The 48,352-nt window shown below is 39.9% G+C and carries 39 protein-coding genes and 1 rRNA gene; 19 read left to right on the forward strand and 21 right to left on the reverse strand.

The window, feature by feature from the left end:
• Positions 1-369 precede the first annotated feature (369 nt).
• Positions 370-1,236 carry a hypothetical protein gene (locus Q0779_RS19485; RefSeq protein WP_298775235.1) on the forward strand — a complete coding sequence of 289 codons (867 nt, stop codon included), beginning with the start codon at positions 370-372 and terminating at the stop codon, positions 1,234-1,236.
• A gap of 221 nt (positions 1,237-1,457) precedes the next feature.
• Entirely contained in the window at positions 1,458-2,450 is a 993-nt protein-coding gene (locus tag Q0779_RS19490) for a transposase (RefSeq protein WP_298775236.1), read from the forward strand.
• Between the two features lie 1,222 nt (positions 2,451-3,672).
• Here Q0779_RS19490 and Q0779_RS19495 read toward each other — a convergent pair.
• From Q0779_RS19495 to Q0779_RS19510, 4 genes are all read right to left on the reverse strand, one after another.
• On the reverse strand, positions 3,673-4,689 hold the full coding sequence (locus tag Q0779_RS19495) for a hypothetical protein (protein WP_298775237.1): 1,017 nt from the start codon (positions 4,687-4,689) through the stop codon (positions 3,673-3,675).
• A gap of 360 nt (positions 4,690-5,049) precedes the next feature.
• Entirely contained in the window at positions 5,050-5,745 is a 696-nt protein-coding gene (locus Q0779_RS19500; RefSeq protein ID WP_298775238.1) for a sugar phosphate nucleotidyltransferase, read from the reverse strand.
• On the reverse strand, positions 5,742-6,635 hold the full coding sequence (locus Q0779_RS19505; RefSeq protein ID WP_298775239.1) for a hypothetical protein: 894 nt from the start codon (positions 6,633-6,635) through the stop codon (positions 5,742-5,744). The genes Q0779_RS19500 and Q0779_RS19505 overlap by 4 nt, the downstream gene beginning before the upstream one ends.
• 129 nt (positions 6,636-6,764) lie before the next feature.
• Positions 6,765-8,498: a hypothetical protein gene (locus Q0779_RS19510; protein ID WP_298775241.1), complete on the reverse strand. Its 1,734-nt coding sequence runs from the start codon at positions 8,496-8,498 to the stop codon at positions 6,765-6,767.
• Positions 8,499-9,190: 692 nt separating this feature from the next.
• Between Q0779_RS19510 and Q0779_RS19515 the strand changes: the two genes are divergently transcribed.
• Positions 9,191-9,667, forward strand: a complete 477-nt coding sequence (locus tag Q0779_RS19515; RefSeq protein WP_298775242.1) for an N-acetyltransferase — start codon at positions 9,191-9,193, stop codon at positions 9,665-9,667.
• An 89-nt stretch (positions 9,668-9,756) separates the two neighbouring features.
• Here the strand turns inward: Q0779_RS19515 and Q0779_RS19520 are convergent, their stop codons facing one another.
• On the reverse strand, positions 9,757-10,836 hold the full coding sequence (locus tag Q0779_RS19520) for a hypothetical protein (protein WP_298775243.1): 1,080 nt from the start codon (positions 10,834-10,836) through the stop codon (positions 9,757-9,759).
• 489 nt (positions 10,837-11,325) lie between these two features.
• Here Q0779_RS19520 and Q0779_RS19525 point away from each other — a divergent pair, with 489 nt between their 5' ends.
• A complete protein-coding gene (locus Q0779_RS19525; RefSeq protein ID WP_298775245.1) occupies positions 11,326-11,604 on the forward strand; it encodes a hypothetical protein in 279 nt (92 codons plus the stop codon).
• Positions 11,605-11,711: 107 nt separating this feature from the next.
• Positions 11,712-12,137 (forward strand): rhodanese-like domain-containing protein, encoded by a 426-nt coding sequence (locus tag Q0779_RS19530; RefSeq protein ID WP_298775246.1) that lies wholly within the window; start codon positions 11,712-11,714, stop codon positions 12,135-12,137.
• Positions 12,138-12,335: 198 nt separating this feature from the next.
• Here Q0779_RS19530 and Q0779_RS19535 read toward each other — a convergent pair whose 3' ends face one another.
• The gene (locus Q0779_RS19535; protein ID WP_298775247.1) at positions 12,336-13,469 is read right to left on the reverse strand and encodes an endonuclease/exonuclease/phosphatase family protein; all 1,134 of its coding nucleotides are present in this window, start codon (positions 13,467-13,469) and stop codon (positions 12,336-12,338) included.
• 820 nt (positions 13,470-14,289) lie between these two features.
• Between Q0779_RS19535 and Q0779_RS19540 the strand changes: the two genes are divergently transcribed.
• From Q0779_RS19540 to rssA, 6 genes are all read left to right on the forward strand, one after another.
• Entirely contained in the window at positions 14,290-15,045 is a 756-nt protein-coding gene (locus Q0779_RS19540; RefSeq protein WP_298775248.1) for a glycosyltransferase family 25 protein, read from the forward strand.
• Positions 15,046-15,161: 116 nt separating this feature from the next.
• Complete coding sequence (locus Q0779_RS19545; protein ID WP_298775249.1) at positions 15,162-15,908, forward strand: hypothetical protein; 747 nt, start codon at positions 15,162-15,164, stop codon at positions 15,906-15,908.
• A gap of 337 nt (positions 15,909-16,245) precedes the next feature.
• The gene (locus Q0779_RS19550; protein WP_298775251.1) at positions 16,246-17,265 is read left to right on the forward strand and encodes a M15 family metallopeptidase; all 1,020 of its coding nucleotides are present in this window, start codon (positions 16,246-16,248) and stop codon (positions 17,263-17,265) included.
• Between the two features lie 170 nt (positions 17,266-17,435).
• Positions 17,436-18,803: a molecular chaperone gene (gene yegD / locus Q0779_RS19555; RefSeq protein ID WP_298775252.1), complete on the forward strand. Its 1,368-nt coding sequence runs from the start codon at positions 17,436-17,438 to the stop codon at positions 18,801-18,803.
• Positions 18,804-18,880: 77 nt separating this feature from the next.
• Positions 18,881-19,366: a CreA family protein gene (locus Q0779_RS19560; RefSeq protein WP_298775253.1), complete on the forward strand. Its 486-nt coding sequence runs from the start codon at positions 18,881-18,883 to the stop codon at positions 19,364-19,366.
• Positions 19,367-19,440: 74 nt separating this feature from the next.
• On the forward strand, positions 19,441-20,430 hold the full coding sequence (gene rssA, locus Q0779_RS19565; protein ID WP_298775254.1) for a patatin-like phospholipase RssA: 990 nt from the start codon (positions 19,441-19,443) through the stop codon (positions 20,428-20,430).
• Positions 20,431-20,568: 138 nt separating this feature from the next.
• Here the strand turns inward: rssA and Q0779_RS19570 are convergent, their stop codons facing one another.
• On the reverse strand, positions 20,569-21,570 hold the full coding sequence (locus tag Q0779_RS19570; protein ID WP_298775256.1) for an NADP-dependent oxidoreductase: 1,002 nt from the start codon (positions 21,568-21,570) through the stop codon (positions 20,569-20,571).
• A gap of 164 nt (positions 21,571-21,734) precedes the next feature.
• Here Q0779_RS19570 and Q0779_RS19575 point away from each other — a divergent pair, with 164 nt between their 5' ends.
• The 4 genes from Q0779_RS19575 to Q0779_RS19590 all read left to right on the forward strand — a co-directional run bounded on the left by Q0779_RS19575 (position 21,735) and on the right by Q0779_RS19590 (position 25,642).
• Positions 21,735-22,166 (forward strand): MarR family transcriptional regulator, encoded by a 432-nt coding sequence (locus Q0779_RS19575; RefSeq protein WP_298775258.1) that lies wholly within the window; start codon positions 21,735-21,737, stop codon positions 22,164-22,166.
• A gap of 119 nt (positions 22,167-22,285) precedes the next feature.
• Positions 22,286-22,642, forward strand: a complete 357-nt coding sequence (locus Q0779_RS19580; protein ID WP_298775260.1) for a YibL family ribosome-associated protein — start codon at positions 22,286-22,288, stop codon at positions 22,640-22,642.
• 140 nt (positions 22,643-22,782) lie between these two features.
• The gene (ribA, locus tag Q0779_RS19585) at positions 22,783-23,397 is read left to right on the forward strand and encodes a GTP cyclohydrolase II (RefSeq protein ID WP_298775261.1); all 615 of its coding nucleotides are present in this window, start codon (positions 22,783-22,785) and stop codon (positions 23,395-23,397) included.
• Positions 23,398-23,812: 415 nt separating this feature from the next.
• Positions 23,813-25,642: a hypothetical protein gene (locus Q0779_RS19590; protein WP_298775264.1), complete on the forward strand. Its 1,830-nt coding sequence runs from the start codon at positions 23,813-23,815 to the stop codon at positions 25,640-25,642.
• Positions 25,643-25,741: 99 nt separating this feature from the next.
• On the opposite strand, the gene Q0779_RS19595 is transcribed toward Q0779_RS19590, so the two are convergent.
• The 12 genes from Q0779_RS19595 to Q0779_RS19650 all read right to left on the reverse strand — a co-directional run bounded on the left by Q0779_RS19595 (position 25,742) and on the right by Q0779_RS19650 (position 41,046).
• Positions 25,742-26,068: a VF530 family protein gene (locus tag Q0779_RS19595; protein ID WP_298775266.1), complete on the reverse strand. Its 327-nt coding sequence runs from the start codon at positions 26,066-26,068 to the stop codon at positions 25,742-25,744.
• 160 nt (positions 26,069-26,228) lie between these two features.
• On the reverse strand, positions 26,229-28,628 hold the full coding sequence (locus Q0779_RS19600) for a S8 family serine peptidase (protein WP_298775267.1): 2,400 nt from the start codon (positions 28,626-28,628) through the stop codon (positions 26,229-26,231).
• Between the two features lie 751 nt (positions 28,629-29,379).
• Entirely contained in the window at positions 29,380-30,708 is a 1,329-nt protein-coding gene (locus tag Q0779_RS19605) for an OmpP1/FadL family transporter (protein ID WP_298775270.1), read from the reverse strand.
• 353 nt (positions 30,709-31,061) lie between these two features.
• Entirely contained in the window at positions 31,062-32,513 is a 1,452-nt protein-coding gene (gene putP / locus Q0779_RS19610; RefSeq protein ID WP_298775272.1) for a sodium/proline symporter PutP, read from the reverse strand.
• A gap of 136 nt (positions 32,514-32,649) precedes the next feature.
• On the reverse strand, positions 32,650-33,354 hold the full coding sequence (locus Q0779_RS19615; protein ID WP_298775275.1) for a DUF3379 domain-containing protein: 705 nt from the start codon (positions 33,352-33,354) through the stop codon (positions 32,650-32,652).
• Complete coding sequence (locus Q0779_RS19620; RefSeq protein ID WP_298775277.1) at positions 33,347-33,910, reverse strand: sigma-70 family RNA polymerase sigma factor; 564 nt, start codon at positions 33,908-33,910, stop codon at positions 33,347-33,349. Before Q0779_RS19620 ends, Q0779_RS19615 begins: the two co-directional genes overlap by 8 nt.
• 127 nt (positions 33,911-34,037) lie before the next feature.
• On the reverse strand, positions 34,038-35,672 hold the full coding sequence (locus Q0779_RS19625) for a BatD family protein (RefSeq protein WP_298775279.1): 1,635 nt from the start codon (positions 35,670-35,672) through the stop codon (positions 34,038-34,040).
• Positions 35,666-37,561 carry a VWA domain-containing protein gene (locus Q0779_RS19630; protein ID WP_298775282.1) on the reverse strand — a complete coding sequence of 632 codons (1,896 nt, stop codon included), beginning with the start codon at positions 37,559-37,561 and terminating at the stop codon, positions 35,666-35,668. Before Q0779_RS19630 ends, Q0779_RS19625 begins: the two co-directional genes overlap by 7 nt.
• Positions 37,558-38,592, reverse strand: a complete 1,035-nt coding sequence (locus tag Q0779_RS19635; protein ID WP_298775284.1) for a VWA domain-containing protein — start codon at positions 38,590-38,592, stop codon at positions 37,558-37,560. The genes Q0779_RS19630 and Q0779_RS19635 overlap by 4 nt, the downstream gene beginning before the upstream one ends.
• On the reverse strand, positions 38,586-39,101 hold the full coding sequence (locus Q0779_RS19640) for a DUF4381 domain-containing protein (RefSeq protein ID WP_298775286.1): 516 nt from the start codon (positions 39,099-39,101) through the stop codon (positions 38,586-38,588). Before Q0779_RS19640 ends, Q0779_RS19635 begins: the two co-directional genes overlap by 7 nt.
• Positions 39,101-40,075, reverse strand: coding sequence for a DUF58 domain-containing protein (locus Q0779_RS19645; RefSeq protein WP_298775288.1), 975 nt, complete (start codon positions 40,073-40,075; stop codon positions 39,101-39,103). Before Q0779_RS19645 ends, Q0779_RS19640 begins: the two co-directional genes overlap by 1 nt.
• Positions 40,076-40,089: 14 nt before the next feature.
• The gene (locus tag Q0779_RS19650; RefSeq protein WP_298775291.1) at positions 40,090-41,046 is read right to left on the reverse strand and encodes a MoxR family ATPase; all 957 of its coding nucleotides are present in this window, start codon (positions 41,044-41,046) and stop codon (positions 40,090-40,092) included.
• A gap of 227 nt (positions 41,047-41,273) precedes the next feature.
• On the opposite strand from Q0779_RS19650, the gene fadI reads away from it, so the two are divergent.
• Complete coding sequence (gene fadI / locus Q0779_RS19655) at positions 41,274-42,584, forward strand: acetyl-CoA C-acyltransferase FadI (RefSeq protein WP_298775293.1); 1,311 nt, start codon at positions 41,274-41,276, stop codon at positions 42,582-42,584.
• Between the two features lie 5 nt (positions 42,585-42,589).
• On the forward strand, positions 42,590-44,713 hold the full coding sequence (gene fadJ, locus Q0779_RS19660) for a fatty acid oxidation complex subunit alpha FadJ (protein WP_298775294.1): 2,124 nt from the start codon (positions 42,590-42,592) through the stop codon (positions 44,711-44,713).
• Positions 44,714-45,043: 330 nt separating this feature from the next.
• Here the strand turns inward: fadJ and Q0779_RS19665 are convergent, their stop codons facing one another.
• Both Q0779_RS19665 and Q0779_RS19670 read right to left on the reverse strand, forming a co-directional pair.
• The gene (locus Q0779_RS19665) at positions 45,044-46,120 is read right to left on the reverse strand and encodes a ketoacyl-ACP synthase III (RefSeq protein WP_298775296.1); all 1,077 of its coding nucleotides are present in this window, start codon (positions 46,118-46,120) and stop codon (positions 45,044-45,046) included.
• 193 nt (positions 46,121-46,313) lie between these two features.
• A complete protein-coding gene (locus Q0779_RS19670) occupies positions 46,314-46,979 on the reverse strand; it encodes a GntR family transcriptional regulator (protein WP_298775298.1) in 666 nt (221 codons plus the stop codon).
• 285 nt (positions 46,980-47,264) lie between these two features.
• On the opposite strand from Q0779_RS19670, the gene gmhB reads away from it, so the two are divergent.
• On the forward strand, positions 47,265-47,819 hold the full coding sequence (gene gmhB, locus Q0779_RS19675) for a D-glycero-beta-D-manno-heptose 1,7-bisphosphate 7-phosphatase (protein WP_298775301.1): 555 nt from the start codon (positions 47,265-47,267) through the stop codon (positions 47,817-47,819).
• 467 nt (positions 47,820-48,286) lie between these two features.
• Positions 48,287-48,352: ribosomal RNA gene (locus tag Q0779_RS19680) — 16S ribosomal RNA — on the forward strand; the annotation flags it as partial.

Here is a 48,352-nt window from a genome sequence, read left to right on the forward strand (position 1 = left end):
GGCTGACACCAAATGAATCAGAACGGTTGTTTTGGTTAAACTCTAAGATCGTGGCCAATTTTAGTTGACCGCTACAACTGGTTCACAAAACACGGTTCAATAGAGAAGCAGTTCTCAGACTCGCTTGATAATATTAGACTAGAGCTTAAGGGGCTTGGTGTAAACGAATTCGAGCTCATAAGCCAGGGACATCGTTTCCCAGAAGATAGCAAAGATATTAATAAGCTATTTGAAGAACACCTAACTAAGGCTCCTGATTATTACTCGAAGAAGATAATAAAGACAGGAGTTCTTAAGAATTCTCCAGAAATAAGCTATCAAGCCATATTTTGTATTGAAGGTAAATATGCAAAATATGGATATAACCAGATGTTACGCCGTAGGGGGTATAGCGCCCCTGAAGGAGCTTATACCATTCAAGAGCGTTATGGTTTATGGCTTTGCAAGGATCATATGCCAATACAGAGAAAGAATGAATGGATTACTCATAAAGGATCTGAATACACAAAGTTTCATGCCTTTATAAATTGCCAGGATTTACGTTTAACGGCTAATAGAGGCTCTGTAGATAATACTCCTTCAGAAATACTTCAAGACATTAAGGATGAAGTAAAGAAAATATATGATGATATTGTCAAGGGAGATGAGTGGACCTCAATGGAGTGGTTGGAAGATGAAGCATCTTCTTATCAAACAACGGAAAAAGAAAAGAAGAATTTTAATTGGCGTATAAAAAAAATAAATAGAGCAAACGTTGCAGAGTATGAAGGTATTCACTTGATTGAGCCGGAACGCGAAAGTGGAGTATTCTCTATATTTATAATGCTGTCTCAATTAAAAAGCGATCTTTTTCCATTTTGTGTTGTAGACTACGACACTCATGATGGCATTGATGTCATTGCTAAAGGGGATAGCCATACACCAATAGCAAGTGCAAAGCTATTTTACGTGGAGTTTAAAAGAACTCTGAGCAAAGGCTTTAATCATTCATTTGAAAATTTGCATAGTGTTGTATGTTGGGAAACCGATATTAAACATGATGATGTTCTGAAAGACATAAATAATGAAGAGCGTAAAATGCAAATTGTGTCCCCTGATAATGATGGTGACTATACTCGTTATTTCTTAGATAATCCAAAAAAGGCGCATAAAATTGAAGTTTTCTGTTTAAAAACTTACCTTAGGGAAAAGCTGGATATCGTGTTTAGGCCAAGAGCATCTGATGCTGTTATCTAGATAAAGAAAAAAACCAAGCCACCCAATGTTAAGTTAATATTGTCCAAAATCATCGTTTTTTAAGCGGTGGTTTTTTATAAAAAACAGACATAGACAGCCATGATTAATGGCATTTTCAAAAAACAATTAAGACAAACAATTAAGACACCCATAATTATTTGACTGATTAATGACCATAAACTATGCTTTGATGAGTGAATAAGCTATCAATGGATGGATTTATGCCGACAGCAAGGAAAGCGATAGTGAGCTTGGAAGACACTTCCTTTTATCATTGTGTATCTCGCTGTGTTAGGCGGGCTTACCTGTGTGGTGTTGATGATTACACAGGCCAATCTTATGAGCATCGACGTGAATGGGTTGAAGACCGAATCCTTGAGCTTGCAGACGTTTTTGCCATTGATATCTGTGCCTATGCGGTGATGTCAAATCATTTGCATTTAGTATTAAATGTGGATATTTATGAAGCAAATTCTTGGTCTGAACTTGAAGTTGCCGAGCGCTGGCATCAGTTATTCAATGGAACTGATATTACCCAAAAATTGACTAATGGTGTGCAATTAGAGCCTCATGAAATGGTTTTATTATCAAAAACGATTGCAAAGTACCGAAGTCGCCTAAGTGATATAAGCTGGTTCATGAGAGCACTAAATGAATCTATTGCAAGAAAAGCGAATCATGAAGACAAGTGTAGTGGACGGTTTTGGGAAGGACGGTTTAAAAGCCAAGCATTATTAGATGAGGCGGCGGTACTTTCTTGTATGGCCTATGTGGATTTGAATCCTATTCGAGCAAAGATTGCAGACACACCTGAGCAGTCAGATTTTACCAGTATTCAAAGGCGCATAAAGGCTGCAATTAAAGGCGACCAGCCATCAAATTTACTCGCCTTTGTGGGTAATGAGACACGAGAGGAACCGAAAGGTTTGCTATTTCATCTTAAAGATTATTTGCAGTTAGTGGATGAAACTGGGAGACTAATTCTTCATAATAAGCGAAACGATAAGCGAGGTTCAATCAGTGAGTTAGCCTTGCCTATTCTCAATAGACTTAATATTCCTCAAGAGAATTGGCTGAAGTTGACGACAGAGTTTACTCGTTTATTTAAAGGCCCAGCAGGTAGCTTACAAGAACTGGATGCTTATTGTGCTCATTTAGATCGAAAGCGACGACAAGGCGCTGGAAATTGCCATCGTTGGCTTGATAGTGCTTAATGGTTTTTGATGAGTACTTAGTTCTAATCATGTGTCCTCCCATCTTTATATCGCTCTGAACACGCTTTAAATATTGCTCTGCGACTTACTTTTGTCTGAAATCCACATGGATCAGTTATTTTTATATCATTACTGACGATGATGATGTTAAATTCACCTTGATGTCACTGAGATTGCTCAAAGAGTCGCTTTTTAGCACGTGAATTTTGGGGTGTGTCGTAAGAAATTAATTTTGGGTGTCTGAATTAGCTTGTGAATTAGCTTCCACTGAATTAGCTTCCACCTGCAAAGGGCCCTTGTCTGACGCAACCCTGGATAAATAACGACGGCGCATGGTTAAAAAACGGTAAAAACCACTGTATTCTCGACCAAACCAATGGCGTGCTATGCGATGGAAGTAATGCTTACCCAATCGTTAATACGGACATCAGCTGGTTTTCCCTGCTGAAGAGAACATAAGGTGCAAAACTTTAAAGAGCGAAACAAAGAATACACCCACAGTTATTTGACTGATTAGTGACCATAAATTAGGCCTTGATGAGTGAATACGTTATACGTTATCAATGGATGGATTTATGCTCCTCAATCCACACATAGTACCAAATGCAGTGATTGGACATTGCCGCAGTGGCTGTGTTAAAGCGATCCAATTGCCATTTATTGATTATGGCAGAGTGATATTCGTTGCCAATGTTTTCAAAAAAGTTGTGGGCATTAAATGAACCTATTGCAAGAAAAGCGAATCATGTAGACAAGTGTAGTGGACGTTTTTGGGAAGGAGGTTTTATCTATTTTACTTATAAACAGTCAGGCAATGCTTGATGAAGTCGCGATTCTTGTTTGTATGGCTTATGTTGATTATTCCTTATTAGGAGATAGGACTATTCGGAATAAATTATCAGGCTCCAAAGGAGCAGACGATAAATATCATATACTAATCTGAGTAAATAAGTGATTATTCAGCGGGAATTAAAAATGCGGTAGGCAAGGCGGCAGTTTGACGCTAATAGTTATTCTCGGCTTAGGTTCAAACGTCGCTCTACCTCCTCCATCCATGCAGTCGTATATCGAAAACAGACAACGTCGCACAGAGTGAGCCACTCAGGCATCTCTCTTCGGTGTTGCATTAATTTAAAAGGGGATGACCCTTCCTGCATCAATGCGGCTTGAATTGAAAAAACTGAGTGGTTCTGAATTGATTATTTACTTAATTAGATTGGTATTAGTAGTACTTATCACACTCATAAACGGATGTAGATTGATAGCTATTACGAGGTTGACTCACATTCGTATAACGCGTGCCGAGGGTATTTGGACCGCTATTAATGGACTGATTTGCTACAGCACAGGCATCATCATCACTGTCATTTTCACAGAAATCATCGTAATAAAGGCCGTTCATTGCACCCACAATCACACCATTGCCTTCTTGGCCACATTGCCATTGAGGAGCGGCTAGGTGCTCCCAATAGCTGCGATCACCAAACAATAGCCGCATCATGTCGTCTTCATACAAACCTACCCAGTTAAAGGTCCACATAAAGATTGAATTGATATTCTCCATATGCTGGATATCGCCGCTGATGGAGTCAAAATCGTTGTTATCGGCGATTAAGCCAAAAGTCCCTATCAAGGGACCGCCTACAGACAAACCACACTGAATACCCCACTGGGCACATTTCGCATTGGCTGCCTCTGTATCAGCATTATCGTCAACATCGATAATCAGTAGGTTTTCATCGTGACCCCCTAATTGCTCTAGGTTTTGCTCAATAGCGGTAACGTATGGCGTATTTAACTCTGTTGCAGGATAAACACCCCAAAATTTACGCATGCTGCCATCGCCTTCACCCACAGAGGCTTTTACCGTTTGTCTAATATCGGCATAATCTGCATCGGTTTTAGTGGTTGATTTAATATCAAACCAAACTGCTGCAATTTGCATACTCAGCTCAGCTGCGTTTAAAATATCAGATAAATTGACCGCAACGTCATCGCCATCGTGGTAAGCACACCAAGTTTCAGCACAAGTCTTTTCTGTAGGCACATCATCACGGTGCGTAATATCAATTTCAATGGCATTAATCCCCAAATCATTATTCGCCGCATTCAAAGCTGCAACACTGTTAACACGGTGGGCAAATACCCATGCAGCTTCTGATGCAACAGCACTCGTGGTAAAAAATGAGTGACTCAGTGCACTAGCAGATACAAGCAAACCTGTTACTAATTTATTCATTTAATTATATATTCCCATAAATAGACTTAAGCTCGAGCATGAAAAATACCGATATAGTTGGTATATATGTATGGCGAGATAACAGCTCTCCATATCGATATTATTCTTGAGAAAGCAGTCGTGTAATATCAAGGTTACGCATTTTATTGATTTTTACTTAATGTATCAAGTTGGTGATTTATGTGTTTGTAATATGTTTGTATTCGTGGTGCGCTTTTAGAGAATAGAGAATAGAGAATAGAGAATAGAGAATAGAGAATAGAGAATAGAGAATAGAACAAAGACACTCAGTGCGCCGAGATAAATAGGTAGACTTTTATTTTACTGAAGACAGGGAAGTGCAAGTTCTCTAGTTGCTCTTTACTCGGGATTTATTCTTTCTAGTTCATATTTCCTGAATTTAGAGGCTTGGTATAACGAATAGGGTGTGCCTACATCAAACCAATAGCCATGATGTTGTCTGTAGGCTATATTCATTGTGTTTAATAATTCGCTCTCAGTTTTCTCTTGAATATCCACTTTTTTATTCACTATATAGGGTGCGATTAGAATATTTTGATCATCTTCAATTAAATGATCATATCGATAGGACATTGTTCTTGTATTAAAAATGCCCAGCTTTTGTTTGGTTTTTACTTTATGGCAGTTAAATAAATTAATGGCTATATCACATGGGGTTGACTCAAATAATTTTATGCTTTTATCAATACATACATTTGAATAATTATCGCAGGGTAGTAGGGCAAAGTTTGAAGAAATCTTGAGTGTCTTTTTTAAGTAATTTAAGGCAGAAAACATATCAAATACTGTTGAATCATCTTGTATTATGACTTTATGCTGACTTTTTTTTAAAGTATCAGAATTGTATTTGTTTGCAATGATAAATATTTCATCGATGTAAGATGAGTGTTCAAATTTTTCAAGTGCATATTTAAATACTGGTCTGTCAAAAACAGGAATAAATGGCTTTGTGATATATTGTGATATTTCACCGAGCCTTTCGCCTTTTCCTCCACAACATAAGACACCGACATATTTTGGATTTTTAACTCTCATTTTTCTATATGTAATCCAATATTTATGCGCTGAAGAGCAAATGTTTTACAAAATATCGCGTCGCAGTTATCTTTTTCACCTATGGCCAAAATATACCCTCCAGAGCCAGCGCCCATAAGTTTTGCACCCCAACAACCATTTGATTTAGCATAATCAAGGAGTTCACTTAGGTTTTTTTGTGCAATAAAGGGATTGGTCAATTGTTTTAGTTTCCAAGATTCCCAGAGCATCTCACCTAGTATTTGTATTCTTGGTTTCATACTTTTTAATTCTGAGGCGAATGAGTTTGCAAGCATGGTTAATTCTGAAAAATAGGCGGCACTTTCATTAATGCTATTAATTAGGTGAGCTTGAAGCTTAGCACCAGTAATACTTCTCTTTCCATAATAGTAAACAGATACAAACTGAAATAGTGTTGAGATCGCTGAAGATGGGATAATATTAACTGTGATGTTACTAATATTGTAATTCACATGAATACTATCTCGATAAGAAGCGGTAATGTGATCTTGCCAGCCAACGATATTTCCTGAGCGTAATTCAAGATCTCTGGCATAATTAGCGATATCGAACTTGTTCATTTTTTTAAGATTGATACTATTATTTAACTCCGCAATTGCTACATATATACTAGAAGATGTGCCTAGTCCAGAGCCAATAGCTATTTCTCCCTTGCTTTTAATACTAAAATGGCCGGAATCAAGAAAAGGTGTTGATATTAGTGGATTATAATGTCTTTTCTTGAGTGGGTGATGCTCGACTTCTATGTATTTGTTTATACATGTTGAAACGGTTGCGCCTGCACCTACTTGATCCCAGACCTCAGGAAAATCAGTACCACCGCCTACAAATCCTATTCTCAGTGGTATCTGGGTTTTAATGATATCCATACTGTCTCCAATATTCGTTTATTCATTGATTTTACTCTTTAAGGTTTATTATTTTTATGTTTTCTTTCCCATACAAAATGTGATTTTAACGTTATAAAAGATATGATTAACTTTTTATGTAAAATGATATTAGGATTCATAAAAATACTTATTTATAATCGGTTCAAGATTTGTTTCGGGTGTTTTATTTGTATTTTTTCGTATATACAAGTCATCGCCCCATACAAGTGCAGAATAATGTTTGAATAAGGATAAAATGAGTTTATTTATTTTCAAAAAATGTGCAGTGTTAGTCAATTCTTCTAGTAGGAAGTATACAAATAAAGAGGTGGAACGAAATGTCTGAATGTCATGACATCGATTTAATGCTTCTAAAAGGTCGTTTAATAACATGCGACTTGATTCATCTATTCTTGGGTCGCTAGAGACAGTTTTTACCCGTTCAGTAATAGTGTTAGGCGATAATATATCATTAATGGTGAGTTTTGATATGTCATGTGACCTATGCTCAATTAATGCTTTTGTTGAATAACCATCGATTCCTTGTTCTCTCAATCGATTTCTTAACTCTTTTCTTTTTACTTCCCGCCTGTCGGGGTAGAGTCGTAAATCTAAATCACAATGTCGGTCAAATTCTATGGAATGTATTAATGCATTTTGAAAATTGTTAGTAGTCATAGATTCAGTTGAAAACTGGAGCGGACTGAATTGACTCTGCTTATAACCTTCTTCTATATTTTTTAACCATAGAGTGAATGCGTCACGAGATAATATTTTTGAATTCAGTGGAATAAGGTTGTTTGATTGAATGAGTTGCTGAATTTTAATCTTAATCTTGAGTAAGTCATTTTTAATTGCACTTAAAAAATCCTCAGTAACATGACTGTTTGATAATTCATTAAAACGACCCAATATGCTTTCTTGTACTTTATCCAAAGTTGCATTATTTAATTCGACACTTTTTGAAGGGTGGCTATTTTCGGTTATGGGGTGAAAAGCTAAAATCAAACAACTTCGCGTAGAATTGTTTGATGTATTTCTATAGCGGTGGTGTGGTACACGAGTCGCATCAAAAATTACAGTAAGTGGTCGCTCATCACTCATTTCAACTGGGTAGGGTGATGTATCAAGATACTTATTGAATAATATTTCATTTGCAATTTCTTCAGCTGTATCAAAGTTTGCACCATGCTCAGTATCTATTTGGCGAACTAAGTTATGTGCTCTGGAGATTAACACCATGTTTTGGCCGTTCGGCCCTTTTGTGGTGCCTTTTTCCCACATGAGTATAATTTTAAACTCTTTTCCAAATAAGGTATCGTCGAGATGAACCCCATTATCCCGTAGCGTGGTTTTTACAGGCTTGGCATCTTTTCCTCTGATATCGATCAGTCTGATCGGAGTGCCGAATTGATAAGCAATAAGGAGGATTAGCAGCGGATGAAATAAGGCATCATTGAACTGCGCATTTACTAAGAAGTTTTCCATGTATTGGAAATCTTTAAAAGTATGTCCAGCAGGGCTGCTTTTAATCTTGCTTAATGCATCATCATAAGCATTCACCAAACACCCAAATGACTTTTCTGTGACAAAGTCACGAAATGCCAAAGCGCCTTCTTTACTTAGTGATTGACTGAGGGTCAGAAAATCTTCTGAGCTATCACCTAGCATGTTTAAGATTTTCTCTCTAAAGTGAACAATCTTCACATCACCCTGTAAACCTTTGTATTTTTTGATTTCATTTGAGTTAAGTGATGATAAAGGGACCAGCTTGGTAATATTTGGTGGTTTGACTAAAAACCCTGTCAGTTTATTAGTCATTTTTTGGGTTGTGTTATTATCAAAGAATATTTTGCTTGGCATTAACTCTTCCTCATAGATGATATTCGCTGAAATGGTTAACTTAATACAATCTTGTCTTTTTCTTTAGTGCTGAAAGGGCTTATAGTCGATGTTATATATTAAAAATGCATAAACTGAACCATGTTGAAAAATAAACGAAAAAATAAGTTAAAAAGTAGGAAGAATAATAAATACAATATATTTTTCAGTTTGTTATTGTAAAAGTGTTTGAGGAGGGGGAGTATGGAATCATTGACTTTTTATTATGACTTTGAATGAAGAGGTCGATATCAGCCATCTTGTGAACTAATGTGGTGGGATATGACGAAAAAGGAGCTTATCAAGACATAAATGGACATTACCGATGAGTTTGATATTAGGATGTTCAGCTAAGGCTTTTTGTATTCATACTTACTGGAAAGTAAAAGCAGAGTGTTTTTTGCGATTTAGATTTACTTTTAATACAGCAGCCACTTTCTGCTCATAAAAGTCATCGTTATGATCTTCGCGTCCTACATTCTAAATTGAGTGGGTGCGTTGTTAGTTGAACCTTGATTGGAATTAATTGCTGCCGCAGGCTGATGCAATGTGATTAACTATTTTACAGCAATGAGTTGGCCGTGTACTCTAGCTTAATGATCTGTTTAATAAAGAGTAAGCAGTCTGGCAGATTATCCTGCTGCTGTTTAATGAGCGCTTAGAAGTACTTAGATATGAGTGAAATTAAATTTGTAAGTTTCAATCAGGTAGATCCAGAGGATTTTCTACCTATTGTTAATGAGCAAGTGTTGAGAAAACACTTAGTTAATCATCCACTCTTTGATTCTGTTAGCATCAAAGAATGGATTAACGGGAAAGCCCAAACAGAATTTATACCTGGCTGTCGTGTTCGAGCTGTATTCATAGGTGAGACACTTGCTGGCTGGTGTGGAATCCAACCAGACGATAATGGCTTTGAAATAGCGATTATTATCTCCAAAGAGTTTTGGGGTTTTGGTATATCAATATTCAGTTCCTTGATGTGCTGGGCCAAAGAGTTAGGGCATAGGGAAATATTGTTTCATCTACTTGAAACCCGTCCTGAATATAACGCCTTGAAAAGAAAGGCCACTAAAGTTCAAAAAACAAAACTTTTGGGTCGAAACTTTACGACCTATTTTATATCGATAGATAAGTGGTACGCAAAGTAATTTGATTTTACTAGGATTAGCTCGCTTTCTTTTAGGCGAAATTAAAGAGAAACTCGATAGGCATCATATGGTATCGACAGGCCTTATGATCACGAATGTTTTCTGAATATGAAAATATTACCCCCTTGAATAAAATTAAATCCCAGAATATTTTTGCTCTTAATGGGTGTAATCAACTCTAGGCTACCTTGTTTGAGTAGCGAGTATATTAATTCAGAAATTAATCTTGTGGCGTATCTCTTGCCAGGACAATACCTTTCGCCACCACTGAAGATATACTTTCCTGATCCAGTTAATTGACCATAGTGATTGAGCCCTGAAACATAAATTTGGCTATCATCTCCAACCCTCAAGGTTCCACTTATTACGGCATCGGTCGATAAGGCTTTATACATGATAGAGGCAATCAATTTTAGCGTATGCTGGTGGTTTTTATTATGCTGTATGTTTCTTTGTAAATCAGGAGATTTAGCGATCATCGCTAGTGTTTTTACGAGTGCGTTCGTAGTATTTAAACTTGCGCCAAAAAACATACCGAGCACACTTTTTTTATCTTTTAAGGGGAGATCACTCGCTTCGACGATGTCATAAATATTACTGCTGTACTTTTTAGATGAGACATCTTTGTTCATTAAACGAATAATGTGGCGTATTTTTCTTGATCTTGGAAACAACAAATGTTTTGCAATCGACCAAATGATGAAAGGAATAAAATAGGCGTACTTTCCTTCTTTTGAAAATGCATAACGTAAATCGCTATAAGTCACCCTGCTTGATATTTGATGTAAGTGAGGACATTCAAGAATTTTGTTAACGAGCGATACGTTAATCATTTGGTATAAAATATCAGCATCCAACAATGTTATCTGAGCATTTAAAAAAACGGACAGTATTTCATTGTCGATAAAATGAGTATTTATTTTTAGTGCTTTGCCATCTAAATACCTGTTGACTTGTCGTTTAAGGTTTTTCCATGGTGTGGTTAATTCGGTAGCAGTGAATATGTTTGTGCCATCGAATATTATTTTAAATGCTTTTTGTTGAATGATGGGTTTTTTTGATAGTTTATTGACTACATATTCATGCGCTTTTATTGATCTGGCTTGAAAAATAAGCTTTCCATAGTTTTTAACTTGTTTAAAAACCATATTTTTTGAATTAGCATTCATTCTTCAAATCCTTTTGAGTATAGTGTTATCGATGATGACAGACTAAAATCAAATTGTTTTTGGTCGATAATTATGCAGATGGATAGTAAAAGTTAAGCCTAATTTCATCGTTTAGATATTCGACGGAGGTTTACGTTTGAAGGTTAACACGATGAATGCCCCTATAAAAAGTGATGCTTGTTCTTCTTATCTCCCAAACTGGATCATATAAAGCTTAGCTGAAGCATGTTGGAAAGCAAAAGCAAAAGCAAAAGCAAAAGCAAAAGCAAAAGCAAAAGCAAAAGCAAAAGCAAAAGCAAAAGCGATAACGAATGTGATAATACATGACTGCTAGAGATATCATAGGTACAGTATTAACAACAGCGAAGCAAGAAAGTCGTTAGGTCATCACTCTGTCATGATCGATTAATTAAATAATGATGTTGGGCGTATTTAGTGGTTATAATGTCGAAAAACTTGTAGTGGCAGTAAATCATGAAGAACATTATTATGTTAATTATGCTTTTAGGCGTTATTCCTGTTTCATTTGCGGATGCTAATCGGGAGCCAAAAAATGAATTTCGAGTGTATGTTTGTACATTGAGTCCGTTTCAAGATATTTTTGCTGATGTGGGTATTACAGAAAATATTGCTCGGTATAAAGTACAACAAGATTGCGAAAAATCCCAAGGAGAAAATAGTATTTTTTGTCAGTCACGAAAAGCCCAATGCAATGAGTCCTTGATAACTATCGGCATTACTTTTAACAGAAGCCATAGTCGAGACTAAGCGAAATCATCATCCTATTTGATGATGTTGTATTTTTGTTCATGACTGTGTTATTCGGTTGACTGTAAAATGCTTCTGGGAATTAAAGAAGCATTTGGAATGTTGAGGTGGCAATAAATTGGGGCTTAAAGTGGCTCATTATTGCTGAAAATGATCATTTAAAGGGAGTTTATTCATTGTTTAAATTTATTAAATATAATATGCATGGGAAAATATTTGGCCAACTTTTATTGTTATTGGTCGCGGTTAATTTTAGCCCTTTGTCGTTTGCGGACATCATTTGGATCGATGTACGCAGTCAAGTGGAGTATGATATTGATCATATTGTAGGGGACGTTCGCATTACACACGACAATATTGTTCAAGGTGTGAGTGATATCTTGGTAGATAAAAATACGGATATTTATTTGTATTGTCGCAGTGGCAGGCGGGCAGGGATTGCCATGTTAGCGTTAAAAGAAGCGGGCTATACTCAGGTCTCCAATAAAGGTGGCATTATCGATGTGCGTAAAGCACGCGGCTTAAATGAGTAAGAAAATTGTTTAAAGATAAAAACTAGAGTCGTTAGCATTGACGAGCCTGACTGCTCATAGGAGTTTATCTTATTTATTAAATAATACTAACGGAGGTGAGCATCGTTGGTGCATTCTCGTTGGGGGAGAAGCCCCCAACATTATGACTAGTTACTTTAGTAGGTTCGTATTTTTAACATATTGATCATACAGAGTTGATTATCGGGCCGCATGATTAGTCCATCGTAATGTTGTGACTAACGGATGATGATCACTGATGGTCTGTTTGACTTCTTTTTCATTTTCTACACGAAAAGAAAATTGGTTATTGCCACGAAAAGCCAGATGATCAACACCTGAGCATTTTTTTTCTTTATTAGAGTATGTTGGTCCAGCTATATCACAAGCCCAAGTGAGCCCTAAATTAGAAGCAAAAGTTCCTCCAGCAGATGCCCCTCCTTGTGCTTGATTATTATCAATCCAAGAATTGAAATCTCCCATTACAATAACGGGATTACCTTGTGATTTAGAGGCGATAAAGGCTTCTAATTGGTTAAATTGACTTTGTTTTACTGCCCCTTGTGCAGTATCCATATGTGTATTATATACATCAATAAAAAGATCATTTGCGAGATAAACCCTTGCAAACGTAAAGCCTTTTTCGGTTTCACAGTCAGGGCTGGATGTTAAGTTAGCAACAAGCATTAAATAAGTACCGTGACACTTATTATATTTTACATGTTCTTGTCGAGCAGCAAATGGGTACTTTGATATTAAAGATAAACCATCTCCAAAGGTACTAGCATTTCCTTGAAAGTGGTCACTTAAATAAGGATATTTTGTCTTATTAATCTTTGACATAATGGCATTGTTTCTTACCCAGTTTTCTTGTAGTCCTATAATATCCCAACCACTATCATTGATAATTTGAGTCGAGATCCTCCCCGCAGTTTCATTTGAAATTCCATTTAATTTAACCGGAAATCCTTTCACATTAAAAATAGCGATTTTTAATTCACCGTCGCTTTCTGCAAAAAAACTTGGTTGTTGAAATTTGTGTCCTCCGGATGAGCGATATCCTTCTGCACTCGCGTCATTTAATATGTCGTAATACTTAAGAGCATCTTCAATCGTCTTTATTGTATTTTTTGCTCCACTGACAACATTCTTAACGGGAGAGATTATTTTTTTATTAACTGCACTTCCGATTGCTTCTCCGCCAGTTTTTGTTTGCTTTATACTATTGCTTACACCTTGTTCAATACTCTTCCAAGTATTAAATAAATTCGCATTGACATTTAGACTGACCCCAATAAAACAGACTATTATTGATATTTTTGTTGTTTTTCTCATCTTATTATCCTTTTTTATTGTCGTTATCAGTGCTATCCCTTTGTTAAGTAATCAACTTAACAAGTGTAACACTTATGAGTATAAGTAAACTAACATATACTTAATTACTACCCGAGATACATAATGTTAATGAAAGATTAATCTTTATTTAATAATTTGTGTCATCCTTGTTGTTTGATTCGAAGATCCACTGTGATATCAGGCTTGTTGGCTTTCGAGGATACCGATGACCAAGGAAAAGGTATTTTAATCACGGCGAAACCGGCGTTGCTTCATCTTTTGAGCCTTTTATCTTAATAAAAAGATTTAAAAATGAGCTAAATAGATTTATTCAGATCTTGTTTGATATAAAGAGTGAGGACAAAGTTTGCGGTTTCTTGCTAATAAATTATTGCTTATCCATGGTGAAATCCATTGTTGTTCCTCTGCATTCATCTGAACACAGCATTTGTTCGTCCTTAAACATTAGGTGGGTAGAGGCTAGGTTTGAACTCAAGCTGAGAATAGTGACATCATTAGGTTCTGTTCTAACATCTCGCTCCGACAATTCAGGTATAAATCATGATCGAAGACTTTATTGATCCTAAATAACCTACGCGAATTTTTTGTTAGGGCCCATGCATTACTCGAATGAGCTCATTAATCTATTATGTTTTTTAGATATTTGACTTTATTTATATTAGCTTGCGGGGAATTTTGTCTTTATGATAGTTGCAAACAGATATAAATAATTTGTTTTTATTTCAGTCGGTAATGGTGTAGATTATGTCATCGTTCGATTATAATCGATTTAGTTCCTTCCACTGTCAGATAGTCAATCATGAAATGTTTCGTTATTAGTTTAAAAACAGCAAGTAAAAGGCAGTCTCATATTAATCAAGCTTTCTCTGCACAAGGGATCCCCTTTGAATTTTTTGATGCCATTACTCCCGACATCAACGATGCTGAGGCATCTCGTTTAAAGCTTGTTATTAAGAATACTTCATTGAGTCAAGCTGAGGTATCTTGCTTGTTAAGTCATGTTGCTATTTTACAAAAAATAGTCGATGAATCTATTCCTTATGGGGCCATATTTGAAGATGATATTCATTTGGGTAAAGGCGCCGATCGGTTTCTATGTGATGATAACTGGATCCCGCCTACTATGGGATTAATTAAGCTTGAAAAGTTTAATAATATTGCCAGAGGGCAATTTGGTAGTTCAATTAAACTCGATTCAAAAACTGAACTCTTTAGGCTTAAAGGTCGGCATTTAGGAGCGGCAGGTTATATTGTCAGTCATGAAATGGCACGTCAATTATTGAATGAGCTAAGTCAATATGATTCGTTAGGTGCAATAGATAAAATTATTTTTGAAGAGTTTATTATTGATAACAAGATTGATGTTTTTCAGTTGCAGCCCGCTATTTGTGCACAAGATAGTATTTTTAATGTCAAAAATACCACGCTTCACAGTGGATTGAATGCTGATCGTATTGTACCCAAAAAGCAGAAGATAAGTTTATTGAAAAGGTTTAAGCGTGAGTTTGATCGCGCAGTGAGTCGTCGTATCGATTTCGATAATTATAATATTTAAGCCAGATCATCAAGATCATAACAGCCTTGATCATAGGAAAGTCTTTTTATACTCGCTTGATCAGGCTTTTCTTGGCGTGTTTTTTATGTACTGTTTTGATCAACTAAAGAGAAATGATGATTGAGATTGAATACCGTATAGGTGAACTCAAAACGTCGATGTTTGTGGGAGAAGCGCACTCTTTTTACCTTATCACTGAAATATGGGTAAAGGCGGTCGATCTTAATGTTGGCGATAAAATCCTAGCTTGCGATGGTAGCATAGCAAAAATAGCCCAGCTTAATCCCATCGAGGTTGCGCAGCATTACGGTGATTTAAGAGCGAGTCATAACCATCTTTATTTTATGACCGTCGGTGAGGGGTTACCGGCTCATCCTTCTATGACTTTTCCCATAGAACCTGTTATGAAGGAGAGGGCTTGTTTTTCTGTCATGGATGGTACTCCTACGGATCCATTAGAACGTATTCCCTTTGATTTAGCTGATAGGCCTTCTAAGTTTGCAGATGGAAGTTCCACTGCATACCACAGTGGTCCTTGGGCAGCGGCTCGATATTTGGATTGTGATTTAGATCTCAATAAAGCTATTATTGGTTGGGGGTGTGCTACAGAGACTATGTGTGCTGAAGATGCCGCCTTGCATGATTTGCAGAATAAGTTGGGCAGTAGGGTTGAATTACATCGTGGAAATGTGACAATTTCACATGCTTATATTAGAAAATATACCAGAAAGGGCCGTTTTGTGAATAGAATGAGCCCTTGTTTTTATTGCCGAGAAAATTACGGTAGTGCACTTAATGACACTTCGTTGGGGAAAAGTGTACTGCATAAAGTAGACAGAGGTTTTTTGCCTATAAAGCCTTAGGCTTGTTGAAATAATTTAACGTTATTACCTGATGAAAGTATTGTCGCGTGTTAGTATTGAGCTCACCGTCGTTCATTTCCGTATATTTTCGACTTAAATATCAGATGGGATGACGTCGCTCAAGGTTTGAAAGCAAGTTGAACATCACTGCACCACATAAGCTCTGCCTGATGTGCCATTTTCACAAATTGCTGCAGAAAATATCACCAAAATTTAACAGGCTCAAGTAACAAATATTATGTTACTAAAGAATGAATGATTTAATGGTTACTCTCCCTTTATAGTGACAATGTTAGGCGCTTTGGTCATTTGTTTGAAACCATTAAGGGGTTGTCATATGTTTCGCTTTAGTCGATTAATATGTTTGTTTGCTGTGGGTTATTTTCTCTTTATTTATAAAGTACTCGCAGATGATGTCAGTGCTTATGGTAAAAAAAAGTTTGATGATGACTGTGCACCACAAAGCCGTTTGGTCACCATTAGTATTGATTACTATGATTTTGATGGCGTGCGTCAACGAGGCACGATTAAGACGCTGGATACTATTTCCAGTTCATTAAAAACGGCATTTAACCATCTTTATGTAAAGAAGTTCCCTATTTATCATGCTGATGCTTCCTTGATCCCAGATGGGCCAATAAGCTTTGATGATACGGGGAGCGAAAACCTTAACAATACGGCCTCTTATGCTTGTAGAGAAATCACGGGTGGGGGCTTACCATCGGTACATGCTTACGGCGCTGCTATCGATATTAATCCTCGTGAAAACCCTTATATTGGATTCGATGAAACGGATAATCCTGATGTTCGAGTGGTGCGAGAAATCATTCCTGCAGAGGGTTGGATGTATTTGACTCGGGAGCAATTTAGAGAGCAAAAGGATGAACATAAAGGTATTGTTGATGGCGTAGTGGATGTTTTTAAGCAACAGGGTGTTTTACGATGGGGAGGGGATTGGAATAATCCTATTGATTATATGCATTTTGAGATATATCGAGATAATGCAATCCTTTTTTTGACCATGGATAGGAATGAATCTGTGCAATACTTTAATCGATATAAGGCTTTTTACAAAAGTTGTCAAAGGGCTTTTCCTAAAGAATATCGCCAGCGAAATTTTAATGATTTGAGCCGTGCTATTGCTAAAAAAGAGTATGATCTTAAGCCTGTTGATATTTATTTGGATCCAACTCGTGGCTTTTATGATTTAATGTCTTTAGCAACAGAGGCTATTAACAACCCAATGAAAGAGTATTGTTTATTTGATACGCATACTGGTAGCGAGCAATTTGAATCGTTTCGTAGCGATTCCAACCCAGCCGTTTCTGAAATTGATGCGCTTCGAGCAATAAAATAATACTCGCTATGGTTAAAGTTACAGTGTGCTCTGAATGATGGGGCATACTGTGCTGCAATATTCATTCGCTTTTAATGTTTATTTTTCTTTATCACTTATTTAATTTAGGTTTAGTCTTGAGGCGAACTGTGGTACTTTTCTCGGCTTTTTGATGGATTGGGGCGAGAGCGATGTTTGTTGGATTTGACTATGGTAGTGCCAATTGTGCGGTAGGCGTGATGGAAAATGAGCAGTTTCGTTTATTGCCGTTATCAAAAAATTCTTCTTTTTTAAGCTCTACTTTATATGCACTTGATAGGGAGCTCATCTGTGAGGCGGTGCTTCATGGTTTACCTCGCAGTGAACAAAATGAATATCGTCAACTTCGCCGAGGCCAGTTGGCAAAAGCGGCTAATGCTCGTTGCGAATTAGATTTATCGCCTAATGAACAAGCTGTGTTTGTGGGAGAGCAAGCCATAGAAGCTTATTTGGATATGCCTGATGAGGGCTTTTATGTGCGCTCACCAAAATCATTTCTTGGGGCGGTGGGTCTTCGAGCCGATCAAATGTCCTTGTTTGAAGATATTGTGACCTTAATGATGCAATATATTAAGCGTCAAGCAGAAACCCACTTACCTGCAGATCAGAGTATTACTCATGCTGTTATAGGGCGTCCTGTTAATTTTCAAGGGATAGGAGGAGAGGAGAGTAACCAGCAAGCGGAAGCGGTATTACGTATTGCGGCAAAGCGGGCTGGCTTTGATGATGTTGCTTTTTTATTTGAACCTATTGCGGCAGGCATGGATTATGAAGCGAGACTGGAAGAAAATAAAACAGTATTAGTGGTGGATGTCGGTGGAGGAACAACCGATTGCTCAGTCGTCAAAATGGGGCCTAGCTATAGCCAAAATCAAGCTCGTCAGGATGATTTTTTGGGACACAGTGGCCAAAGAGTTGGGGGTAATGATCTCGATATTGCCCTTTCAATGGCTGCATTTATGCCCCATTTAGGCCTTGGCAGTTTGATGAAGAACCAATTGCCTATGCCTAATCAGCCTTTTTGGAATGCGGTTGCTGTCAATGATGTCAGTGCTCAACGAGATTTCTCAAGTCTATCGGCTCGCAAATTGATTGAATCTTTGATCAAAGATGCCCAGACACCTGCGCTTTTGTCTCGGTTATTAAAAGTACAACAGCAGCAGCTGGGTTATCAGTTGGTGCGAAGTGCTGAATCGGCCAAAATTGCATTATCCGAGGAGGATAATGTCTCTGTTGATCTCTCTTATGTGGCACCGAATGTGAGCGCCTTAGTAAGTGAGTCTTTATTTGAAAATGCGATTGATATGCCTTTATCACGTATCGAAGCCTTAATGGATGAAGCACTGAGTAAAGCCAATGTCGTTCCTGAAGTGATTTATGTGACCGGAGGGACGGCGAGAAGCCCTGCTATTTATCGTAAAATCGCGAGTTTGTATCCCAATGTGCCTATTGTTGTTGGGGATCATTTCTCGAGTGTGACTGCGGGATTGACCCGTTGGGCACATAAAATTTTTGCTTAGCAAATTATAGGCAGTATTACGTTGTTAATGCAGGTAAAATAACTTCTAAACTTAATGAAAAGGACTAAGGTTGTATCATGCTGTTATTGGACAAATTAAAACAGACTTGTATGCTCATTATTGGTGTATCTATGCTGTCTGCTTGTGGTGATGATGTGGGTAAAGTCAGTCTTGGATTGTTTACCACTAAAGATGTGGTGATCGATGCGAGACAAGATCCTAAAATTCCAGGCGTTACTTGTCATATTAGCCGTATTCAAGCCGATTTGGATTTTTCTGATCCCTCAGACAGCTCGATTGCTTGTCGACAAACTGGGCCGATAACCGCTGCAGAATTAGCGAATATTGATAAGAGTAAAAATGGTGAAATCGTCTTTAAAGCTTCACTAAGTGTCTTGTTTAAGTCATTAAAGGTAAGGCGAATTTATGATGCAAAGCATCAAACATTATTGTATCTTTCTTATTCTACAAAAGAAATTAATGGTAGCTATAAGCATGCGTTATCCAGTGTGCCTTTATACGGTACTCAAGCTTGGGTCACACCTACAGATGTAACGCATTAGATTGACCCATATTAAGCTTGACCCCTAGAGCTGTAGAGCCGTTGTTTAACCCATCTATGGAGGTATGGAATTTTATGAAATTAGCATCTTCAGTGAATATTGGTATTGCGTTAGGGAGCGGCGCTGCAAAAGGTTGGGCACATATCGGGGTATTAAATGGGCTGGCTAAAATGGGGGTTTACCCTAATAAAGTCGCGGGCTGCTCTATTGGCGCTTTGGTGGGAGCGGCTTATGCAGGGGAGCATTTAGTTGAACTTGAAAAATGGGTACGTGGTTTTTCAAGTTGGGATGTATTAAGGCTGATGGACTTAAGCTGGCGTAAAGGGGGACTTATCGGTGGTGAACGGGTTTTTGATGCTTGGCAAGATCAAATGGGTGATGTGAGCATAGAGGAATTGATCCGACCTTTTACCGCTGTGGCAACCGATTTGTATTCGGGGCAAGAAATTTGGTTCAAAGAAGGTGACTTACGCCAAGCTGTAAGGGCTTCTTGTTCTATGCCTGGTATGCTGGCGCCAGTGAAAATAGGTCAACGTTGGCTGGTGGACGGTGCTGTGGTGAATCCTATTCCTGTTTCTGTTATTCGAGCCATGGATGTTGATGTGGTGATTGCAGTGGATTTAAATGGCCAGAGCCGGAATAAAGGAGCGGGTTTACCTGTGAATATGGCCAGTGAGAAGCCGACATCTGCAGAAGTCGTTGAAGCGAAAGCACATAGCGATCAGGGTTTTATGGATTTATTAGGCAAAGGGCGAGAATATGTGTCTAAGTTAACAGATAAATTGGCTATGGCTCGTCGCTCTACTCCCAGTTTGGTGGCGGTGATGTCTCAGTCAATTGACATTCTAGAAATGAGACATAAACGCACGCGCTTAATGGGCGATCCTCCCGATATTTGTGTTGTGCCCAAGATTGCTGATATTGGGCAAATGGAATTTCATCGCGCCGAAGAGGCCATTGCTGCGGGTGAGCAGGCTGTGCAAGATGTGGCTCATCTCATTGAAGCGGCTTTATCGCCATATTGTGATATGAGCTGCTTAGAAAATACGACTGTGCTCAAGTGACGACAATATTGTCCCCAAGTATTCTTGGGGACACGATTATTTAAAATGTACTTTTTTAACCGATATATTCACAAATGCTGCTTTTGATAAAGATAAGCGCTTTTCATTTCTATTGAATTTTTGTTTATCTAATTTATTTTAATCGCTTAATTTAACGAGCATTTTCCCTTTGTTTTTCCCTTCGAATAATCCAAGAAATGCATCAGGTGCTTGCTCAAGTCCATTGTAGACCGTTTGCTCAGCTGTGATATCACCTTTAGCTAGCCATTGGCTCATTAATGCGGTGAATTCTGGGTAGTGTGCCCAATGCTCAAAAACAATAAAACCTTCTACTTTTAATTTCTTAGCAATGATCTGTGTTAAATTGCTTGGGCCAGGTGTGGGGACTTTATCGTTGTATTGCGCTATCATGCCGCAGACGGCAATACGGCCATGATCTTTCATGTTATTGAGCGCGGCAAATAAATGCTCGCCACCGACATTTTCAAAATACACATCAATGCCCTCTGGCGCCGCTTGGGCGAGTGCTCGATTCAGATCGTCACAGGTTTTATAATTAATGACATGCTTAATGCCTAGTGATTTAAGGTGTTGGGCTTTTTCATCACTGCCTACAGATGCAATGACATTTGCTCCCATGAGTTGACCTAATTGGCAAGCGATACTGCCCACTGCGCCGGCTGCAGCCGATACAAATAGGGTTTCTCCTTTTTGTAATGCGGCAATATGGTTTAACCCCGTCCATGCCGTCATACCTGGCATACCTAATGCGCCGAGAAAATGGGATGGATTAATGTCTACCTCAGGTAAGCGAGTCATGTCTTGTCCTTGGCTAATGAAATGTTCTCGCCAACCAAGCATACTTGAGACTTTACAACCGACCGGAAAGTCGGGGTGCTGAGATTCAATGACTTCGCCTATGGCCCCACCTTCGAGTGCTTCACCTATTTGAAAGGGAGGAATGTAGCTTTTTCTATCCATCATACGGCCACGCATGTAAGGGTCCACCGACATCCAAAGGTTCTTCACAAGAAATTCCCCTGTTTTTATCGAGGGCAATGTGTGCTTATTCAATTGAAAATTGTGCTGAGTGGGCAATCCTTCTGGGCGAGAATGCAATTGAATTTGTCGAGTGTTCATTGGAGTCCTTTTTATTTGTGCGCAAATTGTTGTTAGGGACAATAACCCGAATTAAATCTGTGTGCAAATTATTTGTGCGCTAACTAGTTTGTATCTTTAATTTGGGGTAACATGAAAGCCTTGAAAGATATTTTGCAGTATATTGTCAAAGTGGGTGTCGAATAATGGGTGATTTAAGTACAGATAATTTATCTGATAATGTCTGTTTTTCTTTATATACAGCATGTAATGCATTAATTCGTGCCTATAGACCATTATTGGAACAGTATGATTTAACTTATCCACAATATTTGGTGATGCAATCGCTGTGGTCTGATAGTGAGACAAGCCTGACTGCATTGTCAAAAGCGACCAAATTGGATATGGGAACCTTGACGCCGATTGTGAAAAGATTAGAACTAAAATTATTATTAACGCGCTGTATTGATCCAAATGATGAGCGAAAAAAAGTGATTAGTTTGACGACAGACGGTTTAGCGATGAAGCAAAGTGCCTTGCAGCTCAAGCAAAAGCTGCTCGATAAAATGAGTTTGTCTACAGGGGATATTGAGTTATTACGTCGCTTATGTTTAGGGGTGATTGATGATTTGAGTTGATAGTGGGTATGCAGCTGAATACTGGTTAATAAAAGATCCTGACAATCTAAGGTCATCTTGTCAGATCCTGTTATAATGCGGGTAATGTTATAGAAGATGTTTTGAGTGAAGGTTATTGAATGAATTTAAAGCAAGAATTACAAGATTTAAATAATAAATTAGATAAAGCACGTCGTAAACTCGCTGCGGCTGAGCAGCGTGGCGATCGTGGCGTGGTCTTACAGTTTAAGCAAGAAGTGAATGCGATAACAAAACGCATTAATAGTATTAAAAACCAACAAACAAGAACATTAAATAAGACTGGCCAAAGTGTCAAAGAAATGCGCTTTCATCGTGTATTAACTAAGGCTGAACAGGCTGATATGGGAAAATTAAAGAAATCGGTTAAAGGATTGGTGGTTGTCCATCCTATGACAGCTTTAGGTCGTGAGATGGGACTAAAAGAAGTTACTGGTTTTGCTCCTGCAGCATTTTAGTCATATTTGTGCACTTTATTTTTTGTAGAGTGAAGAGAGTTCGGTGATGGTTTGTTAAGCAATAAACATCATTGCCGTTTGGATTTATTGTTAAGACGTATGTGAACTCAAAATTGAGCGCTATCGTTTAAGGTTTTTTCATGTCGATTAAGTATATCGCAACTTCAAAACTGCCTACGCCTTGGGGTGTATTTGATATGCATGGTTTTGAAGATAGCGAGACCCATAAAGAGCATGTGGCACTGACATTTGGTGAGTTCGATGTTGATAGCCCTGTTTTAGGCCGTATCCATTCTGAGTGTTTAACGGGGGATGCGTTGTTTAGCTTACGCTGCGATTGCGGGTTTCAATTGCAAACGGCAATGGAGCATATCGCTGAAGTTGGGCAAGGTTTTATCTTGTATTTACGCCAAGAGGGCCGAGGTATAGGCCTACTGAATAAAATTCGAGCTTATGAATTACAAGATAAAGGGGCTAACACAGTCGAAGCCAATGAGCAGTTAGGTTTCGATGCCGATCAACGCCAATATAATATGATTTTACCTATGATGAATCAAATTGGTGTGAGTAGAGTGAAATTGTTAACGAATAACCCACGTAAAGTCAAGGCAATGAAATCCTTAGGTATCGAGGTCGTTGAACGCCTTCCCTTACAAGTGGGTAAAAACCGTTATAATGAACAGTATCTTAAAACAAAGTCGACGCAGCTTGGTCATATGATGTCTGAATATCATTTTTCAGATAAGGACGAATAGCCAGTGATGACCTGAACCTGTTTTGCAGGTTTAGGCATTTTTATCTTATGTGTCGTAACGATATTAATGAGAATTAATTTATTGACTACAGCTTTCATTATTACTTTCATTAACTCGCATTGATTAACAATCTAATACTATGAATTAAGTCGCTTTTGTTATTATTGTTGTTTTTTATTTAATGTGGGATGAGATTTGTTTGTTTTTATCTTTACAAATATGTCTATTTTGAAAATGAAATTCTTATTTCGATGAATGATAAAGAAATGTCGCTTTTTTTATTGTTTTTTATTTGTTGAGTTTTTTATTTTAAATAGGTAACTGAATTTAATTAATGAGTGTTTTATAAATATTCATGGTAATTTTACATTTAATCAAAATATTATGATTGATTGTGTTTTATTATGGAGAAATTATGGGGTTGTTTTATTCTTTTCGATTTATTTTAAATAATAAATATATGTCCATTTTTATTTTATTCTATTCAACATCTCTTTTTGCTAAACCGATAGAACAATTAATCAGACCCAGTACAGATCCTAGTCACTTACATGCAATATATACGGATGGAACGAAAGGAGTTGTCAATAAGTTAATGGCTGCTAATGTACCATCGTTAATGTCGGTGACCGATGCGGTACCTACTGCAACGAGTATTCCTCAGTTTCGCTCGCCGACAGCTTTTGAAGTAGATGATATCATTGAGACTTTACAACGCATGGGCATAAATTTGGTGCGTTTATATCCGCCTTCGATTGTTGGCGGTGATTTGGAGCAAAATTATTTCGTTAATGATACCGCTAAAATTATTGGTTATGATAAAAGCCAAGCGATTAACACGGCAGATAACCCAACAGGTAATACATTAAATAAGCCTGATGCCATTCAATATGATAAAAAGAAATTTGATGTGCTTAAGTTGACTTTAACTAAGTTACAAAGCAAAGGTATTCAAGTGGTATTTCCTCTCATTGACACTTGGAGTTTTTTAGGCGGCATTCCTCAATTTGTCGGTATGGTCGATTGCGCTTATGGTACCGATATAAACAATAACCCGATCCAATGTAACGGTAATATACCTGCAGGCAAGGTTGATATTCAAGGCAACATAACAGCGTTTTATACTCAAGAGCGGTATAAAAATGCATTCAAAAGTTATATTGCATTATTAACAAGGGAGTTTGGCGGTTTTAAAAATATTATCTGGGAAACGGGCAATGAACTTGGAGAGTCTGCTCGCTATAACGGCGTTATATTAGATTTTGCTAATAATCCGAGTAAAGACGAGGAATATCATTTTTCGGCAGCACAAAATCAACGCTTGATCGATTTAAATTTATGGACCAGAGAAATGGCAAAATTTATTAAAAGCCAATATAAAAAAGATAAAAATGGTCATCCTTATCATCAACCTCATTTACTCATGGATGGGAGTTTTGGCGTGGACTTAGGCGTCATCAATAACCCAGAGTTGACTGGCAGTTTAGCCGATAATAATATTGACATAGTGTCGAATCATTATTACCAAAATTGGGGGATGAAGACGCTATATCAATATGATACAGATAAAATTAGGTTATATGGGGCAACGACTCAACAATCAACGACAGCGACCAAGCCCTATTTTGTCGGAGAGTTTATGTGTAGTTTTCAATGTGATGACAAGTTTTTAACGGAATTTGAAACGCCAACGCAGGCGGAAGATTTTAGCACGTTTGCGGGTTTTTGGAGTTTACGAGGTCATGCCGATATTGGGTTACATTGGGATAAACAACAGGGAAAGCAGGTCCAAATTCCAAATACCTATCGAACGGGCAGTTATAATCATAATGAAAAATTAGGTTACTCGAGTTACCACTATCCAGGATTTTTAACGAAAAACAGTGATGATATCCATGATTATAATAAGAAAGGCCAACAGATCCCAAAACATGATGTTGTCACACTGTTTGTTCAGTTGGCTACACGTTTATCCGGCAGTCAAAAAACAGATAAATTATCAAGTACCATTGTAAAAGTGGGCAAAAATAAGAATGGTAATAATATACTTGTCTGGGCCGGTGTGTCTGGGGCATTAGGCTATTGTTTATTTGATAATAATCAGCCTATGCCAAATAATGATATCCAATTTATTGATAAGCAAGGTAAACAGTTTGCAGGGTATCCCATTAGTGCATCGGCAGTGGATCATCCCTATACTGTCAGGCCATATCAGCATTTAGTGCACGATTGCGCTAAGCCATAAGGGTATTCATGTCACTTGCACTTAGGTAGAGACACCGATTGATTGACGTCATTGGGTGTCTCGTTGAATGAAGGTGAGTTCGCCTATTGTATGCTGCGATTAATCGTTCTTTTTGGTTCCCCAAATGTCGGTATTAATTTGAGGCAGTGGCTGCTTATTGTTATTTGTTTTGCTGCTTGTTGAGCCAAGGTTGTTTCTAGGTGCGGGTAAAGGAAGCCGATGAAGCTTTAAATATAAATACTCGACCTTATCCCGTGCCCATTGAGTTTTTCGTAAAAATTTTAAACTGGATTTGATACTGGGATCGTGATTAAAGCAGCGAATATCAATGCGCTGCCCTAACTCTTCCCACCCATAGTGATCGACAAGATCAATGAGTAGATCTTCTAATTTTATTCCGTGTAAGGGGTTATTTGCTTGGGTCATAAAGCGTGGGTCATTTTGAAATCAATATTGGTCTAATCATATCAGATTGCAACGTCAGGTGCTTGCTTTGTTCTGTGGCGATGAAACTAATTTCCCTCTCTTGGTGTGGAAAAAAGGAGACGTATAGTCTCCTTGCTCATTAAATCATTTATCGTATCAATTACTCGAAGCTAATGCTCCAAGAGTTGATAGCACCTGTGTCTTGATTTGCACTATCAACGGCTTTTAGTGTCCATGTACCTTTAGAGTCACCGCCTGAGTAATCAACAGAATAGGTTTTGTTGATATTATCAGTACCGCTTCCAGAGTTATCATGTAATACAGCGACTTGACCTGTAGGACTTGTTAATTTTACGTTTAAATCACCAATATAAGTGTGTGTGATATCGACAGTGACTGTTACTGTTCCTGAGTCACCTGTACGTGCGGCTTCAATTGAACTTGATACGCCTGTAGAACTGTTATCAGGAATGTTGTAACTTGTCGTATTTGTATAGGTAGCAGCTCCCCCTGTATTTCCGCCATTATCTGCTGCGGTGTAGTTTGCTTCTAAACTTGCACCACTAAAGGCTTCATACCCGTGAACCATCACATAATAAGTCCCTGACTGTGCTGAAGAGATTGCACATGACTCAGTATTACCTGTATTCCAAGAGCGACATTCGTAGCTAGTGGTTGTTGGGTTGCCGCCAAATGAAACATATAGATCAGCATCGCCACTGCCACCGCTTAGGGCGAAGTTCAGATCGCTTGCACCTGCTGGCACATCTAAGCTGTAGTAGAGTACACCATTTTTAGAAGCATAAAGGCTGGTTTTAGCGATTCCATTTGTCAGGGTTCCATCATCGCCATTGCCGCCGCCATTTGTTGGTCCGTCACAGGACTGGGCTAGGTATGCATCTGCTGCTTCTGCATCGACTAAACCATAACCTGTTTTGTTATCACGTCCAGCGGTTTCAAGATCTTCGGCGGTGGCTTTTAGCGCGGCACGAATTTGCTCTGAACTACAATCTGTGTGATTACTCCAAACGAGTGTAGCGACACCGGAGACATGTGGTGTTGCCATTGATGTACCATTATAGTATTGGTAATCTTCGCCACTCGTTGCAGCAACAGTTGCTTGAGATCCAACTTGGTCAAGCAGTGCAAGGCCTGTGTTTCTGTCAACACTGACAGAAACAATAGGGACGTCATTATTAGTATCTACTAAGAAGGGGTTCTGTAAACCAGGAAGCGATGAGTTACTGTAAACAATCGCTGCGCTACCGCCTGCATTGTAACACGCTTGAGCGGCTGCAATTTCAGCGGCATTTGCACTTAAACCTGATGCACGCTCAACCAAACAAACCTTATTACTCATGCTGTTACAGTTATAAGTCGTATTGCCAGTACTACAGGCTTTTAACGTATCAGTGACAGTACCTGTATTAAATTGCTGTTCATAGTTACCGCTGACTTGAATGTAACGGTTATGAGGAACGATGCCACTGTCGAAATAAGATTGACCGTTAACCGTGATATCGGCTAATACACCTTCACCTTGTGTCACTGTAGACAGTACTGCTGTGCCAGGTCCAGAAATTTCTACTTGATCGGTATATTGCGAAAAAGCAGAATGATCTTTGTTGCTATCAACAGAGGCCACCGACATAACAGCATCATAAGAAGCGGGATAGCTATGAGTGCTATCACCATCGTTACCTGCAGCAGCGATAAGTAACACGCCGTTGTTTTGGTGAGCCGCTAAGGCATTTTTTTCGGTTGCACTGTAAGTTGGGCCACCTAAGCTCATAGTCACGACATTAGCGCCATTAGCAACACAGTCATCAACCGCATTGACTAAATCTGAGGTATATCCCCATCCGCTTTCGTTGAAGACCTTGATAATATGAATATTGACGTTTTGGTTTGGCATGACACCAACAACGCCACTGCCATTTGCTATGGCGGCAATGGTGCCTGCTACGTGAGTACCATGTGCGTTATTGTTACCTGGCTCATACCAGTTTCCTGTACCTGAGTTATTGGTGCCTGTTGCGTTATTCCCACTTAAATCGCTATGGCTAGCATCATAGCCTGAGTCGATAATACAAATAGTGCGGTTTCCCGCTTGAGAGTCACTCATTACTGTGGCGCCGACATAGGTTTGACCCCATGGTGTGGTTTCACTTAGCAGGCGACGTGGGACATCTTCTTCGACGTAGTCAACATCTGAGCGTAAGCGTAATGATTTTAAGCTATTTGAATCTAGCTTTGCCGTATAGCTATTACGACGTGCGATACGTTTCATTTCTTTGGCTTTTACACTATTAAGTACACTGTGATGTGAAAAAGCAGGATTAATGTGAGATGCACTCGATAGCATATTAATGCCGTCTGTTGCAGTATCACTGTCTTTAAATTTAACGATATAGCGCTTTGGCAGCGGTGCATCAGCTTGTTGAGATTGAGCGGGTAATAGCTCAGAACCGACTGAAGGCGTTGCATATACATTTGCTGAAATCGCAATGGCAAGCGCTGAAAGGGTCAGCGCTGCTTTCGTTGATTTTTTGAATGTCATATTTTTATTCCACATTTATTATCATGTTGTAATTATTATTGAACAGTCTTGGTTATAAATTCCAAAGATCTGGTTACTCCGCTAATAAATCTACCCGCATGTTATCTCGTTGTAAATGCATAGTTAATCTTGTCTTTTTTCACCCAAAAGAATATTACCTAAAGCTAATAATGAATGTTTTTGTTAAAACTATGCGTTTTATGCCAGCAGTATGCATTTGTAGTGGTTTTATATTCATATGTTATTTTTTTGTTTGTGTTTTGTTTTGTTGTTGGTTTTTGACTTTTTAATGCAGATTTATTACATATGTCCATGATAAATAATCAAAACTATGACAAAATGTTTCATATCTATAATTTTGAAAGATAATATATTCATTTTAGTTATTAATGATTTTCATTGACCTTAGCTGTCGTGTTTTTTTGATAGGATCTTCTAATATGATATGAGATAACAGTATTATTTTTCTGTATTTAATGTTTTTCTAATGGAAGGTGCTGTTTAGCTATTTATGTAAATTTTGATAGATTTAGATTGTCTCTTTGAGAATGACTAAAAATAATAGCTGATTAACACTTGTATTTGTTTTATGACGAAATGTATCAACGGAGCAAGGAGACAGGGGATTGTAGTGTATTAAGAGGATAAGGTTGGGCGACAGACAAAAAACCGCTCATAGAGCGGTTTTTGAATTGATTAATCAAGACAATATAAAGAATATTGCTTTTAGTTATGGATCAACTTTGGTGCGTTAGAAGTTGTAACTGTATTGCATACTATAATACACAGCATTAGAGCTTGTCGTTGCTGTGACATCACCAATCAAAGAACTTGTTTCTGTGAGGTGAGTTTTCTTACCACGTACGAAGGCAATCCCTAAATCCAGTGATGACTTTTGGTTAAAGTGGTAGCTCACGCCACCTGTGTACCAATTACGATCGGAATCGGGAATAGACAGTGAGCTGAGATCCCCAACGACCCCTTGATCATACATATAACCGATACGGGCTGTCCAAGTATCATTGATGTCATAGGTACCGCCGACACTGAATAGCCATGAGTCATCCCATTGGTATTCTTTTAGTACATAGTCACTGCCTGGATCTGTACAGGCCGTTGGTGTTGTTGAGGTTAAAGATGTTTGAGAAGCACAATCAAGTAATGTTATACGATCAAATTCTCCCCACTGAGTATATTGTGCGGTATAAGACAGAGCAAAATGCTCAGTAATTTGATGAAATCCGCCGAGCTGAGCGATATTGGGGAGGGGAATTTCTATTTGATTATAATATCCATAGGTGCTTGCTGAAGTGAGTGCACCTACACTATCATTGTTATCACCATCTGCATTAATGGTTGGACTATATCGGTAGCTTAGACCAATACGGTTATTCTCGTTGATTTCATATACAAGGCCTGCAATGCCGCCAACCCCCCAACCACTGGCTTCAACATCGGCAACAGTCTGATCTGCTACGATAACGGTTGAGGTTCCAGGAAAATAAAGTGGGCCATTTCGTGTCAATTTACCTGTACCATATACAAAATCCACCCCAAGGCCTAAGCTAAAATATTCATTGAAGCGATAAGAAACACTGGCATTAAAGTCTATGGACGTGATTTCGGTTTCACCGAGTAAATCGATAGGTGCTTGGGTGTTGGCTGTCGTATTTTTTGTAATGTCTGACGTATCGGTACCGGTACCGAAGTTACTGAATGCGGCAAAACCCATGGCCCAACTTTCATTAATCGGTTGAATATAATAGGCATTAGGGATAATTTTTCCTGAGCCTGCACTATCGTCACTACCGAAGTCTGTCGTGGAGGAACTCACATTATCGACTTCTACTTGAACATCAGCATAGGTGATACCAAGCGAAACCGCTTTATCTTTGAAAAGTGCCATTGCTGCAGGGTTACGAGATAATACAGATGCATTGTCTGCAATGACCGCATCCCCAGCCATTGCGCGGCCAAGACCCGTTGCGGATTGGCTGTTAAGTTGGAAACCCGCTGCCATCGCTTGAGAGCTGGCTAGCGTAATTGAAATAGCAAGGAACGTCTTGTTGAAGCGTTTCATAATCATCATCTCTTTTTTTAAGGTCCTGCTTATATGACTTGCTGAATAGCCGAGTCGCAAGATCCACTTGTTAGACCAGCGCATGGTAGAGGAGTTAACGCCTACTCAGCAACTCCGACCAGATGCATTTTTTGGTATAATTCGTTAATTAAGGTTGTTATTTATGAACAACTATTAGGAGCTTACTTCAAAAAAGGCTTATAAAGCAAACTAATAGTTTGCTCTCATAAAGAGAGGAGAGCAAACCTTGAAGTTAAGGTTATGTAAATAATATGAGAATATCCAGTATTGTCTGTCTAATAAATAAGCGTACGATTGTACGCTTATTTATTGCTCTTCATTGTGAAATGGGATTAGAGCTTGGCTGAGAAGGCATGAAACTGCGCTGAAACAGTTTTACAAGGAGTGAATATCTTGCTGACAAGAATACCGATAAATGTTGCAAGGATGAAACCAGGTAGGATTTCGTAAAGTTCGAAAACCCCCCCTGATAATTGTTTCCATATAATAACAGTTATGGCGCCGGTGAGAATGGAAGCGATAGCCCCATTTCGACTAAATCCTTTCCAAAAGAGTGATAATAAGACGACAGGCCCAAAGGCTGCACCAAATCCTGCCCAAGCGTAACTGACTAAACTCAATACACTACTTTCTGGATTGAGCGCGATGATCCCGGCAATTAATGCAATAGACAATACGCCAGCACGTCCAACGAACAATAGCTCTTTGTCATCAGCCTTAGGTCTTAACCATTTTTTATAGAAGTCTTCAGTGATGACACTTGAACAGACCAATAACTGAGAATCAATGGTACTCATAATTGCAGAAAGAATAGCGGCAATAAGTAACCCGCTGATCCAAGGATTAAATGCCGCATTTGCGAGGTGAATAAAAACGGTTTCAGGGTTTTCTAATGGGCTGTCCATGAAATAGAGACTGCCCACAAGACCTGTTGCGAGTGCACCGATAAGTGCCATTATCATCCAGCTCATGGCGATACGACGGGATTTGGGAATATCGTCTGGAGAATTAATTGCCATGAAACGGGTAAGAATATGCGGCTGACCAAAATAACCTAACCCCCATGCTAATAAAGAGATTAATCCAAGCATAGTGGTATTGTCATGAATGAATTGCAGCATGTCAGGATTAAAATTGTCTAATCCATCTTGGGTTGCGGGTTGATTAAAGATGGCAACAGGAACAAAAAGCAGTGCCGCAAGCATCATACAACCTTGAAAAAAATCGGTCCAACTTACTGCAAAATATCCACCTACGAAGGTATAAGCCACAATAATGCTAGAGCCGATCAGTAAGGCTAAGGTGTAATCTAAACCAAAGGCTTTTTCAAAAAGGATTGCGCCACCGACCATGCCGGAAGAAGTGTAAAAAGTAAAAAAGACTAAAATGGTAAAAGCGGAAACTAACTTGAGAATGCCATTGCTGTCATTAAATCTTTTTTCAAAAAAGTCTGGTAGTGTGAGAGAGTTATTGGTAAATTCGGTATAAATTCGTAACCGTTTTGCGACTAATAGCCAGTTAAGCCATGCGCCAAAAACTAAGCCTATTCCTATCCAAGCTTCGCCTAATCCCCCTAAGTAGACTGCGCCAGGAAGACCTAATAGTAACCAGCCTGACATATCAGATGCACCGACACTTAATGCCGTCACTCCTGGGCCCATGCTACGTCCGCCAAGGATATAATCATCAATTGAATCAGTTGATTTATAGGCGATGAAACCAATACCTATCATTAGGGCAAGATAGCCAATAAAGGTGAAGAGAACGGGTAATTCTATGCTCATGATTTAGAGTTATATTTTTATTGTTGGATTGTGGGCGCTATGCTAACAGATGTTGACTAATTAGCTCAATCATGGTGAGGAAATAGTCGGGAGATCTGACCTTTAGGTTTTCTCCCGACAGCAATTTGTAATGCGATTAAATAAAACTTTGCTTAATTTCGTTTTTAACGTAATTAATATCCTGAGTGTTATCACCAACAAGTAACATATAAGCTCCATCCATCTTAAAGCCTAAACCTTTAAGCTTATTATCGGCAAATGCACTTTGTAGTTGCATTCTATCTTCACTGGGAACAATAAAGAGTGTGACTTTGCCTTGTTCACCTTGCATGACTAAATGCAAGCTTTTTACGCCTTGAAAATCACAAAAGGTGTTATAAAAGACCTTACCGGGTTGTTGGGTAAATTTTGCATGGCTTAACTGTGTGAGTTGAGCCAATTTTTCATTGACTGCTTGGTAGGGAATATTATCATTGATGCTTAAGGTCTGCTCTTCATGATGAACATGGGCGAGGGCATGGGCGCTGAGATCCACCGGTCCAAGCCTGAAAAGCGTAAAGCTAATGCCTGCTATAAAGGCCACTGATGCTGCTAAGGCAATGCTGAAAGCTGTTTTTTTTCGTTGACCTTGGTGTTGGCGTAGCTGTTGATTGAGTAGCAGTTTATCACTGAGATCACTGGGAACATCAATGTGTAATGCGTTTTCAATTTGTTGATCGAGACTGTTTAGTTCGTCAATGAAAGCGGCTTTTTTGGGATCCTCTTTAATTGCTTGAATAAATTCAGGCGATTGATGGTGAGGATCGGCATAAGCCTGACGTCGAAACTTAAGCTCATCCATGGGATTGTCCTCTCACTTGGGGTTGTTCAAGCGCTTGCTTTAATTGATGGCGAGCTCGAAATAAGCGTGTCATAACGGTATTAGTATTCAGTGAGAGAATTTTTGCAATTTCTTCGCCACTGAAACCGCCAATCAGCTGCAGTAATAAAGGCTCTCGGTATTCTAAGGCAAGTCGTTCTATTTGCTTTTGTAATAAATGATGCTCCACTTTATGTTCAGTGCTAGGAGAAAAAGTATCTTGTAACTCTTCTTGCTCAATATCTGAATAGGTGAATTGTTTTCGTTCAAAACGCCTTGCATTTTCTCGCCTGAGAATAGTGATGAGCCAAGCTTTAGCCGATTTCTCATCTTTTAACGTATCAAGGGAGCGCCAAGCGCGTAAAAACGTTTCTTGGGTAATATCTTCAGCAACATGTTTATCACCGCTTAGCCAGTAAGCATAACGGTAAATATCAGTATGAAGTGCCTTGACTAGGCTATTATATCGTCGTTGTTTATTCAGCATGCTAGAAGAGACCGTGGACGGGCTCTTTTTCTTTCGCCAATGACGCAACATTTTTTTATTTCTTGAGAAGACAGGTGCATAAAGCTTAATGCTTATATCAACCTATTACAAAATAACGAGTTGATATAAGCAAACCTTTTAGATAAACCAGTAACTGAACATTTTTTATAACAATGTGTTATGGATTTAAATTAGTTAAGGAAGAGGCCTTTTTTTTCTTTTTATCAGGGTTAAGCCTATCGGCTGCTTGCAGGATCTTGTCATAATCAATCGATGCCGTTGTTTTAGAAAAAGCACTCCGTTGTAACGTGGTGACGGCATTAGCCATCTCCTTTGACAGTGCTGAAATCTTATCAAGTGTCATGGGTTGTTGAAAGACATGCGAGAAGTGTTGCTGTAAACTGAGTAATACCTCACTTGGATTTTGTCTTTGGCAAGCTTGTTTAAGGCTCAATTTTTTATTCACGCTATCTTGATGAGAAGTCGGTGATTTAATGACGGGGCTTGAATGATTTTGAGTGTATTTTCGCCATAAAATAATCAAGGCGATGGTAGTGATAAACCAAAGAGTGGCAAAGATGAAAGCGGCCCACATCCAATAAGCTGGTGTGCTTGTTTCTGTTGCGGGTAATGATGTTTGCTGAGCCGGTATGTCAGCTTGCTCGGCGGCTTTAACCGTAATGACTTTTTCTGGCAAAGTGGCTATTTGTTGTTTGTTTAAATGTGGATTCCACCAAGGAACCTCAACAGCAGGTAAAGTATAGGTTCCCGGTTTCGTTGGAATGATTGCAGTGGTTTGAGTGAGTGTTGCTAAGGTCTTATTATCTCTAACTGTATTTTGACGTTGAGGTTTTTCCGGATAGGATTTGAGCGATGTTGGCAGGTTGAGATCCAGATCCGGTAAGCGACTTTCATCCGTATTGACCGCGGTTAAGGTGATTGTACGAGTAATAGGTGTGCCAACTTGGTAGTCAGCATGTTCAGGCCAGTCTTCATTAAGTAGCACGAGATCGGCAACCAACCATTGTCCATGGTAGCTTGCAGGTTTTGGTTGAATCGTTAACTCGACATTTCTCGCTTGAGTTTGGATTGGGCGACTGTCTGTAAAGCCAAATAAACTATTACTTCTTTGGGATTGCACGACAATATCGCCATTAAAACTGGCTCCTTGAATTGATAATTTGCCTGGCTTGTCAGCAATGATGGCGTAATTTCTTTCTATCACTCTAAAACGGCGACCATTGATAATTTGTGTGCTGTCTTTATCTTCGCCAAGTTGTTTGACTTGGGCGTTAGCCACTACGGGCTCATTGATTACGCCTCGTTGTAATTCGGCACCAAGAAAGAGTTTTACCTGATAGTTAACAAGTTGATCAACATAAGCTTTTTGGGATGACAAATGTGCTTCCATATACACATTTTTTGTTTGCTTCGGTGCACTACCTCGCGGCTTAACCGTGATTTTTATTGGGGCTGAACTGACGCCATCAATGGTCAATGCAGGGATCATTAAGTGGCCTTGGCGTTTAGGTAGTAATAGCATTTGCCACTGGGTTTCTTTGGTGGTGTTGAAATTGACCATACGTGTACTGTGGCTTGTACGGGGTCTTTGCATGGTAAAATCAGCGCTTAGCGCTTGAGTATTGAGGGCTTGGGTATCTAAACTATCATCAGCCGTAACTGTGAGTACAATCGACTCGCCTTCACTGACTGTATTGTTGTCAACGGAGGCTTGCAAACTGGTGAGTGCGCTAGCGGGAAAAGCAGCGATTAACCCAAGAAGTAAAATGAGGTGTAATAAACGTTTTACCACTGTTGATTGTCCTTTGGTCTTGCCCCATTTTGAAGGCGTTTTTGATATTCTAATTGCATTTTATTGCGCAATAATAGTTGAGGGTCGTCAGCAAGGGAGCGTAAAGCGCGCTGCATATCCGCTGGCAGTGGCTCTTCGGGTGCCGTATTATCCTGTTTGGCTGCTTGAGCACTTTGTACGTCTTGCTCTTTTTGCTGATCCTGCTGATTTTGTTGGTCCTGCTGATTTTGTTGGTCCTGCTGATTTTGTTGGTCCTGCTGATTTTGCTGATCCTGCTGACTTTTCTGGTCCTGCTGACTTTTCTGGTCCTGCTGACTTTTCTGGTCCTGCTGATTCTGCTGACTTTGCTGGTCCTGCTGATTTTGCTGGTCCTGCTGATTCTGCTGATTCTGCTGATTTTGCTGGTCCTGCTGATTTTGTTGGTCCTGCTGATTTTGTTGGTCCTGCTGATTTTGTTGGTCCTGCTGATTTTGTTGGTCCTGCTGATTTTGCTGGTCCTGCTGATTTTGTTGGTCCTGCTGATTTTGTTGGTCCTGCTGATTTTGCTGCTTTTCTAGCTGTTCAGCTAAGGCTAAATTAGCTTTAATATTTTCATTTTCAGGGGCTTTGGATAAAGCGTCTTGATAGGCTTTTTTAGCCTCACTGTATTGATTCAATTGCATGAGTGCATTGCCTTGGTTGTAGAGTCCCATGGCAGTGTTATCTTGTTTGAATAGCTCAAGCGCTTGATCATATTCTCCCTCTTTGTAAAGTGCACTCGCTTTCCATTGGCTATGTTTAAAGTCTTTCGCGGCTAAGCCATAGTCTTTAGCTTGGTATGCTTGCATACCTTGTTGATCGGCTGTTTGCCAGAGATCATTCCAAGTTGCTGCTTCGACCGGTTTTATTTGATAAAAACTGGTAAAAAAAAGTACGCATATGAGCCCATAACGAAAACTCAATAAGGCTGGAAATAACAGTAATAACGCAATGAAGGGACCAAGATCTTGCCAAGTTTCGCCACTGACTTGTGTGGCTTTGGCTTCTTGGGTATGAGCTAACCATTGTGTTAATTGTGTAATATCTTGCCCATCGGCACGGGTGAGGATCAGGGTTCCCTCACTGGCATTAGCCAGTTTTTTAAGTAAGTTGTCATCAGTTTTTGCGATAACAACATTATCACTGTTATCTCGAAGGAGCTGACCATCGGGTAATGAGATAGGAGCGCCTTGTTGTGTGCCAAATGCCAGAATGGCAAGACGATATTGAGTACCAGCAAGTTGGGCTTTTGCGTCATTGAGCTGGTTGCGGTTAATGCCGTCAGTGAAGAGAATAATGTCTCCTTTAACGTGCCCAGCTTGCATCAGTAAAGTTTTTGCTTTTAATAAAGCTTCTGCGACGTTTGAACCTCTGACGGGCATAATCGCGGGAGATAATGTGGGCAGTAAATTCAATAAGGTGGCATTGTCACGGGTTAACGGACTAATGGTAAAGGCTTCCCCTGAGTAGGCGATTAATGCGGTTTCACCTTCAGAGACGGCGTTGAGAAAATCAGTGGCTTTATATTTCGCCTGTGACAATCGGTTTGGTTTTAAATCTGTTGCGTACATGGATAAAGACATATCCATGATCAGCACGCGACCTTGATCGGTTTGAAAGACGGGCAGTGCTTTTTTGGTTAAAGCCGGTCCTGAGAGGGCTAATACCGCGATAAACCAAGTCAGACTCAGAATGCTTAGTTGATGTTTTTGACTGGAACTGGTGCCAGAAATCAACACTTTTGCTAAATGGGGAGAAATGTAGCGCTCCCAGTGAGTGCTAACTTTATTATTTTTCCAAAGTAGTAATAAAATGGCGATTAAAGGTAAAAGTGCTAAAAACCATTCTGGGCGTAAAAAATGTAACATCACGACCTTCCTTTTACAGTATTTTGTTGGCTTGGATCACGCTTTGATGTTTGACGGAATGTGAAACTTGGAAACCAAGGCAAATAGCTGAGTGCTATCAATATACTGACAATTAAAGCAATGCTTAGTGGCCAATAGAATAATTCTGACTGCGGGCGATAAGTCAGTTGATCACGGCTAATGGGTTCTAATTTATCAATTTCTTGATAAATTTGTTGTAATTCCTGAGGATTTCTCGCTCTAAAATAGCGACCACCTGTGGTGTTGGCGATAGATTTAAGCTGCGCTTCGTCAAGATCCATTGAAGGATTGACACGCTCAGTACCAAACAATGTTCGCCGCTCCATGACATCGGCGCCTATTCCAACGGTGTAAATCTTAATGCCTCTTTTTTCGGCAATGGCTGCGGCTTGTTCTGGACTGATACTGCCCGCATTGTTTGAACCATCGGTGAGTAAAATAAGCACTCGGTTACTTTTATCGATATTATCAAAACGTTTTACCGCTAGGGCAATGGCTTCACCTATGGCTGTTTGTTTACCCACAAGGCCTATTTGCGCCTCTGTTAAAAATTGCGCGACACTGCGTCTGTCTAAGGTGAGTGGCGATTGCAAATACGCATGATCGGCAAATAAAATTAGCCCAATACGATCGCCTTTTCGCCGTTCGATGAAATTACTCAGTACGTGCTGGACTAAGGTAAAGCGATCGACGCTTTGTCCATTGATTTGCATGTCTTCAATTTGCATACTGCCAGATAAATCGACAGAGAGCATCAAGTCACGCCCTTTAGCGGGCAAATCGATGGGATCGCCCATCCATAACGGACGCGCTGCGCTCAATACCAGTAATCCCCAAATTAGCCAATATCGTTTTCGAGTCAGACTCTGTTTTATGTTCGATGATTGCAGTGACAGGGGCTCGACACCGGATAAGTGTAAATGACCCCCTTGCTCAGTCGATTGAGACTTTTTGCGAATAATGAAAGGGAGTGGCAGTAAAATCAGTAGCCAAGGCCAAGCTAAGGTCAACATACTGGCTCCTTTGACGTTGTATGCATTTTTTCTTCTTGTGTTGCATCAGGTTTGATGGGGAGGCTATTGTTTAGCCATTTTTTTGCTAATGTTTTAAGCGTTAATTGTTCAGTTGGACTGAGCGTGATAGCCTGATATCGACTATCAAGTAACTGGCTAAGCTGTGGAATATTGTCTTGCTTGTTGAGCCAGTGATACCAAGCCTTTCCTTCTAAGGAAGCGATTTGCTGGCGAGGGACGTAGCTCATTGCGGCGCGCTTTAAAATACTATTTACTTGAATTGCAAAATAGTCCTCTTCAGGTTGTAAAGCCGCTAAATGACGCAACGCTTCACGTTTAGCAGCAGTCCGTTTGAAGTGTTTTAGGGTGAAGATGCCGATAACACACAATAGAATGAGGCTAATGACGATGACTATCCAATATCCTATGGGAAGCGGCCAATAGCCGATGGCAGTTGGAAGCTGGATATCTTTTAAACTGGCGAGTGCCGGATTAGGGGTTGCTGACATTATCGAAATGCTCCTAGCTGTTCATTGAGACGGAGTCCTGAATCGATTGAACGCGTATCGATGTTAAGTTTGTCCATCATGTCGATAAAGTGAGCCTGAGTGCTTAATTGAGAGGCTAGCCATTGATCGTAACCTTTTCTATCGAGTAATATTTTTTTATTTCGCTCTATGACGGGTAGCTGAAACTGTTTCGGTAAGTTGAGCTTTCCTTGCCTGAGAGGATCGGTGATCAAAAAAGCGCCCATATCACAATGTCGTTTCAGTTCAGATAAAGGGGCTAAACAAGAGGGGGTAAAGTGGCTGCCATCGCTGATGATCCAAATTAACGAACCCGGTTTAGCCAATCGACGCAAGCGCTGACAAGCATGAAACATGTGATCAGGATCCCGCTCCTGGGTCGATAATTGCGAAAGCTGCTCACCGTGCACTTGTTTTAAATTAGAAACGAGTTGCAGTATGCCTTGTTGGCGGCTACGGGGTTTTAGCTCAATATGTGCCTGTTCACTCGCAATTAACGCACCCACTTTATCGCCATGATTAATTGCACTCCATGCCAGTGTTGTCGCTAAATGTGCGGCTTGTACTGATTGCAGTAATAAGCTGGAGCCAAAATACAGGCTATGGCTTAAGTCCAGTAAAATGATGATGGGTCGTTCGCGCTCTTCCACAAATAGCTTAGTGTGGGTTTTACCCGTTCGAGCAGTAACGCGCCAATCAATGGTGCGTACATCATCCCCATTTTGATATTGTCTGACTTCGGCAAATTCCATTCCGCGGCCTTTAATGGCGCTGGCACGATGGCCTGCCAAACTTGCTTTTGCTCGGGCACGTTTTTCGGGTAAGGCTTGCGCTAACGTTTGGCAAGCCAATAACTCTTTGTCTGTTAGGTGCACGCCATTGGAAAAGAGAGGCAACTTATCTTCTATAGGCTGAGTATTGGCCGCATTGATGCGGCTTTTTTGAGATTTCCTCATACTCAATTCCACCTCTAAGGTACTGCAACTTGAGATAAAATATGTTCTATAACGCTATCAGGTGTTACGCCTTCTGCTTGAGCTTGGTAGCTGAGCAGAAGTCTGTGCCTGAGCACATTGGGTGCAACAGCTTGAATATCTTCAGGAGAGACAAAGTCTCTTTCATACAAATAGGCTCTAGCGCGTGCACATCGCTCAAGTGACAAACTGGTACGAGGGCTGACACCGTATTCGAGCCAACTGCTCAGTTGGCTACTGTAGGCTTCAGGTTGCCTTGTGGCCATAATAATATTCACTATGTATTGCTCTAACGGTTCGGCGAGGTAAATTTCTAACGCTTGATCTCTTGCGGTGAAGATATCTTTTTGGCTGATGGGTGTCGTATGTGGAATGTCGTGTTTCAGCGCTTCTTTTCGCGACATTCGCATGATCCTAAGCTCTGTTTCAGCATCTGGATAATCGAGGTTTAAATGCATTAAAAAACGGTCGAGCTGGGCTTCAGGAAGGGGGTAGGTGCCTTCATTTTCAAGGGGGTTTTGCGTTGCCATCACCAAAAATAAATCAGGTAATTGGTAGCTGTGTTTCCCCACGGTGACTTGACCTTCGCCCATGGCTTCTAACAGTGCAGACTGCACTTTAGCGGGGGCGCGGTTAATTTCATCAGCAAGAATGAGATTGTGGAAAATGGGACCGGATTCAAACTCGAAATCACCGGTTTGAGCACGGTAAATATCGGTACCCGTTAGATCTGCGGGCAGGAGATCTGGGGTGAATTGTACGCGATGAAAATCCCCTTCTACGCCTTCACATAAGGCTTTGACTGCACGGGTTTTTGCCAGCCCCGGTGGGCCTTCAACGAGTAAATGTCCGTCGGCAATCAAGGCGATGAGTAAATTTTCAGTAAGAGAGGGTTGTCCTAGAATGACACTATCTAAGTAATCGCGTAACGCGTGAAATTGACTTAAAGGCATGATGATACTCGTTTATTTTCTAAAATAATCCTTGATGTTCCCTATAATAAATAATTTTTCTAGGCTTTGGCTAGTGTTAAAAGATGAACAAGTGTTTAAAACTTATGGTTTAGAAGGTAGAATCAGAGTCCACTTTGATGGTCTGACCTGTTTCGAAGGTGAAATTTGGTTAAGCAAGGACATAAAATATCTAGATTTTTTAGATAAGATGAATAAGAGGGCGACAAATGAGTGATAGACAACAGGTAACAAATGCCAAAGGCGAGCGGATTGCAATTGTATCAGGCTTACGTACGCCTTTTGCAAAACAGGCAACCGCTTTTCATGGTGTTTCAGCGCTGGATATGGGGAAGATGGTTGTAAATGAACTCATCACTCGCTCTGATCTGGATCCTAAATTAATTGAACAACTTGTGTTCGGGCAAGTGGTGCAAATGCCTAAGGCACCCAACATCGCAAGAGAGATTGTTTTAGGCACTGGTATGAATGTCCATACCGATGCTTATAGCGTGACTCGTGCTTGTGCAACCAGCTTTCAGTCTGCGATCAGTGTGGCTGAGTCAATTATGACGGGCAATATGGATATTGGTGTTGCCGGTGGCTCAGATTCTTCATCTGTACTGCCAATAGGGGTCTCGACTAAACTCGCCCATGCGCTGGTTGATTTGAATAAAGCACGGACTTTTTCACAAAAACTGGCTATTTTTCGCCGTCTTGGGTTGAAAGATTTATTACCTGTTCCTCCAGCTGTGGCTGAATATTCCACTGGTTTGTCAATGGGGCAAACGGCTGAGCAAATGGCTAAGACCTATAATATTAGCCGCGCGGATCAAGATGCATTAGCTCATCGCTCACACACACTCGCTACACAAACATGGGATGCAGGCAAGCTTAACGATGAAGTGATGACGGCTCACGTGCCTCCTTACAAGCAATTTATTGAGCGTGATAATAATATCCGCACCAATTCTGAGCTGGCATCTTATGCCAAATTACGCCCAGCATTTGACCGTAAACACGGCACAGTGACAGCGGCCAATAGTACCCCTTTAACAGATGGTGCCTCTGCCGTATTAATGATGAGCGAAGGTCACGCCAAAGCGTTAGGTTATGAACCGTTAGGTTATATCAAGAGTTATGCGCATTGCGCGATTGATGTATGGCAAGACATGCTAATGGGGCCTTCTTATGCCACACCTCTAGCGTTGAAAAGAGCGGGTATGGAGCTTGAAGATTTAACCTTAATTGAAATGCATGAAGCGTTTGCGGCGCAATCACTTGCTAATATGCAAATGTTTGAGTCGAAAAAGTTTGCCGAAGAAAAGTTAGGCCGCAATCGCGCCATAGGTCAGATTGATATGGATAAGTTTAATGTATTGGGGGGATCGCTTGCCTATGGGCATCCCTTCGCTGCAACAGGGACACGTTTGGTAACGCAAGTTTGCCGTGAATTAAAAAGACGGGGCGGCGGAACGGGATTAGCAACAGCATGTGCGGCAGGGGGTTTAGGGACTGCCATGATAGTTGAAGTGGAGTAAGACTGATGACAAAAACATTTAATTTAACCCGCCGTGAAGATGGTATTGCCGTGTTAACTATGGATGTGCCGGGTGAAACCATGAACACGCTCAGAGCCGAGTTTGGCCCTGAAATTCGAGATGTTCTTAATGAAATCAAAAGCGATAGTCAAATTAAAGGCTTAGTGCTGGTTTCTGGAAAGAAAGATTCCTTTGTGGCGGGCGCCGATATTAGCATGCTCGATGCTTGCCGAACGGCCAAAGATGCGAAAACCGTATCATCAGAAGGGCATGTTGTTTTCAATGAACTGGAAGGGCTTAATATTCCTGTGGTGGCGGCCATACACGGTGTGTGTTTAGGGGGGGGATTAGAGCTGGCGCTGGCTTGTCATCAACGGGTTTGTAGTGACAGTAAAAAAACCTTAATGGGCCTTCCTGAAGTGCAGCTGGGTTTGTTACCTGGTGGTGGGGGAACACAAAGATTACCGAGATTAGTGGGCGTGGCGAAGTCGCTAGATTTGATGCTAACGGGTAAACAAGTGAGGCCTAAACAAGCCCTTAAAATGGGGCTTGTGGATGATATGGTGCCAGAGTCTATTTTGCTTGAAACGGCTGTAGCAATGGCCCTTAAAGGAAAAAAGAGCGCTAAAAAGCAAAAGCCACTGATGGAGCGGGTGTTAGAAGGAACCAGTGTTGGCCGTAATATCATTTTCGATCAAGCCAGCAAACAAGTGGCGAAGAAAACTCAAGGCAATTATCCTGCCCCAGCGAAAATTATTCATTGTGTTCGTCAAGGGATGGCAAAAGGAATAACGAAGGGATTAGCCGTTGAAGCACAGTCATTTTCAGAGTTAGTCGTCTCCAGTGAGTCGGCAGCATTACGCAGTCTCTTTTTTGCGACCACTGAAATGAAAAAAGAAACCGGTGCAGGGGATGTTCAACCCAAAGACATTAAAAAAGCCATGGTGCTTGGTGGTGGGTTAATGGGCGGCGGAATTGCTTCTGTGACGAGCAGCAAAGCGAAAATTCCTGTTCGAGTTAAAGATATTAATCAAAAAGGGTTAAGTAACGCCTTATCTTACGCTTATAAACTGTTGGATAAAGGGGTTAAACGACGTCATATGACGCCAGCGGTTCGTGATAATGTCATGGCATTGATGACCACGAGCACCGATTTTACGGGAGTCAAAAATACCGATATCGTGGTTGAAGCTGTATTTGAAGATTTAGCCCTTAAACATCAAATGGTCAAAGACATTGAGCGTGAGTGTTCTGAGTCGACTATTTTTGCCTCGAATACCTCTTCATTACCCATTAGCCAGATTGCAGAGGCGGCGACGCGTCCAGAAAATGTTATCGGACTGCATTATTTCTCACCAGTAGAGAAAATGCCGCTTGTAGAAGTGATTGCTCATGCTAAAACCTCGCCAGAAACGATTGCGACGACAGTGGCTTTTGCTCGTAAACAAGGCAAGACGCCGATTGTGGTTCAAGATGGTGCAGGTTTTTATGTGAACCGTATTTTAGCCTTATACATGAATGAAGCTGCGGCTTTATTGCTAGAAGGCCAAAGCGTGGAGCATTTAGATAAAGCGCTGGTTAAATTTGGTTTCCCTGTTGGACCTATGACCTTACTTGATGAAGTGGGGATTGATGTTGGCGCCAAAATATCGCCCATTTTAGAAGCGGAATTGGGAGAGCGGTTTAAAGCGCCAGCAGCCTTTGATGCTTTGATGGCGGACGATCGAAAAGGGCGTAAAAACCAGAAAGGTTTCTATTTATACAATAAAGGCAAGAAAAAGAAGAAACAAGTCGATGAGAGCGTTTATCAGGTATTGGGGTTAACACCCGGAGCCAATGGCAGTATGGATGAACTTGCTCAGCGTTGTGTGGTGCAAATGCTCAATGAAGCCGTACGTTGTCTAGAAGAGAAGATTATTGCCTGTCCAAGAGACGGTGATATTGGCGCTATTTTTGGTATTGGTTTCCCTCCCTTTCTCGGTGGGCCTTTCCGCTACATTGATACACTCGGTGCGGGCAAGTTAGTGTCTATTCTCAATGATTATAAAGCGCAATTTGGTGATCGTTTTGAGCCTTGCCAAATGTTGGTGGATATGGCTGAAAATAAGAGTCGTTTTTTCGAGCAATAAACACATTGCCAAAAAGGCTTATCGATACAGCGACGTAATGATGACATGGTAAAGCGACGTTAATAAAAAACGCCAATAAATTTAACTTATTGGCGTTTTTATTTGTGTTTTATAGTACGCCCCATATTAAGCGCTACATAAGGGGGCCGTCAATTTCATCGCTTCAAAGAAATGGCTATGCTCTCTGATTGGTAAATCGACAAAAAAACCGAGCCTGACAAGGTAAGACCCGGATCTTGATATATTTAACACATCTGTTAATTGTTCAATAAAGCATGAAATGATCGGGTTCAGACCGATATGTCGGTGCTTTGATGCGTGTTAAAATGTTTACTTTGTATTTCTCTTGCAATAATAATCAACAGCTTTACTGACCAGTTCAACGCCAGTTTGCTCGCAAGGAGGGAGGGTGGCATCCGATGTATTGATAGGCGTGACTCTATTTCCCCATTTGATTAATGCTGCAGCAGAGGTTAACCCCGCGCCAAAAGCACACGATAAAATGGTTTGACCGGGTTTGATTTTCCCTTGCTCTAGTGCATCACAAATCGTGATAGGGATCGTCGCAGCTGAGGTATTACCATAATTGGCAATATTGACGATGGCTTTTTCTTTTGGAATTTTCATGCGATGTATTAAGGTATCGATAATACGTTCATTCGCCTGATGAGGGATCACCCAATCGATATCATCTTTCGTCATCTTACATTTTTCAAGGACTTGGGCACTGAGTTTCCCCATGCCAGCAATGGCGCGTTTAAAAATTTCCTGGCCATTAAATTCAATAAAGAAGTTTAACGACTCAGGATCAAATTTATCCATTCCTGTGCCAAATTGAGATTTCAGAATATCGCGACCGGTGGGATCGTTATTGAGCTCATAACCGAGTATTCCTCCCGGCGTGTTGGTGGCTTCAACGACGACAGCGCCAGCGCCATCTCCAAACAGAACGGCGGTATCACGTTTAGACCAATCAATGAAGAAAGACAGACGCTCTGCACCAACCACTAAAACTTTTTTACTTTGCCCACTTTGAATTTGCGCATTAGCTAACCCTAAAGCATATAAAAATCCGCTACACGCGGCATTAATATCAAAGGCGGGACAGTGTGCGCCAATATTGGCTTGTACCGTTGAGGCAATATTAGGAATTAAGGTGTCGGCGGTGGCAGTGGCTAAAATAATCATATCAAGTTCATCTGCCTCAATGCCTGCTGCAGCTAACGCATGTTTGGCAGCTACCGATGCGAGCTCTGAGGTATTGACGTGACTGATATGGCGTTGACTAATACCTGTACGAGGCTTTATCCATTCATCGGATGTTTCGATGAAGGTTTCCAGATCATGATTGGTCAAGATGGCTGGTGGAACACATTTTCCCCAGCCCGTTATTGTTGCGTACTGCATTAGGTATTCTCTCAAATATTAGCTAAGGGTGTGAGCTTAACTATTTTTGTTTAAGCACTTAATTTGTCTCTTTACTCAACTTATCAAAACGTAAGGATAATGTATTCGTTTTAATCGTTATAAATGAACAACAAATTAAGTCAGATTGTATTGTTTTTACGCTAAATATTTATTACTCAATAGTCGATAAGGGCTATTGAGGTTGGACTAACTGACGAATTGATTCAGCGGCCTGTAAAATATGTTGCCTAAGTAATGTCACGGCCGCATCCACATTTTTTTGCTTGCAATAATCGAGTAATTCTCGATGCTCTTTCTCAGCTTGGGCTATGCCCCCTGCGAGTAAGAGTTGCAAACGTATATAGCGATCACAATTCGTTTTAAGTCCTTGCACCATATCTAATGCATAAGGGCGATTGGCAGCTTGGTATAAACTGGTATGAAACTGGCGATTGAGCTCACTCCAGCTACTGACCGACTGTTTTTGTTTAAAAGCAAACTCAAGCTCAATTAAAATGTGTTCAGCTTTCTCAATATCTTCATCTTGCATATTCATAATAGCTTTGGCAAGTAATTCAGTTTCAATGAGTGCTCTAAGTTCAAATAACTCGGTTACCTGTTCAACGGAAAGCTCAGTGGCTGTCGCCCCTTTATGGGCCTCAAATCTCACCAAGCCTTCAGCTTCTAATTGCAATAAGGCTTCTCTAATGGGGATCCGGCTTACATTGAGCTCATCAGCAAGTGCACTTTGCCTGAGTGGCTCTCCTGCTTTTATGTGACCGGATAAGATTTTTTCCCTCAGTACTTCGACCACTACCTGCGTTCTTGTTTTGTGGATGATAGGGGAACTTATACTCATATAATCATTATTTAAACCTGAAATTCTAACCTGAAAGAATACCGTTTATTCGGCGATAAATAAAGATGAATAGCGACGTAATTGTAAAGAAAATATGGTGATAGCGTGTGCCTCGAATGCATTTTAACGAAGGAAATCAATGAAGCTACCTATAAAATGCGACAGATATAGCCATAATTGTAATGCTAAATAAATAAAAGTGGGATCCCGTAATAGGAAAGAGGTATAATTTTATGCATAAAATGTGTAATTCGCTTCAAAATATTAACCTTGGAGAATAAAGCTGTGGATCGAGCAGTATTTCTAGATCGAGATGGAGTGATCAATAAAGATCATGGTTATGTATATCAAGTTGATGACTTTGAATATATTGAAGGTGTATTTGATGCTTGCTTATCGCTAAAAGCAATGGGGTTTAAACTTGCAGTGGTGACTAACCAGTCTGGAATCGCAAGAGGCTTATATACAGAAGATGATTTTCATCAGTTGACAGAGTGGATGGATTGGAACTTTGCCGATAAAGGGGTCGACTTAGATGGCATCTATTATTGCCCGCATCATGAGACTGCGGGATTGGGTGAATATCAGTGTGAGTGTGAGTGTCGTAAACCGAAAGCGGGTATGTTCAAAACCGCGTCACAGTTTCTTAATCTTGATTTAAGTTCATCGGTCATGGTGGGTGATAAGCGTGATGACATGCTGGCCGCACAGACGGCGGGTATTCCAATACGGATATTAGTTAGAACAGGAAAAACAGTCACAGAAGAAGCCATAGCCGCCTCTACCGTTGTGCTAGACAGTATTGCCAATGTGCCTGATTATCTCGCTTCTCTTGAGTAGAGAAGAAAAGACTAGATGTATTCATTTAGTTTTACTTTTTGACTCTTTAATGAGCATATAAGCAGATAGAATAAACTGTTTGTTTAAACTTTGACCGAACGTCTGGTGTTTTTAATATTTTATAATAAAAGCCCTTGCACCTGATAAAAATCTCCCTATAATACGCACCCCTAGCCACTTGAAACTCATTCAAATGGCTGCTGATTCATTCAATAGAATGAAGAGCATGTTCTTTAAAAAGTTGACAAGCAAATCTGTGTGGACACTCACAGAGATTAAGTTATTCGAAACTGTCTCACTTCTTTCTAGTAAAGAGTGAAGCAGTCAAAAAATTACTTAATGAATGAGTGTTCATAGCAATATGAAAAAGTTTGATTTCACTTCTTCCTTTGTGAAGAGTGTGGAAACAAATCACAGAATTCATTGAGCAGAAGTCATTCTTGTAAAAGAGTGCTTCAACAAAACTTTAATTGAAGAGTTTGATCATGGCTCAGATTGAACGCTGGCGGCAGGCCTAACACATGCAAGTCGAG

This window comes from uncultured Shewanella sp., assembly GCF_947491715.1.
Taxonomy (GTDB): Bacteria; Pseudomonadota; Gammaproteobacteria; order Enterobacterales; family Shewanellaceae; genus Shewanella.

Bases quoted from the DNA above. Each gene is read 5' to 3' on its own strand.
- Q0779_RS19485 (WP_298775235.1), top strand. From the start codon at position 370: ATGTTACGCCGTAGGGGGTATAGCGCCCCTGAAGGAGCTTATACCATT.
- Q0779_RS19490 (WP_298775236.1), top strand. From the start codon at position 1,458: ATGCCGACAGCAAGGAAAGCGATAGTGAGCTTGGAAGACACTTCCTTT.
- Q0779_RS19495 (WP_298775237.1), bottom strand. From the start codon at position 4,689: ATGAATAAATTAGTAACAGGTTTGCTTGTATCTGCTAGTGCACTGAGT.
- Q0779_RS19500 (WP_298775238.1), bottom strand. From the start codon at position 5,745: ATGAGAGTTAAAAATCCAAAATATGTCGGTGTCTTATGTTGTGGAGGA.
- Q0779_RS19505 (WP_298775239.1), bottom strand. From the start codon at position 6,635: ATGGATATCATTAAAACCCAGATACCACTGAGAATAGGATTTGTAGGC.
- Q0779_RS19510 (WP_298775241.1), bottom strand. From the start codon at position 8,498: ATGCCAAGCAAAATATTCTTTGATAATAACACAACCCAAAAAATGACT.
- Q0779_RS19515 (WP_298775242.1), top strand. From the start codon at position 9,191: ATGAGTGAAATTAAATTTGTAAGTTTCAATCAGGTAGATCCAGAGGAT.
- Q0779_RS19520 (WP_298775243.1), bottom strand. From the start codon at position 10,836: ATGAATGCTAATTCAAAAAATATGGTTTTTAAACAAGTTAAAAACTAT.
- Q0779_RS19525 (WP_298775245.1), top strand. From the start codon at position 11,326: ATGTTAATTATGCTTTTAGGCGTTATTCCTGTTTCATTTGCGGATGCT.
- Q0779_RS19535 (WP_298775247.1), bottom strand. From the start codon at position 13,469: ATGAGAAAAACAACAAAAATATCAATAATAGTCTGTTTTATTGGGGTC.
- Q0779_RS19540 (WP_298775248.1), top strand. From the start codon at position 14,290: ATGAAATGTTTCGTTATTAGTTTAAAAACAGCAAGTAAAAGGCAGTCT.
- Q0779_RS19545 (WP_298775249.1), top strand. From the start codon at position 15,162: ATGATTGAGATTGAATACCGTATAGGTGAACTCAAAACGTCGATGTTT.
- Q0779_RS19550 (WP_298775251.1), top strand. From the start codon at position 16,246: ATGTTTCGCTTTAGTCGATTAATATGTTTGTTTGCTGTGGGTTATTTT.
- yegD (WP_298775252.1), top strand. From the start codon at position 17,436: ATGTTTGTTGGATTTGACTATGGTAGTGCCAATTGTGCGGTAGGCGTG.
- Q0779_RS19560 (WP_298775253.1), top strand. From the start codon at position 18,881: ATGCTGTTATTGGACAAATTAAAACAGACTTGTATGCTCATTATTGGT.
- rssA (WP_298775254.1), top strand. From the start codon at position 19,441: ATGAAATTAGCATCTTCAGTGAATATTGGTATTGCGTTAGGGAGCGGC.
- Q0779_RS19570 (WP_298775256.1), bottom strand. From the start codon at position 21,570: ATGAACACTCGACAAATTCAATTGCATTCTCGCCCAGAAGGATTGCCC.
- Q0779_RS19575 (WP_298775258.1), top strand. From the start codon at position 21,735: ATGGGTGATTTAAGTACAGATAATTTATCTGATAATGTCTGTTTTTCT.
- Q0779_RS19580 (WP_298775260.1), top strand. From the start codon at position 22,286: ATGAATTTAAAGCAAGAATTACAAGATTTAAATAATAAATTAGATAAA.
- ribA (WP_298775261.1), top strand. From the start codon at position 22,783: ATGTCGATTAAGTATATCGCAACTTCAAAACTGCCTACGCCTTGGGGT.
- Q0779_RS19590 (WP_298775264.1), top strand. From the start codon at position 23,813: ATGGGGTTGTTTTATTCTTTTCGATTTATTTTAAATAATAAATATATG.
- Q0779_RS19595 (WP_298775266.1), bottom strand. From the start codon at position 26,068: ATGACCCAAGCAAATAACCCCTTACACGGAATAAAATTAGAAGATCTA.
- Q0779_RS19600 (WP_298775267.1), bottom strand. From the start codon at position 28,628: ATGACATTCAAAAAATCAACGAAAGCAGCGCTGACCCTTTCAGCGCTT.
- Q0779_RS19605 (WP_298775270.1), bottom strand. From the start codon at position 30,708: ATGAAACGCTTCAACAAGACGTTCCTTGCTATTTCAATTACGCTAGCC.
- putP (WP_298775272.1), bottom strand. From the start codon at position 32,513: ATGAGCATAGAATTACCCGTTCTCTTCACCTTTATTGGCTATCTTGCC.
- Q0779_RS19615 (WP_298775275.1), bottom strand. From the start codon at position 33,354: ATGGATGAGCTTAAGTTTCGACGTCAGGCTTATGCCGATCCTCACCAT.
- Q0779_RS19620 (WP_298775277.1), bottom strand. From the start codon at position 33,910: ATGTTGCGTCATTGGCGAAAGAAAAAGAGCCCGTCCACGGTCTCTTCT.
- Q0779_RS19635 (WP_298775284.1), bottom strand. From the start codon at position 38,592: ATGTTGACCTTAGCTTGGCCTTGGCTACTGATTTTACTGCCACTCCCT.
- Q0779_RS19640 (WP_298775286.1), bottom strand. From the start codon at position 39,101: ATGTCAGCAACCCCTAATCCGGCACTCGCCAGTTTAAAAGATATCCAG.
- Q0779_RS19645 (WP_298775288.1), bottom strand. From the start codon at position 40,075: ATGAGGAAATCTCAAAAAAGCCGCATCAATGCGGCCAATACTCAGCCT.
- Q0779_RS19650 (WP_298775291.1), bottom strand. From the start codon at position 41,046: ATGCCTTTAAGTCAATTTCACGCGTTACGCGATTACTTAGATAGTGTC.
- fadI (WP_298775293.1), top strand. From the start codon at position 41,274: ATGAGTGATAGACAACAGGTAACAAATGCCAAAGGCGAGCGGATTGCA.
- fadJ (WP_298775294.1), top strand. From the start codon at position 42,590: ATGACAAAAACATTTAATTTAACCCGCCGTGAAGATGGTATTGCCGTG.
- Q0779_RS19665 (WP_298775296.1), bottom strand. From the start codon at position 46,120: ATGCAGTACGCAACAATAACGGGCTGGGGAAAATGTGTTCCACCAGCC.
- Q0779_RS19670 (WP_298775298.1), bottom strand. From the start codon at position 46,979: ATGAGTATAAGTTCCCCTATCATCCACAAAACAAGAACGCAGGTAGTG.